This window comes from Micromonospora sp. NPDC047074 (assembly GCF_040643815.1).
Taxonomy (GTDB): Bacteria; Actinomycetota; Actinomycetes; order Mycobacteriales; family Micromonosporaceae; genus Micromonospora.
The window spans coordinates 114,063-171,733 of the sequence record NZ_JBEYVB010000009.1 but is presented as its reverse complement, the minus strand read 5'-3'; the positions used below and the strand labels follow the sequence as shown (position 1 = coordinate 171,733).

Sequence of the window (57,671 nt, the reverse complement as noted above, 5' to 3'; positions counted from 1 at the left end):
CCACCGGCCTGGCGCTGCCCACCACCCTCGTGTTCGACCACCCCGACCCGGTGGCCCTCGCCGACCACCTCGGCCGGGAACTGGTGCCCGAGTCGTACGAGGCGGAGCAGGCCGACCCGGCGGAGACGGCCGTCCGGCAGGCACTCGCCACCATCCCGCTGGCCCGCATCCGGGAGGCCGGACTGCTGGACCTGCTGCTGAAGCTGACCGACGGCGACGGCGACGACGCCCCGACCGACACCGACGACTCCCTCGAGCTCATCGACGAGATGGACGCCGACACCCTGATCAGGCTTGCCCTCGACGGATCCGAGTCCTGACCCTCGTCCCACGTACGGAGAACATGATGTCTACGCCTGAGAACAAGGTCGTCGAGGCTCTTCGCGCTTCGCTCAAGGAGACGGGTCGACTCAAGCAGCTCAACCAGCAGCTGACGGCGGCGGCGCGCGAGCCGATCGCCATCGTCGCGATGTCCTGCCGGTACCCCGGCGGCGTGTCGTCACCCGACCAGCTCTGGGACCTCGTCGCCGCCGGCGGGGACGCCATCGGCGGTTTCCCCGCCGACCGGGGCTGGGACCTGGCCGACCTGACCGGCTCGCAGGACGGCCAGGCGGCCCGGTCGGCCACCCAGCAGGGCGGCTTCCTCTACGGTGCGGCCGAGTTCGACGCCGACTTCTTCGGCATCGCCCCGCGCGAGGCCAAGGCCATGGACCCGCAGCAGCGGCTGCTGCTGGAGACGTCGTGGGAGGCGTTCGAGCGCGCCGGCATCGCCCCGTCCTCCGTACGTGGGCAGAAGGTCGGCGTGTTCGTCGGCACCGCCGCCAACGGCTACGGGGTCGGGCAGCAGGGTGAGGCGGACGGCGCCGACGAGGGCTACCTGCTCACCGGCACCGCCACCAGCGTCGTCTCCGGGCGCATCGCGTACGCGCTGGGGCTGGAGGGGCCGGCGGTGACCGTCGACACCGCCTGCTCGTCGTCCCTGGTGGCGCTGCACCTGGCCTGCCAGTCGCTGCGGCAGGGCGAGTTCGACCTGGCGCTGGCCGGCGGCGTCACCGTGATGGCCACCCCCAGCGCCTTCGTCGGTTTCTCCCGCCAGCGGGGCCTGTCCTCCGACGGCCGGTGCAAGTCCTTCGCGGCGGGCGCCGACGGCACCGGCTGGGCCGAGGGTGTCGGCCTGCTGCTCGTCGAGCGGCTCTCCGACGCCCGCCGCAACGGTCACCAGATCCTCGCCGTGGTGCGGGGCAGCGCGATCAACCAGGACGGCGCGTCCAACGGCCTGACCGCCCCGAACGGGCCCGCGCAGCAGCGGGTCATCCGGCAGGCGCTCAGCAACGCCCGGCTCACCGGCGCCGACGTGGACGCCGTCGAGGCGCACGGCACCGGCACCACCCTGGGCGACCCGATCGAGGCGCAGGCGCTGCTGGCCACCTACGGCCAGGAGCGGCCCGCCGACGACCCGCTCTGGCTCGGCTCGATCAAGTCCAACATCGGGCACAGCCAGTCCGCCGCCGGCATCGCCGGGGTGATCAAGATGGTGCAGGCGATGCGGCACGGCGTACTGCCGGCGACCCTGCACGTTGACGAGCCGTCCCCGCACATCGCCTGGTCCTCCGGCGCCGTCTCCCTGCTCACCGGGGCGCGGCCCTGGCCGGAGCGGGACCGGCCCCGCCGGGCCGCGGTCTCCTCGTTCGGCATCTCCGGCACCAACGCCCACGTCATCCTGGAACAGGCCGCCCCCGTCGAGCCCGACGGCGCGGCCGAGCGGGACGTCGTCCCCGGCACCACCACCGGCCTGCTCACCGCGCCGGTGACCCTGTGGCCGCTGTCGGCGCGCTCCGGTGCGGCGCTGGCCGCGCAGGCCGGGCGGCTGGCCCGGTACGTGCGGGAGCACGAGGGTGTGCAGCCGGCGCGGGTGGCGTGGTCGCTGGCCACCACCCGGTCGGCGTTCGAGCACCGGGCCGGGGTGGTCGGCGCCGACCGCGACGAGCTGCTGGCCGGGCTGGACGCCCTCGCCGCCGGCCTGCCCGCCGCCGGTCTGGTCACCGGCGTCGTGGCCGAGCCGGGCGAGGGCCCGGTGTGGGTCTTCCCCGGCCAGGGCGCCCAGTCCGCGGGCATGGCCGCCGGCCTGATCGGCGCCAGCCCCGTGTTCGACGCCGCGCTCGCCGAGTGCCAGGCGGAACTGTCCAGATGGATCGACGTCGACATCGTCGCGGTGCTGACCGGCACCGACGAGTCCTGGCTGGACCGCTCGGAGATCGTGCAGCCGGTGCTCTTCGCCGTCGCCGTCGGTCTGGCGCGGCTCTGGCAGCACGCCGGGGTCACCCCGCAGGTGCTCATCGGTCACTCCCAGGGCGAGATCGCCGCCGCGTACCTCGCCGGGGTGCTCAGCCTGGCCGACGCGGTGAAGGTCGTGGCGCTGCGGGCGCGGGCGCTGACGGCGGTCGCGGGTGTCGGCACGATGGCCGCGCTGGACTGCTCCGCCGAGGAGACCGCCGCGCGGCTGCCCGAGGGCGTGAGCATCGCCGTGCACAACGGCCCGCGCGCGGTCGTGGTGGCCGGTCCCCGGCAGGCGCTCACCGAGCTGGTGGCGGCCTGCACGGCCGACGGGATCAAGGCCCGGGTGCTGGCCGTCGACTACCCCTCACACTCCCCGGCCATGGGAGAGATCGCCGACCGGGTACGCGCCGAGCTGGCCGGGATCACCCCCCAGGCCGGGCACACCCGGATCGTCTCCACGCTCACCGGCGACTGGGTCGACGGCACCGGCATGGACGCCGACTACTGGGTCGAGAACCTGTGCCGGCCGGTGCTGTTCGACACCGCCGTCCGGGTCGCCGTGGCGGCCGGGCACACCGCGTTCGTGGAGGTGTCGCCGCATCCGGTGCTGGGCCCGCCGCTGACCGCGATCCTCGACGACGCCGGCGTCACCGGCCAGGTGCTGGGCACCCTGCGCCGCGGCGACGACGCCGCCGTCCGGCTGCTGGCCAGCCTCGCCACCGCGCACGCGTACGGCCTGCCGGTGGACCTGCGTGCGGTGCTGGCCGCCGCCGAACCGTTGACCGACCTGCCCACGTACGCCTTCCAGCGGGAGCGCTACTGGGCCGACCGGCAGCCGCCGGCCGCCTCCGGTCCGGTCAGCCCCGACGTGGTGGACGTCGAGTTCTGGTCGGCGGTGGACCGCGCCGACGTCACCGCGCTCGCCGCCCACCTGGACCCCGCCGACCTCGACGTCCTCGCCCCGGCCCTGCCCGTGCTCTCCTCGTGGCGCCGGGCCCGGGTGCAGCGCGCCGTGCTCGACGGGTGGTCGTACCGGGTGGTGTGGAAGCCGGCCGCCACCAGCCCGGCCGCGGTCGCCGGCAGCTGGCTGGTGGTGTGCCCGACCGGCACCCCGCTCGCCGACGAGTGGGCCGACCTGATCGACGCGGCCGTCACCGCCGCCGGGGGAGAGGCGCGCCGGCTGGCCGTCGACCCCCTCGACGCGACGCGGCAGCAGCTCACCGACCTGCTCGCCGGCCACCGGGACGCCCCGCTGACCGGCGTGGTCTCGCTGCTCGGCATCGACGAGCGACCCCACCCCGACGCCCCGACGGTGCCCGTCGGGGTGGCCGCCACCACCCGGCTGGTGCAGGCCCTCCAGGACGGCGCCGTCGCCGCGCCCCTGTGGTGCCTGACCCGGGGCGGGATCGGCACCGACCCCGGCGAACCGGTCGCCAGCGCCGCCCAGGCCGCGGTCTGGGGCCTGGCCCGGGTGGTCGGCCTGGAACACCCCCGGCAGTGGGGCGGCCTGGTCGACCTGCCCGCCCAGGCCGACCCGGCCGGTGCCGACGCGCTGCTGCGGGTCCTCACCGGGGCGGGCGACGAGGACCAGTTCGCCGTACGCCCGCATGGCACCTTCGTCCGCCGGCTGGCCCGGACCACCGCCGGCCCGGCCGGGCCGGTGACCCGCTGGCAGCCGCGCGGCACCGTGCTCGTCACCGGCGGCACCGGCGCGCTCGGCGCGCAGGTGGCCCGCTGGCTCGCCGCCGACGGCGCCGAACACCTGGTGCTCACCAGCCGGCGTGGCCCGGCCGCCGCCGGCGCCCAGGAGCTGGCCGACGAGCTGACCGCGCAGGGCGTACGGGTCAGCGTGGTGGCCTGCGACATGGCCGACCGGGAGCAGGTCGCCGCCCTGGTCGCCGGGCTGGACGACGTCGCCCCGCTGAGCGCGGTCGTGCACGCGGCCGGCATCACCCAGCTCACCCCGCTTGTCGACACCGACCTGGGCGTCCTCGACGAGGTCATCGCCGGCAAGGTCGCCGGCGCGGTGCACCTCGACGCGCTGCTCGGCGACCGGCCGCTGGACGCGTTCGTGCTCTTCTCCTCCATCTCCGCGGTCTGGGGCAGCGGCGGGCAGGGCGCGTACGGGGCCGCGAACGCGTACCTCGACGCGCTGGCCGCGCAGCGCCGGGCCCGGGGACTGGCCGCCACCTCGATCGCCTGGGGCGCCTGGGCCGAGGGCGGCATGGCCACCACCGAGGAGGCCCGCCGGCTGCTCAGCCGCCGCGGGCTCAACCCGATGCAGCCCGGTGCGGCCCTGCTCGCCCTGCGCCGCGCCGTCGAGCACGGCGAGGCCTGCCTGACCGTCGCCGACGTCGACTGGACCCACTTCGCCCCGGCGTACGCCTCCGCCCGGCCGCGCCCGCTGCTCGACGACATCGCCGAGGCCCGCGAGGCGCTGCGCGGCCAGCCGGCCGACGAACAGGCCACCGACAGCGCCGGCCTGCTGCGGCGACAACTGCTCGCCCTGTCCCGCACCGAGCAGGACCGGCACCTCACCGACCTGGTCCGGGCGCACGCCGCCGCCGTGCTCGGCCACGACACCGACTCGGTGAAGGCCCGGCGCGCCTTCAAGGACCTGGGCTTCGACTCGATCACCGCGGTCGACCTGCGTAACCGGATCACCGAGGCCACCGGCCTGACCCTGCCCACCACCCTGGTCTTCGACTACCCCAACCCGGCCGCGCTGGCCGGGCACCTGGCCGCCGAGCTGCGCCTGCACGAGGTCGAGGCCGCCGGTGACCCGGTGCCGGTCGCGCCGGTCAGCGACGACCCGATCGTGATCGTCGGCATGAGCTGCCGCTACCCGGGCGGCGTCAGCGACCCGGACGGGCTGTGGGAGCTGGTCGCCGAGGGACGCGACGGCATCACCGAGTTCCGCACCGACCGGTACTGGGACCTCGACCGGCTGCTCGCCACCGACCCCGAGGCGCCCGGCCGCTCCGCGACCCGCGCCGGCGGCTTCATCGACGGGGCCACCGACTTCGACCCGGTCTTCTTCGGCATCTCCCCGCGCGAGGCCCTGGCGATGGACCCGCAGCAGCGGCTGGTGCTGGAGGCGTCGTGGGAGGTGTTCGAGCAGGCCGGCGTCGCCCCCGACGCGCTGCGCGGCAGCCGCACCGGCGTCTTCGTCGGCGCGTCCCCGTCCGGGTACGGCACCGGCGACGAGACCCGCGACCTCGACGGCTACCGGCTGACCGGTGGCGCGCACAGCGTCATCTCCGGCCGGGTCGCGTACACGTTCGGCCTGGAGGGCCCGGCGGTCACCGTCGACACCGCGTGCTCGTCGTCGCTGGTGGCGCTGCACCTCGCGGTGCAGGCGCTGCGTGCCGGCGAGTGCGACCTGGCCGTCGCGGGCGGCGTGAACGTCATGGTCACGCCCGGGGCGTTCGTGGAGTTCTCCCGGCAGGGCGGGCTCGCCGCCGACGGGCGGTGCCGGTCGTTCGCCGCGTCCGCCGACGGCACCGGCTGGGGCGAGGGCGTCGGGGCGCTGCTGGTGCAGCGTCTCTCCGACGCCCGGCGCGACGGCCGCCGCGTCCTCGCGGTGATCCGCGGCTCGGCCGTCAACCAGGACGGCGCGTCCAACGGCCTCACCGCGCCCAACGGCCCCGCGCAGCAGCGGGTGATCCGCCAGGCTCTCGCCGGTGCCGCCCTGACGCCGGCCGACGTGGACGCCGTCGAGGCGCACGGCACCGCCACCACCCTCGGTGACCCGATCGAGGCGCAGGCCCTGCTCGCCACGTACGGGCAGGACCGGCCCGCCGACCGGCCGCTCTGGCTCGGCTCGATCAAGTCGAACATCGGGCACACCCAGGCCGCCGCCGGTGTCGCCGGTGTGATCAAGATGGTGATGGCGATGCGGCACGGGGTGCTGCCGCCGACGCTGCACGTCGACGAGCCGACCCCGCACGTCGACTGGTCGGCCGGGGCGGTCTCCCTGCTGACCGAGGCCCAGCCGTGGCCCGCCGACGGTCGGCCGCGCCGCGCCGCCGTCTCCTCCTTCGGGGTCAGCGGCACCAACGCCCACGTGATCATCGAGCAGCCGGAGCCGGAGGCCGAGGGCGACGAGCCGGCCGCCGTGCCGCCCCCGCCGCTGGTGCCGGTGCTGCTCTCCGCCCGGGGCGAGGACGGACTGCCCCGCCAGGCGGCCCGCTGGGCTGACTGGCTGGCGGCCGGCCCGGCGCCGGAACCGCTGGACCTCGGGTGGTCCTCGGTGACCGCCAGGTCCGCCCTGGACCACCGGGCCGTGCTGCTCGTCGCCGACCGGGCGGATCTGGCCGCCGGGCTGCGGGCGCTGGCCGACGACGAGCCGTCCCGCGTCGCCGTGACCGGCCGGGCCACCGAACGCGGTCCGCTGGCGGTGCTGTTCTCGGGTCAGGGTGCGCAGCGTGCCGGCATGGGTGCCGGGTTGTACGGGTCGTTCCCGGTGTTCGCGTCCGCCCTTGACGAGGTGTGCGCGCAGCTCGATCCGCTGTTGCCGCGTCCGCTGCGGGAGGTGTTGTTCGCGGAGGCGGGCAGCCCGGAGGCGGAGCTGTTGGATCAGACGGTGTTCACGCAGGCCGGTCTGTTCGCGGTCGAGGTGGCGCTGTTCCGCCTGGTGGAGTCGTTCGGGGTCGTGCCGGACTACGTGGGTGGGCATTCGATCGGTGAGGTGACGGCCGCGCACGTGGCCGGGGTGCTGTCGCTGGCCGACGCGTGTGCCCTTGTCGCGGCGCGCGGCCGGTTGATGCAGGCCCTGCCGTCCGGTGGCGGGATGCTCGCCGTCGCGGCCGACGAGGCGGCGGTGCGGGAGTCCCTTTCCGGGTTCGCCGACCGGGTCGGCATCGCGGCCGTCAACGGACCCACCGCCGTGGTGGTGTCGGGCGACGTGGCCGCGCTAGATGATCTTGAGGTGTCCTGGTCCGACAGTGGCGTACGGACCCGTCGGCTGCGGGTCAGCCACGCGTTCCACAGCCCGCTCATGGAGCCGATGCTGGCGGAGTTCCGTGCGGTCCTGGACGGGTTGACGTTCGCGGCGCCGTTGCTGCCGGTGGTGTCGAACGTGACAGGTGCGCTCGCCGACGCGGACACGCTGTGCACCCCGGACTACTGGGTGCGGCACGTCCGCGAGGCGGTCCGCTACGCCGACGGGATCACCGCCCTGCGCGGCGCGGGCGTCGACACGTTCCTGGAGGTCGGCCCGCAGAGCGTGCTGACCGCCATGAACGCCGACCAGGTCCCCGCCAGCGCGCTTGTCGTCGCCGTGCAACGCCGCGACCGGCCCGAGCCGCGTACGCTGCTGACCGGCCTCGCCGAACTCTTCACCGCCGGGGTGCCCGTCGACTGGACCCCGCTGTTCGCCGGCACCGGCGCCCGCCGGGTCGCCCTGCCCACGTACGCCTTCCGGCAGGAACGCTTCTGGCTGCGCCCGGCCGGGCGTACCTCCGACGTCACCGGCGCCGGACTGGGCGCGGCCGGGCACCCGCTGCTCGGCGCCGCCGTGCGGCTGGCCGGCGAGGACGCCGTGGTGCTGACCGGCCGGCTGTCCGCGTCGGCGCAGCCCTGGCTGGCCGACCACGTCGTGGCCGGCACGGTGGTGGTCCCCGGCACGGCGCTGCTCGACCTGGCCCTGGCCGCCGGCGAGGAGCTGGGCGCCGCCCGGGTCCGTGAGCTGACCATCGCCGCCCCGCTGGTCCTGCCCGCCCACGGCGGCGTCCGCGTCCAGGTCTGGGTCGACACCGCCGACGCCTCCGGCGGCCGGGTGGTGACCGTCCACTCCCAGCCCGACGGCGCCCCCGACGGCGACTGGGTACGCCACGCCGAGGGCGTCGTGGCCGCCGCCGACCCGGCCGACGACGCCGGCCTCGGCCAGTGGCCGCCCGCCGGGGCGACCGAGGTGGACCTCACCGGCTGGTACCCCGCCCTCGCCGGGCACGGCCTGTCCTACGGGCCGCTGTTCCAGGGTCTGCGCCGGGCCTGGACCGGCGACGACGGCGCCGTCTACGCCGAGGTCGCCCTGCCCGTCGACGCTTCCGACGCCGGGCAGGGCTTCGGGGTGCACCCGGCCCTGCTCGACGCCGCCCTGCACCCGACCGGCCTGCTCCCCGCCGACGCGACGACCGGCCCGATGATGGTCTTCGCGTTCGAGGGTGTCCAGGTCCACGCCGTCGGCGCCAGCCTGCTCCGGGTCCGGCTGGCCCGGGCCGGCTCGACGGTGCGGCTGCACGCGGTCGACGAGACCGACAGTCCCGTGGTGTCGATCGACTCCCTGGTGCTGCGCGAGCAGACCGCGGCCGACCCGAGCGCGGCGGCCGTCGCCGCCCGGTCCCTGTTCGAGGTGAGCTGGCCCGCCGAGCCGACCACCCCCGTCGAGCTGCCCGCCGGCGACTGGGCGGTCCTCGGCGCCGCCGTCGCGGGCCTTGCCGGCGCCGCCGTACACCCGGACCTGGACGACCTGCTCGCGGCCGTCCGGGCCGGCGCCGGTGCGCCGGCGCTGATCCTGCTGCCGGTGCCCGCCGGAGCGGGGGACGCCCCGCCGGCCCAGGTCCGGTCGGCCACCGCCGAGACCCTGGCGGTGGCGCAACGGTGGCTCGCCGCCGACGAGCTCGCCGGCTCCCGCCTCGTCGTGGTCACCCGGGGCGCCGTCGCCGCCGTCGACACCGACCGGGTGACCGACCTGGCCGGCGCCGCCGTGTGGGGCCTGCTCCGGTCGGCGCAGTCCGAGCACCCCGACCGGATCGCCCTCGCCGACGTCGACCGGGACCTCACCGGCCCGGACCTCGCGCTGCTCGCCGGCGCCGGCGACCAGGTCGCCCTGCGCGCCGACACCGTGCGCGTGCCCCGGCTCGTCCGCGCCGCGCCCCCGGCCGCCGCCGCGCCGTCGGTGGGCGAGGGCACCGTTGTCGTCACCGGCGGTACGGGCGCGCTGGGCGCGCTGCTGGCCCGGCACCTGGTGTCGGCCCGGTCGGTGCGGTCCCTGGTGCTGGTCAGCCGCCGTGGCGCCGACGCCGGTGGGGCGTCGGAGCTGGTGGCCGAGCTGGCGGGGCTGGGTGCCGAGGCCCGGGTGGTGGCCTGCGACGTGACCGACCGGGACCAGGTGCACGCCCTGATCGCGGAGATCACCGCGACCGGCCGGCTGGCCGGCGTGGTGCACGCCGCCGGCGTCCTCGACGACGCCGTGCTGACCGGGATCACCCCCGAACGGTTGGCGTCGGTGCTGGCGCCGAAGGTGGACGCGGCCTGGTGGCTGCACGAGGCCACCGCCGGACTGGACGTCGACCTGTTCGTGCTGTTCTCCTCGATCGCCGGGGTGCTCGGCTCGCCGGGGCAGGGCGCGTACGCGGCCGGCAACGCCTTCCTGGACTCCCTCGCCGCCCACCGGCGTGACCTCGGCCTGCCGGCGGTGTCCCTGGCCTGGGGCAGGTGGGACACCGACACGGACGGGATGACCGCCGCCCTGAGCGGTGCCGCCCGCACCCGGATGACCCGCTCCGGCATCGACCCGATCACCGCCCCCGTCGGCATGGCACTCTTCGACGCCGCCGTCGCCGCCGACACCGCCACCCTGACCCCCGCGGTGATCGACCTGCGGGCGATGCGGGCCGCGACCGCCGCGACCGGCGTACCGCCGGTCCTGCGGGCCCTCGTCGGCGCCACGGCGACCCGCCGGCAGGCCGGCGCCGCCGCGGGCGGCTGGGCGCAGCGCCTCGCCGCGCTGCCCACCGACGAGGCCCGGGCCCAGGTCGAGACCCAGGTGCGCGCCCTGGTCGCCCAGGTGCTCGGGCACGGCAGCGCCGAGGCGGTCCCCGCCGACCGGGCGTTCCGCGACCTGGGCTTCGACTCGCTGACCGCCGTCGACCTGCGCAACCGGGTCAACGCCGCCACCGGCCTGCGGCTGCCCTCCACCCTCGTCTTCGACCACCCGACGCCCAGCGCCCTGGCCGCGCACATCCACCAGCAGCTCTCCGGGCAGGTCGTCGCCCACACCGAGGCGGTCCGCGCCGTCGGCGTCGACGAGCCGATCGCCATCGTCGGCATGGCCTGCCGCTACCCCGGCGGGGTGTCCTCGCCCGAGCAGTTGTGGGCGCTGCTCGTGGCCGGTGGCGACGGCATCGGCGAGTTCCCGACCGACCGGGGCTGGGACCTGGACGGGCTCTTCCACCCCGACCCCGACAACCCCGGCACCTCGTACGCCCGCCACGGCGGCTTCCTGGACGGCGCGGGTCGGTTCGACCCCGGCTTCTTCGGCATCTCGCCCCGGGAGGCCCTCGCCATGGACCCGCAGCAGCGCCTGCTGCTGGAGGCGTCCTGGGAGACGTTCGAGTCCGCCGGCATCGACCCGGCGCGGGTACGCGGCAGCCGCACGGGCGTGTTCGCCGGCCTGATGTACCACGACTACGCCTCGCAGGTGCAGGAGCTGCCCGAGGGCCTGGAGGGCTACATCGGCACCGGCAACTCCGGCAGCGTCGTGTCGGGCCGGGTGGCCTACACGTTCGGCCTGGAGGGGCCGGCGGTCACCGTGGACACCGCCTGCTCGTCGTCGCTCGTCGCGCTGCACCTCGCCGCGCAGGCGCTGCGGTCGGGGGAGTGCGACCTGGCCCTCGCGGGCGGCGTGACCGTGATGGCCACGCCGGGGACGTTCATCGAGTTCTCCCGGCAGCGGGGGCTCGCCGCCGACGGGCGGTGCAAGTCGTTCGCGGCGTCGGCGGACGGCACCGGCTGGTCGGAGGGCGTGGGCATGCTGCTCGTGCAGCGGCTGTCCGACGCCCGGCGGGAGGGCCGGCACATCCTGGCGGTCGTGCGGGGCACGGCGGTGAACCAGGACGGCGCGTCCAACGGGCTCACCGCCCCGAACGGGCCGTCGCAGCAGCGGGTCATCCGCCAGGCCCTGGCCAACGCCCGCCTGAGCACGCTCGACGTGGACACGGTCGAGGCGCACGGCACCGGCACCACCCTCGGTGACCCGATCGAGGCGCAGGCGCTGCTGGCCACGTACGGGCAGGACCGGGACGGCCGGGAGCCGCTGTGGCTCGGCTCGGTCAAGTCGAACCTCGGGCACACCCAGGCGGCAGCCGGGGCGGCCGGCATCATCAAGATGATCATGGCGATGCGGCACGGCGTCCTGCCGGCGACCCTGCACGTCGACGAGCCGTCGCCGCACATCGACTGGACGGCGGGCGCCGTCGAGCTGCTTACCGAGGCCCGGCCCTGGCCGGCGACCGGCCGGCCCCGCCGGGCCGCCGTGTCCTCGTTCGGGGTCAGCGGCACCAACGCGCACGTGATCATCGAGCAGCCGCCCGCCGACGCCCCGCCGGCCCCGGCCGGCGCGACGCCCGAGCCTGCCCTGCCCGCGCCCGTGCTGCTCTCCGCCCGCTCCGACGCCGCGCTGGCCGCCCAGGCGGACCGCTGGGCCCGCTGGCTCGCCGCCGACGAGACCCGCCGCCCGATCGACGTCGGCTGGTCGTCCGTCGTCAGCCGCGCGATCCTGGAACACCGCGCCGTCGTCGCCGCCGGCGACCGGGACGAGCTGCTCGCCGGGCTGCGCGCCCTCGCCGCCGGCTCCCCGGCCGCCGGGGTCGTCACCGGTACGGGATCCGCGCGCGGCCGGCTCGCCGTCCTCTTCTCCGGTCAGGGCGCGCAGCGCGCCGGGATGGGCCGGGAGTTGTCCGAGGCGTTTCCGGTGTTCGCCTCGGCGCTGGACGAGGTGTGCGGGCAGCTCGACCCGCTGCTGCCGCGGCCGCTGCGCGAGGTGTTGTTCGCCGCCGAGGGTTCGCCGGAGGCGGAGCTGCTGGACCAGACCGTGTTCACGCAGGCCGGTCTGTTCGCGGTCGAGGTGGCGCTGTTCCGCCTGGTCGAGTCGTTCGGGGTGGTGCCGGACCTTGTGGGCGGCCACTCGATCGGGGAGATCACGGCCGCGTACGTGGCCGGGGTGTTCACGCTGGCCGACGCGTGCGCGCTCGTCGCGGCGCGCGGCCGGCTGATGCAGGCGCTGCCGGCCGGCGGCGGGATGCTGGCCGTGGCCGCGCCGGAGGCCGAGGTGCTGGCGTCCCTGGACGGCCGCACCGACTCACTCGGCATCGCGGCCGTCAACGGGCCGACCGCCGTCGTCGTCTCCGGAGCCGTCGACGCGCTCGACGAGGTGCGGGCCACCTGGCAGGGGCGCGGCGTGCGGACGCGCCGGCTGGCCGTCAGCCACGCCTTCCACAGCCCGCTGATGGAGCCGATGCTCGCCGGGTTCCGGGCGGTCCTCGACGGGCTGACGTTCCGGGCGCCGCTGCTGCCCGTCGTGTCGAACCTGACCGGGGCGCTCGCCGACCCGCAGGAGCTGACCCGCCCCGACTACTGGGTCCGGCACGTCCGCGAGGCCGTCCGGTACGCCGACGGCGTCGCCGCCCTCCGGGACGCCGGCGCGGGCACCTACCTGGAGATCGGCCCTCAGAGCGTCCTCACCGCCCTGAACGCCGACCTGCTCGCCGAGGACGCCCTGGCCGTCGCCACGCAGCGGCGCGACCGCGACGCCGGGCAGGCGCTGCTGCACGCCCTGGCCGAGCTGCACGTCAACGGCGTCCCCGTCACCTGGACCCAGTGGTACGCCGGGACGGACCCGCGCCGCGTCGACCTGCCGACGTACGCGTTCCAGCACGAGCACTACTGGCTCGGCATCGGCCGCGCCCGCGCGGGCGACGTCACCGGCGCGGGGCTGGGCGCCGCCGGGCACCCGCTGCTCGGCGCGGCGGTCACCGTCGCCGGCGAGGACATGGTGGTCCTGACCGGCCGGCTGTCGGTCGCCACGCACCCCTGGCTCGCCGAGCACGTCGTCGCCGGCACGGTCGTCGTGCCCGGCACCGCCCTCGTGGAGCTGGCGGTCCGGGCGGGCGACGAGGTGGGCGCCTCCCGCGTACGGGAGCTGACCATCGCGGCGCCGCTGGTGCTGCCCGAGACCGGCGGGGTACGGGTGCAGGTGCGCGTCGGCGCCGCCGACGAGGCGGGCGGCCGGGGCGTGGCCGTGCACTCGCAGTCCGACGGCGACCCGGACGCCGGCTGGATCCGGCACGCGGAGGGCGTGCTGGATCCGGCGTCGGCCGACGAGCCGACCCTCGGCGCCTGGCCGCCCGCCGGGCTCGCCGAGGCCGACCTGGCCGGCTGGTATCCCGGGCTCGCCGAGCACGGCCTGTCCTACGGGCCGGTGTTCCAGGGGCTGCGCCGGCTGTGGACCGGCGACGGCGAGGTCTACGCCGAGGTCGCGCTGCCGGACGAGGCGGCCGGCGAAGCCACCCGGTTCGGCGTCCACCCCGCGCTGCTGGATGCCGCGCTGCACCCCGTCGGGCTGCTGCTCGCCGAGGAGGCCGGCGGGCCACGCGTGCCGTTCGCGTTCGAGGGCGTGCAGGTGCACGCCGCCGGGGCCCGCGTCCTGCGGGTACGGCTCACCCGGGCCGGCACCTCCGCGCGGCTGGTCGCGGTGGACGAGTCGGGCGCGCCCGTGGTGTCCGTCGACTCCCTCGTCCTGCGGGAGATGACGGCCGTGGCCGCCGCCGGCCCGGCGGCCCGGTCGCTGTTCGCCCTCGCCTGGCAGCCCGAGGACGTCGTCGGGGCCGACGGGACGCCCGGCTGGGCGCTGTTGGCCGCCGAACCGTACGAGGTGGACCTGCCGGCGTTCCCGGCCGTCGACGCGCTGGTCGAGGCGGTCGGCGCGGGCCGGGTCGAGGCGCCGCGCGCCCTGCTGCTGCCGCTGTTCGCCGCCGCTCCCGAGGCGTCCGTGCCGGACGTCGATGCCGAGGTGCCCGTGCCGGACGCCGTCCGCGCGGTCACCGCCGACCTCCTGGCCGCCGTGCAGACCTGGCTGGCGGCCGACGCGCTCGCCGACACCAGGCTCGTCGTGGCGACCCGGGGGGCCGTGGCCGCCCGGGACGGGGACCACGTCACCGACCTCGCGGGTGCCGCCGCGTGGGGCCTGCTGCGGTCGGCGCAGTCGGAGCACCCGGGCCGCATCGTCCTGGCCGACCTGGACGGCGACCTGGACGCGGGCGTCCTGGCCCTGCTGGCCCGGGTCACCGCCGATCCGGCCGCCACGGGCGGCCAACTGGCCGTCCGGGAGAGCCGCGCCTTCGTGCCGCGTCTGGTCCGGGCGCCGGCCGGGGCCGCGCCGGTCCTGGGCGAGGGCACGGTGCTGGTGACCGGCGGCACGGGTGCGTTGGGCGCGCTCGTGGCGGAGCACCTGGTGACCGGGTACGGGGTGCGGTCGCTGGTGCTGGTGTCGCGGCAGGGTCCGGCCGCCGCGGGCGCGGACGCGCTGGTGGAGCGGCTGTCGGCGCTGGGCGCGTCGGCGCGGGTGCTGGCGTGCGACGTGACCGACCGGGAGCAGGTGGCCGGGCTGGTCGCCGAGGTGACCTCGGCGGGCCGGCTGGCCGGGCTGGTGCACACCGCCGGCGTGCTCGACGACGGAGTGGTCTCGTCGCTGACGGCGGAGCGGCTGGCGGCCGTGCTCGCGCCGAAGGTGTCGGCGGGCTGGTTGCTGCACGAGGCGACGGCAGGCCTGGACCTGGACCTGTTCGTGGTGTTCTCGTCGGCGGCCGGTGTGCTGGGCTCGCCGGGTCAGGCGGCGTACGCGGCGGGCAACGCGTTCCTGGACGCGCTCGCGGCGTACCGGCGGCAGGCGGGCCTGCCGGCGGTCAGCCTGGCGTGGGGCATGTGGGACACCGACGGCATGGCGGCGTCGGTGTCGGAGGCGGACCGGGCGCGCTCGGCGCGGGCCGGCCTGACGCCGATGACCGCCGAGGTCGGGTTGGCGCTGTTCGACGCCGCGCTGGGCGGGGAGCAGCCGGCGCCCGTGCCGGCCGTGATCGACGTACCGGCGATGCGGGCCGCCCTCGGCGCGGCCGGTCAGGTGCCGGCGGTGCTGCGCACCCTGGTCGGGACGGCGGTCGCCCGCCGGCAGGCCGGTCACGGCGGCGACTGGGCCGACCAGCTGGCGGGCCTGGCCCCCGACGAGGCCCGCGCCCGGGTCGACCTGCTGGTGCGGGGCCTGGTGGCGCAGGTGCTCGGCCACGGCGGCGCGGAGGCGGTGCCGGCGGACCGGGCGTTCCGGGAGTTGGGCTTCGACTCGCTGACGGCGGTGGACCTGCGCAACCGGGTCAACGCGGCCACCGGGCTGCGGCTGGCGTCGACCCTGGTGTTCGACTACCCGACCCCGGCCGTGCTGGCCGACCACCTGTACGCGCAGGTCTCCGGCCAGCTCACCGCCCGCCGCCCGGCGGCGCGGGTGGTCGGCGTCGACGAGCCGATCGCGATCGTCGGCATGGCCTGCCGCTACCCCGGCGGCGTGGACAGCCCCGACCAGCTGTGGGCGCTGCTGGCCGCCGGCGGGGACGGGATCGACGAGTTCCCCACCGACCGGGGCTGGGACCTCGACGGCCTCTTCGACCCCGACCCGGACCGCAGCGGTACGTCGTACACGCGGCACGGTGGGTTCCTGTACGGGGCGGCGGAGTTCGACCCCGGGTTCTTCGGCATCTCGCCGCGCGAGGCCCTCGCCATGGACCCGCAGCAGCGGCTGCTGCTGGAGGCGTCCTGGGAGACGTTCGAGTCCGCCGGTCTCGACCCGGCGAGGGCGCGCGGCTCCCGTACCGGCGTCTTCGCCGGCGTCATGTATCACGACTACGCCTCGCGGCTGGCCGACCTCCCGCCGGACGCCGAGGGTTTCATCGGTACGGGCACCGCCGGCAGCGTGCTGTCGGGGCGGGTGGCGTACACGTTCGGGCTGGAGGGCCCGGCGGTCACCGTCGACACGGCCTGCTCGTCGTCGCTGGTCGCCCTGCACCTGGCCGCGCAGGCGCTGCGGTCGGGGGAGTGCGACCTGGCGCTGGCCGGCGGTGTCACCGTGATGTCGACGCCGGGGACGTTCGTGGAGTTCTCGCGGCAGCGTGGGCTGTCGGCCGACGGCCGGTGCAAGTCGTTCGCCGCCTCGGCGGACGGCACCGGCTGGTCGGAGGGCGTGGGCATGCTGCTGGTGCAGCGGCTCTCTGACGCGCAGCGCGACGGCCGGCGGATCCTGGCCGTGGTACGCGGTACCGCGGTCAACCAGGACGGCGCGTCGAACGGCCTGACGGCGCCGAACGGTCCGTCGCAGCAGCGGGTGATCCTGGAGGCCCTGGCCGCCGCCCGCCTCAGCACGGCCGACGTGGACGCGGTGGAGGCGCACGGCACGGGCACGACGCTGGGCGACCCGATCGAGGCGCAGGCGTTGCTGGCCACGTACGGGCAGGACCGGCCCGCCCAGCGGCCGTTGCTGCTGGGCTCGATCAAGTCGAACATCGGGCACACGCAGGCGGCGGCGGGTGTGGCCGGCGTGATCAAGATGATCATGGCGATGCGGCACGGCATCGTGCCGCCCACGCTGCACGTGGACGAGCCGTCCCCGCACGTCGACTGGAGCGCCGGGGCGGTCGCCCTGGCCAGGGAGGCGACGCCGTGGCCGGCCGTCGACCGGCCGCGCCGGGCCGCGGTCTCGTCCTTCGGCATCTCCGGCACCAACGCCCACGTGGTCCTGGAGCAGGCGCCGGTCGCCGCCGCCCCGCCGACCCGGCCCGCGCCGAGTGGCGGGGTGCCCGGACTGGTCGCCCCGGACGCCGTACCGCTGCTCGTGTCGGCCCGCAGCCCGCGCGCGCTGCGCGACCAGGCGACCCGGATCCGGGAGTGGCTCGCCGGGCAGCCGGAGCTCGACCTCGTCGACGTCGGCTGGTCGCTGGCCACCGGCCGTGCCCACCACCCGTACCGGCAGGTGGTGGTCGCCGCCGGCCGGGACGACGTGTCGGCGGGGCTGGCCCTGGCCGAGCCCGCCGGTGCGGCCGGTGACGAGAAGCCGAAGACGGTGTTCGTCTTCCCGGGCCAGGGCTCGCAGTGGGCGGGCATGGCCCTGGACCTGCTGGAGTCGTCGCCGGTCTTCCGGGACCGGCTGCGGGAGTGCGGGGCGGAGCTGTCCCGGCTGGTCGACTGGTCGCTGGAGGGCGTGCTGCGGGCGGCTCCGGACGCGCCGCCGATGGACCGGGTCGACGTGGTGCAGCCGCTGCTGTTCTCGGTCATGGTGTCCCTGGCCGAGGTGTGGAAGTCCTGCGGCGTCGTGCCGGACGCGGTCATCGGCCACTCGCAGGGCGAGATCGCCGCGGCCTGCGCCGCCGGTGCCCTGACCCTGCCCGACGCGATGCGGCTCGTCGTCGCGCGCAGCCGGGGCCTGCTCGCCATCTCGGGTCTGGGCGGAATGGTGTCCGTGCCGCTGTCGGCCGAGGACACCGAGCGGTTGATCGCGCCGTGGGCGGGCACCCTCTCCGTCGCCGCGCTCAACGGCGCCAGCGTCACCGTCGTGTCGGGCGACGCCGCGTCGGTGACCGAGCTGCTCGCCGTCTGCGCCGAGCGGGACATCCGGGCCCGGCAGATCGCGGTGGACTACGCGTCGCACGGCGCGCACGTCGACGCCGTCCGCGACGATCTGGCCGCCGCCCTCGGCACGATCGACGCCGGCCCCACCGGGGTGGCCTTCTACTCCACGGTCACCGGCGACCTGCTGGACACCACCGCGCTCGACGCCGACTACTGGTACCGCAACCTGCGGGAGCCGGTGCGGCTCGCGCCCGTGCTCGACGCACTGATCGACGGCGGGTACCGGGCCTTCGTGGAGATCAGTCCGCATCCGGTGCTGAAGGTCGTGGTCCAGGACGCCCTCGACCGGGCCGACGCCGCCCGGTCGGGCGGCGTGGTCGTCGGCTCGCTGCGCCGCGACGAGGACGGCCGCCGCCAGTTGCTCACCGCGCTGGCCGGGCTACACGCCGCGGGCGTACGGGTGGACTGGGAGGCGGTGTTCGCCGGCTCCGGTGCCCGCCGGGTGGAGCTGCCGACGTACGCGTTCCAGCGGGAACGGTTCTGGCCCGACGCGGCGGCCTGGCGCGTCGGCGACGTGTCCAGCGCCGGCCTCGCCGCCCCGAGCCACCCCCTGCTCGGCGCCGCCGTGCGCCTCGCCGGTGACGACGAGGTGGTGCTGACCGGGCGGCTGTCCCTCGGGTCGCACCCCTGGTTGGGCGACCACGTGGTGTCGGGTGCGGTGGTGGTGCCGGGCACGGCGTTGGTGGAGCTGGTGGTGCGGGCCGGTGACGAGGTGGGCACCTCCCGGGTGCAGGAGCTGACCATCGCCGCGCCGCTGACGCTTCCGCCGTCCGGTGCGGTGCGGGTGCAGGTGCGCGTCGGCGTGGCCGACGGGTCCGGCGCGCGCCAGGTGACCGTGTACTCCCAGCCGGAGGAGGACGCCGACGCCGAGTGGCTGCGGCATGCCGAGGGCGTGCTGGAGCCGGCGTCGTCCGCGGAGCAGGCGCTCCAGGCGTGGCCACCCGCCGGGGTGTCCGAGGTGGACCTCACCGGCTGGTACGACGCCCTGGCCGGCCACGGCCTCGCCTACGGGCCCGTGTTCCAGGGCCTGCGGCGGGTGTGGACCGGCGGCGGCGAGGCGTACGCCGAGATCGCGCTGCCCGACGCGGCGGCCGAGGCCGCCGGACAGTTCGAGGTCCACCCCGCCCTGCTCGACGCCGCCCTGCACCCGATCGGGCTGCTGCTGGACACCGACACCGACGCCACGTCCGGGCCCCGGGTGCCGTTCACGTTCGAAGGCGTGCAGGTGCACGCGTCGGGCGCGCGGGCGCTGCGGGTGCGGGCGACCCGGGCGGGCTCCGGCGTGCGCCTGGTCGCCTACGACGGGTCGGGTGCCCCGGTGGTGTCGGTGGACTCCCTCGTGCTGCGGGAGATGGACGCCGGTGCCGCGCCGAGCGTCGCGGACCGCTCCCTGTTCGAGGTGTCCTGGCAGGCCGAGGACGTCACCCCGGCGCGGGACGTCGACCTCTGGGCGCTGGCGGACAGCCGGCCGGTCGACGGCGCCGAGCCGGGGAACCCCGTCCCGGTCGAGCTGCCGGGCGTGCGGGTGGTGGCGGACGTGTCGGCGCTGCTGGCCGCGGTCGAGGCGGGACAGCCCGCACCGACGGCCGTGCTGCTCCCGGTGCCCGTCCGCGGGCTCGACGTGCCCGTTCCGCAGGCCGTACGGGCGGTCACCACCGATGTCCTCGCGGCGGTGCGGCCCTGGCTGGCTGCCGACGCGCTCGCGGACGCGCGGCTGGTCGTCGTGACCCGGGGCGCCGTGGTGGCCCGGGACGACGACCGGCTGGCCGACGCCGCGGGTGCGGCCGTGTGGGGCCTGCTGCGGTCGGCCCAGTCGGAACACCCCGACCGCATCGTCCTGGCCGACCTCGACCGCGAACCGGACGCCGACACCCTGGCGGTACTCGCCGCCGCAGCCGCCGACCCGGCCGCCACCGGCGGGCAACTCGCGGTCCGCGACGGCCGGGTGTACGTGCCCAGGCTGGTGCGGCCCACGTCGCCGCACCGCAGCCAGGACGCCCACGCCGGTGGGGTGCTGCCGGCCGCGTTCGACCCGGACGGCACCGTGCTGATCACGGGTGCCAGCGGCACGCTGGCCGGCATCGTGGCCCGGCACCTCGTCGCCACGGGGCAGGCCCGGCACCTGGTGCTGGCCTCCCGGCGGGCCCCCGCCGAGGGCAGCGACTACGCCGCGCTGGTCGACCGGTTGACCGAGGACGGCGCGACGGTGACCGCCGTCGCCGTGGACGTCGCCGATCCGGCCCAGGTGGCCGACCTGGTCGCCGGGGTGGATCAGGCGCATCCGTTGACCGCGGTGGTGCACGCCGCGGGGGTGATCGCCGACGCCACGATCACCTCGCTGGACGCGGAGACGCTGGACGCGGTCATGGCGCCGAAGGTGGACGCCGCGTGGGCACTGCACGAGGCCACGGCGGGCCTGGACCTGTCGGCGTTCGTGCTGTTCTCGTCCATCGCGGCCACGCTGGGCTCGCCCGGGCAGGGCAACTACGCCGCGGCGAACGGGTTCCTGGACGCCCTCGCCCGGCAGCGCCGCGAGCAGGGCCTGCCGGCGGTCAGCCTGGCGTGGGGGCTCTGGGCCACCACCAGCAGCATGACCGCCCACCTGGAGGCGACCGAGCACCGGCGGGCCATCCGCGCCGGCAGCGGCCCGCTCACCGACGCCGAGGGGCTCGCCCTCCTCGACGCCGCGCAGCGGCACGGCGGCGCGCACCTCGTACTGATGAAGCTGCCCGCGCGGGTGACCGGTGCGGTACCGGCGATGCTGCGCAACCTCCTGCGTCAGCCCGCCCGGCGACGGGCGGGGGAGCCGGGCGGCGGAGAGCTGGCGGTGGGCCAGCGGTTCGCGGCGCTGAGCCCGGCCGAACGCCGGGAACAGCTCGTCGAACTGGTCGTCGGGAGCGTGGCGGGGGTGCTGGGGCACCGGTCGGCCGGGAGCGTGGACCCGCAGCGGCCGTTCAAGGACCTGGGCTTCGACTCGCTGACCTCGGTCGAGCTGCGCAACCGGCTGGCCACCGCCACCGGCCTGCGGCTGCCGGCCACGATCACCTTCGACTACCCCACCCCGGTCGTGCTGGCCGAGTTCCTCGACGGGGAGATCGCGGGCCGGGTGGACGCGGCGCCGACGCGGGGGACCGCCGTGGCGGTCCTCGACGAGCCGGTCGCCATCATCGGCATGGCCTGCCGCTTCCCCGGCGACGTGCAGACCCCCGAGCAGTTGTGGGAGCTGGTGGCCGCCGGCGCGGACGCGATGCGGGAGTTCCCGACGGACCGCGGCTGGGACCTGGAGTCGCTGTTCCACCCGGACCCGGGCCACAGCGGCACCTCGTACGCCCGGCACGGCGCGTTCCTCGACGGGGCGGCCGAGTTCGATCCCGACTTCTTCGGGATCTCGCCGCGTGAGGCCCTCGCCATGGATCCGCAGCACCGACTGCTGCTGGAGAGCACATGGGAGGCGTTCGAGTCCGCCGGGCTGGACCCGTCCACCGCGCGCGGCAGCCGCACCGGCGTCTTCGCCGGGGTGATGTACCACGACTACACGACGCGCCTGATGGAGGTGTCGGAGGAGGTCGAGGGCTACTTCGGCACCGGCACCTCCGGCAGCGTCGCCTCCGGGCGGGTGGCGTACACGCTGGGCCTGGAGGGCCCGGCGGTGACCGTGGACACCGCGTGTTCGTCGAGTCTGGTGACGCTGCACCTGGCGGTGCAGGCGCTGCGCTCGGGGGAGTGCGACATGGCCCTCGCGGGCGGCGTGACGGTCATGGCGACGCCGGGGACGTTCATCGAGTTCTCCCGGCAGCGGGGCCTGTCGCCGGACGGGCGGTGCAAGGCGTTCGCCGCCGCCGCGGACGGCACGGGCTGGGGCGAGGGCGTGGGCATGCTGCTCGTGCAGCGGCTCTCCGACGCGCAGCGGGACGGCCGGCGGATCCTGGCCGTGGTACGCGGTACCGCGGTCAACCAGGACGGCGCGTCGAACGGGTTGACGGCGCCGAACGGGCCCTCGCAGCAGCGGGTCATCCGGCAGGCCCTCGCCAACGCCCGACTGTCGGTCGCCGACGTCGACGTGGTGGAGGCGCACGGCACGGGCACGACGCTGGGCGACCCGATCGAGGCGCAGGCGTTGCTGGCCACGTACGGGCAGGACCGGCCGGCGGACCGGCCGCTGCTGCTCGGCTCGATCAAGTCGAACATCGGGCACACGCAGGCCGCCGCCGGTGTGGCCGGCGTGATCAAGATGGTCCTGGCGATGCGGCACGGCATCGTGCCGCCCACGTTGCACGTGGACGAGCCGTCGCCGCACATCGACTGGACGACCGGGGCCGTGGCCCTGGCGACGGAGGCGACGCCGTGGCCGGTGGTGGACCGGCCGCGCCGGGCGGCGGTGTCGTCGTTCGGGATCTCGGGCACGAACGCGCACGTGATCGTCGAGCAGCCGCCGGCCGAGGTGGTCGAGGGCGAGGTCGTCGAGCGCCGGGTGCCGCCGGCGGTGCCGGTGCTGCTGTCGGCGCGGACGGGGCCGGCCCTCGCGGCGCAGGCGGGCCGGTGGGCGCGTTGGCTCGCGGCCGACGAGGCGCTGCGTCCGGTGGACGTGGCGTGGTCGTCGGTGACGACCCGCGCGGTGCTGGAGCACCGTGCGGCGGTCGTCGCCGCCGACCGGGACGACCTGCTGGCCGGGCTGCGGAGCCTGGCGTCGGGCGAGCCGTCGGGCGCGGTGGTGACCGGCGCGGCGACCGCCAACGGTCCGCTGGCGGTGCTGTTCTCCGGTCAGGGTGCGCAGCGCGCCGGCATGGGTGCCGGGTTGTACGCGGCGTTCCCGGTGTTCGCGTCGGCGTTGGACGAGGTGTGCGCGCAGCTCGATCCGTTGTTGCCGCGTCCGCTGCGGGAGGTGTTGTTCGCGGAGGCGGGCAGCCCGGAGGCGGAGCTGTTGGATCAGACGGTGTTCACGCAGGCCGGTCTGTTCGCGGTCGAGGTGGCGCTGTTCCGGCTGGTGGAGTCGTTCGGGGTCGTGCCGGACTACGTGGGTGGGCATTCGATCGGTGAGGTGACCGCCGCGCACGTGGCCGGGGTGCTGTCGCTGGTGGACGCGTGTGCCCTGGTGGCGGCGCGGGGCCGGTTGATGCAGGCGCTGCCCACCGGTGGCGGGATGCTCGCGGTGGCGGCCGACGAGGCGGCGGTGCGGGAGTCGCTGGCCGGGCTGGCTGGCGCCGACCGGGTCGGGGTCGCGGCCGTCAACGGTCCCACCGCCGTGGTCGTCTCCGGCGCGGTCGACGCCCTGAACGAGCTTGAGGCGCACTGGGCGGAGCAGGGGGCGCGGACCCGTCGCTTGCGGGTGAGCCACGCGTTCCACAGCCCGCTCATTGAGCCGATGCTCGCGGAGTTCCGTACGGTCCTGGACGGGTTGACGTTCCGGGAGCCGCTGCTGCCGGTCGTGTCGAACCTGACCGGCGCGCTCGCCGACGCGGGCACGCTGTGCAGCCCGGACTACTGGGTGCGGCACGTCCGCGAGGCCGTCCGGTACGCCGACGGTGTCGCCGCGTTGCGTGCCGCCGGGGTGGCGACGTTCCTGGAGGTCGGGCCGCAGAGCGTGCTGACCGCGATGCACGCCGACCTGCTGCCCGAGGACGTCTCGTCCGTGGCGGTGCAGCGTCGTGACCGGCCCGAGGCGCACGCCCTGCTGCACGCCCTGGCCGAGCTGCACGTCACCGGCGTCCCCGTCACCTGGACCCAGTGGTACGCCGACGCCGACACCGTCCGCGTCGACCTGCCCACGTACGCCTTCCGGCACCGGCGCTTCTGGCCGGAACCGAGCCGGGCCCGGCCGGGCGACGTCTCCGGGGCCGGCCTCGGCATCGCGGACCACCCGCTGCTCGGCGCGGCCGTGCGGCTGGCCGGCGGCGACGGGGTGCTGCTCACCGGCCGGCTGTCGCTGTCGTCGCACGCCTGGCTGGCCGACCACGCGGTCTCCGGTGCGGTGATCGTGCCGGGCACCGCGCTGATCGAGCTGGTGGTGCGGGCCGGCGACGAGGTCGACGCCTCGCGGGTACGGGAGCTGACCCTCGGCGTCCCGCTGGTGCTGCCGACCTCCGGTGGGGTGCGGGTGCAGGTGCGGGTGGGCGCCGCGGACGACGCGGGTGCCCGGGTCGTGACGGTGCACTCGCAGCCCGAGGACGACGACGCGCCGTGGACCCAGCACGCCGAAGGCATCCTGGAACCGGCGCTGCCGGGGGAGCCGGGAGTCGGCGTCTGGCCGCCGGTGGACGCGTCCGAGACCGACCTGGTTGGCTGGTACCCGGCGCTGGCGGAGCGCGGCCTGTCGTACGGGCCGGTGTTCCAGGGGCTGCGTCGGGCGTGGACGTCCGGCGACGCGGTGTACGCCGAGGTGGCGTTGCCGGAGGAGGCCACCGGCGGCACCACGGGCTTCGGGATGCATCCGGCGCTGCTGGACGCGGCCCTGCACGCGATGGGGCTGCTGCGGGCCGACGCGGACGGGGGCGACGCCGCCGCTGGCGCCCCGGGGCCGAAGGTGCCCTTCGCGTTCGAGGGTGTGCAGGTGCACGCCGCCGGTGCGGGCGTGCTGCGGGTCCGGTTGACCCGGAACGGGTCGGCGGTGCGGCTGACGGCGGTCGACGAGACCGGTGCGCCGGTCGTGTCGGTCGACTCCGTGGTGCTGCGGGAGATGACCGGCCTGCCCACCTCGGGCGTGGCGGGCCGGTCGCTGTTCGAGGTGGCGTGGCAGGCCGAGCAGGCCGTCGCGGCGGGCGACCCGGCCGGCTGGGCGGTGCTCGGCGGCGACCTCGCGGGGCTGCCGTCGTACGCCGGCATCGATGAGGTGGCGACGGACCCGGCGGCGCCAACGGTGCTGGTCCTGCCGGTGCCCGCCGCCGGGGCGCAGTCGCCGGACGCGGTCCGCGGCGTCGTCGCGGACGTGCTGGGCGTCGTGCGGTCCTGGCTGGCGGCCGACGGCCTGGGCGACACGCGTCTGGTGGTGCTGACCCGGGGTGCCGTCGCCGCCGCCGAGTCCGACGGGGCGACGGACCTGGGCGGGGCCGCGGTGTGGGGCCTGCTGCGGTCGGCGCAGTCGGAGCATCCGGACCGGATCGTGCTGGCGGACCTGGACGCCGACCCCGACGCGGGCACCCTCGGGCTGCTCGCGGGCGTGGTGGCGGACGCGTCCGCGACGGGCGGCCAGGTGGCGGTGCGCGGCGGCCGGGTGTTCACGCCCCGGCTGGTCCGGGCCACCGGTACGGCCGTCTCCGCGCCTTCGCCGGTCGCCGGCACCGTCCTGGTGACCGGTGGTACGGGTGCGTTGGGCGCGCTGCTGGCCCGGCACCTGGTGTCGGCGTGGTCGGTGTCCTCGCTGGTGCTGGTCAGCCGCCGGGGCGCGGACGCCGAGGGGGCGTCCGAGCTGGTGACGGAGCTGGCCGGGCTGGGCGCCGAGGCCCGGGTGGTGGCGTGCGACGTCACCAACCGGGAGCAGGTGGACGCCCTGGTCGCGGAGATCACCGCCGCCGGTCGGCTCGCGGGCGTGGTGCACGCGGCGGGTGTCCTCGACGACGCCGTGCTGACGGGGATCACGCCGGAGCGGTTGGCGTCGGTGCTGGCGCCGAAGGTGGATGCGGCGTGGTGGCTGCACGAGGCGACCGCCGGCCTGGATCTGGACCTGTTCGTGCTGTTCTCGTCGATCGCGGGTGTGCTGGGCTCGCCGGGGCAGGGCGCGTACGCGGCCGGGAACGCGTTCCTGGACGCCCTCGCCGTGCACCGGCGCGACCGGGGCCTGCCGGCGGTGTCCCTGGCCTGGGGCATGTGGGACACCGACACCGACGGGATGACCGCCGCCCTGAGCGACGCCGACCGGGCGCGGATGTCCCGTACCGGCCTGAGCCCGATGAGCGCCGACACCGGTGTCGAGTTGTTCGACGCGGCGGTGCGCGCCGACCGGCCCGTGCTGGTGCCGGCGGTGCTGGATCTCGCGGCGATGCGCGCCCAGGCCGGTGCCACCGGCGTGCCGGCGATGCTGCGGGTGCTGCTGGGCGGGACGTCGTCGCGCCGGCAGGCGGGGCAGGGCGGAGGCTGGGCCGCGCGGCTGGCGGGGCTGCCGGTCGAGGAGGCCCGGGCCCGCATGGGTGTGCTGGTGCGGGGCCTGGTGGCGCAGGTGCTCGGGCACGGCTCCGCCGAGCAGGTGCCGGCGGACCGGGCGTTCCGGGAGCTGGGCTTCGACTCGCTGACGGCCGTGGACCTGCGCAACCGGGTCAACGCCGCGACGGGCCTGCGGTTGCCGTCGACGTTGGTGTTCGACTACCCGACGCCACAGGTCCTCGCGGAGCACGTGCACCAGGAACTCGTCGGGGTGCCGGCCGCGGAATCGGCCACCGCCGGCGTGGTGACGGTGGGTGTCGACGAGCCGATCGCGATCGTCGGCATGGCCTGCCGCTACCCGGGCGGGGTCGCCTCGCCCGAGCAGCTCTGGGCGTTGCTGGCGACCGGCGGTGACGGGATCTCCGAGTTCCCGACCGACCGCGGCTGGGACCTGGACCGGCTCTTCGACCCCGATCCGGACGGCAGCGGCACGTCGTACACGCGGCACGGTGGCTTCCTGTACGACGCGGCCGAGTTCGACCCGGCCTTCTTCGGGATCTCCCCGCGTGAGGCCCTGGCGATGGATCCGCAGCAGCGGTTGCTGCTGGAGACGTCGTGGGAGACGTTCGAGTCGGCCGGCCTCGACCCGCAGCGGTTGCGGGGCAGCCGCACCGGCGTCTTCGCCGGCGTCATGTACCACGACTACGCCTCCCAGCTCGCGGGTGCGGGCGACGGCGTCGAGGGCTTCGTCGGCACCGGAAACTCGGGCAGCGTGCTCTCCGGCCGGGTCGCGTACACCTTCGGCCTCGAAGGACCGGCGGTCACCGTCGACACGGCGTGCTCGTCGTCGCTGGTGGCGTTGCACCTGGCGGCCCAGGCGTTGCGGTCGGGGGAGTGCGACTACGCCCTGGCCGGCGGCGTCACCGTCATGGCCACCCCGACCACGTTCGTCGAGTTCTCCCGGCAGCGGGGGCTGTCGCAGGACGGGCGGTGCAAGGCGTTCGCCGCCGCCGCCGACGGCACCGGCTGGTCCGAGGGCGTGGGCATGCTGCTGGTGCAGCGGCTGTCCGACGCCCGCCGGGACGGCCGCCGCATCCTCGCGGTCGTGCGGGGCAGCGCGGTCAACCAGGACGGCGCGTCGAACGGGCTGACCGCCCCGAACGGGCCGTCGCAGCAGCGCGTGATCCGGCAGGCCCTGGCGTCGGCGCGACTCACCGCGGCGGACGTGGACGCCGTGGAGGCGCACGGCACCGGCACGATGCTCGGCGACCCGATCGAGGCGCAGGCACTGCTCGCCACGTACGGGCAGGACCGGCCGGGGGACCGGCCGCTGCTGCTCGGCTCGATCAAGTCGAACATCGGCCACACCCAGGCCGCCGCCGGTGTCGCGGGCATCATCAAGATGGTCATGGCGATGCGGCACGGTCTCGTCCCGCCGACCCTGCACGTGGACGAGCCGTCGCCGCACGTCGACTGGACCGCCGGTGCCGTCAGCCTCGCCACCGAGGCGACCTCCTGGCCGGCGGTGGACCGGCCGCGCCGGGCGGCGGTGTCGTCGTTCGGCATCTCCGGCACCAACGCGCACGTCATCCTCGAACAGCCGCCCGTGGTCGTCGACGGCGAACTGGTCGCCGACGAGCCCACCGGGACCGGCTCAGGTGCCGGCCGGGAAAACGTGGACGAGTCGGAGCAGACCGGCGGCGAAGCGGCCACCGGCGGTTCGGGCCGCCCGACGCTGCCGGTGCTGGTCTCGGCCCGGTCGAACGGCGCGCTGGCCCGCCAGGCGGGCCGGTGGGCGTCGTGGTTGGCCGGGGACGCCGGTCTGCGGCCGGTGGACGTGAGTTGGTCGTCGGTGCTGACCCGTTCGGTGTTGGACCACCGGGCGGTGGTTCTCGCGGCTGACCGGGAGGAGCTGCTGTCCGGGCTGCGCGCGTTGGCGGCCGGTGAGCCGTCGGGTGCGGTGGTTGCCGGCACGGCGGCCGGCACCGGTCCGCTGGCGGTGCTGTTCTCCGGTCAGGGCGCGCAGCGCGCCGGCATGGGTGCCGAGTTGTACGGGTCGTTCCCGGTGTTCGCGTCGGCGTTGGACGAGGTGTGCGCTCACCTCGATTCGCTGTTGCCGCGTCCGCTGCGGGAGGTGCTGTTCGCGGAGGCGGGCAGCCCGGAGGCGGAGCTGCTGGACCAGACGGTGTTCACGCAGGCCGGTCTGTTCGCGGTCGAGGTGGCGCTGTTCCGGCTGGTCGAGTCGTTCGGTGTCGTGCCGGACTTCGTGGGCGGTCATTCGATCGGCGAGGTGACGGCGGCGCACGTGGCGGGTGTGCTGTCGCTGGCGGACGCGTGCGCTCTGGTGGCGGCGCGTGGCCGCCTGATGCAGGCGTTGCCGACCGGTGGCGGGATGCTCGCGGTCGCGGCCGACGAGGCGGCGGTGCTCGCCTCGCTGGCCGAACTGACCGGTCGTGGCGCCGACGCCACCGGGTCCGGCCGCCGTCCGCGGGCCGGAAAGGGCGGTCGCCGTCGCGGCACCGACACCGCCGGGTTCGCCGGGCGGGTCGGGATCGCGGCGGTCAACGGGCCGGCTGCCGTGGTCGTCTCCGGTGACGTGGCCGCGCTCGACGAGCTGGAAGGGATCTGGTCCGGCCGAGGCGCGCGGACCCGCCGGCTGCGGGTCAGCCACGCGTTCCACAGCCCGCTGATGGAGCCGATGCTGGCCGAGTTCCGTACCGTGCTGGACGGGTTGACGTTCGCCGAGCCGCTGCTGCCGGTCGTGTCGAACCTGACCGGTGCGCTCGCGGACCCGGGCGAGATCCGCACCCCCGACTACTGGGTGCGGCACGTGCGGGAGGCCGTCCGGTACGCCGACGGCGTCGCCGCCCTGCACGCGGCGGGCGCCGAGACCTTCCTGGAGGTCGGGCCGTCGGCGGTGCTCACCGCCATGAACGCGGACCTGCTGCCCGAGCGGGCCACCGCCATCGCCACGCTGCGTACCGGCTCCGCCGAGCCGACCGCACTGCTGACCGCGCTCTCCGCGCACTGGGCGACCGGCCGGACCGTCGACTGGACCGGCCCGCTCACCGCGCTGGCCGGGCCACCACCCGCGCCGCGCGCCCTGCCCGAACTGCCCACCTACCCGTTCCAGCGGCAGCGGTACTGGCCGACGCCGATCGCGGCGACCGGTCCCGGCACGGCGACCGGCCAGGTCGACGCGGCGTTCTGGCGGGCGGTCAGCGACGGCGACCTGCACCGGCTCGGCATCGACGCCAGTCAGCCGCTGCGGGAGCTACTGCCCGAACTGGACTCCTGGCGACGCCGCCAGGAATCCGACGGCACCCTCACCGGCTGGCGGTACCGGATCACCTGGCGGCCCCGGCGGCTCACCGCCGGCCAGCCGGGGACGTGGCTGCTGATCGCCCCGCAGCGGGAGATCACCGGTGAGGTCGCCGCCGCGCTCACCGCCGCCGGCGCGGTGGTGCACGTCCTGACCGTGGACGCGGCGACGGCCAGCCGGGACGGGATCGCCGCCGAACTGGCCGCCGCACGGGAGGCGTACCAGCCGACGGCCCTGCTCTCGCTGCTCGCCCTGGACGAGGCGCCACACCCCGAGCAGCCCGCGCTGCCGACCGGCCTGGCGGCCAACCTGCTGCTGACGCAGGCGCACGTCGACGGCCCGGCCGCGCCGCTCTGGCTGGCCACCACGGGCGCGGTCGCCACCGACGACGAGTCGGTGGCACACCCCGCCCAGGCCACCACCTGGGGCCTCGGGCTGGCCGCCGCGCTGGAACACCCCCGGCACGTCGGCGGCGTCGTCGACCTGCCCGGCGGGCTTCCGGCGGACGTGACCGGCGCGCTGGCCGTCGCGCTGACCAACGCCGAGGGCGAGGACCAGCTCGCGGTGCGTGCCTCCGGCACGTACGCCCGGCGGCTGGTCCGGCACACCGGCCCGGCGGCCGCCGTCGACGGGTACACCCCGCACGGCACCGTGCTGGTCGGCGGCGGTACCGGCCCGGTCGCCCGGCACACGACGGCCTGGCTGACCGGGGCGGGCGCCACGGTGCTGCCGCTGGACGAGCCGGTCGGCGGAAAGCTCGCCGACCGGATGGCGCAGCTCGCGGCCGACGGCAGCCCGGTCACCGCGGTGGTGCACCTGCCGGCCGGGACCGGAGACCTGCCCCTGGCCCGGCTCACCCTCGCCGACCTGGCCGCCGACCTGGCCGCCACCGTCGGAGACATCCCCCGGTACGCCGACGAGCTGGAGCACCAGTCGCCCGGACCGCTGGTGCTCTGCTCCTCTCTCGCCGGGGTGTGGGGCCTGGCCGGGCGGACCGGGCAGGCCGCCGGTGACGCGCTGCTGCACGCGCTGGCCACCAACCGGCAGCGCGCCGGGCGACAGGTGAGCTGGGTGGCGTGGGGCCCGTGGCAGGACGGCACCACCGACGCCGAACTGGACCAGCTCGACCGGCGCGGGCTGCCCGGGATGCCGGCGGAGCTGGCCACCGAGGCGCTGCGGCGGGCGGTCCGGGACGGCTCGCTCGTCGTGGTCGCCGACGTCCGGTGGGACCGGTTCGCGCCGGTCCTCGCGGCCATGGGGCCCCGGCCGCTGATCGTCGAGATCCCCGAGGCCGCCGAGGCGGTCCGTGCCCTCGACGACGACGGGTCGGCGGACGAGACGGCGGTCACCGCCCTGCGGGAACGGCTCATTCCGCTGAGCGAGGCCGACCGGGACGAGATCCTGGTCGAGCTGGTGTGCCGCCAGGCGGCGACGGTGCTCGGTCACACCGACACCGGCCAGCTGAGCCCGGTGCGGGCCTTCCGGGAGGTCGGCTTCGACTCGATGACCGCGGTCGAGCTGCGTAACCGGCTCCGCGCGGCGACCGGCGTGACGTTGCCGGCGAGCGTCGTCTTCGACTACCCGACCCCGCTGGCGCTGGCCCGGCACCTGCGGGGCCAGGTGGTCACCGGCGGGGAGACCGCCACCGCCGGGCTGCTGACCGAGCTGGAGAAGGTGGACGACCTCTTCTCGGCCGGCACGCCGGACCCGCTGACCCGGCAGAAACTGCTGGTGCAGATGCAGGCGTTCATCGCCCGGTGGGGCGACGACCGGACCGAACCCGAATCCGAGCCCGTGACGCAAACTCTGCACGACGCGTCCGACGCGGAGATTTTCGAATTCATTCACCGCGAACTCGGGGGCCCCGGAGGCAATTTCTGACGTACCCGTTAAAGGAATTCGGCGTATCGCGCCGAAGGTGCCGGCGGGGCCGCGCGCGCGGGCCCGGACAGGCCGCCGGAGCGGCCCCGCCGACACTCGCCGAAGGGGAGGTCAAGCCCATCCTGTGGGGGGTGGGCGAGGTCGTGCGCCTAGGGGCGGCCGCTAGGGGCACCGTAGGGGTTGTGACCGTCAGCGGGCCGCAATTACCTTTCCTCGGTAGGTAAGACCTGGTGTGCGCTGTGCCGCCGCTGAATAGCCGCAATTTCCGACCCGTGAAATGGGTGGTGATATCGCGGCCGAGGCGTCTGTGGACGGTGTCGGGTCGCATGGTTCCTCCGGCCCATGAAGGTGGCGCTGATGGCGACTGAAGACACGCTCCGTGAATACCTCAAGTGGGTCACCGCCGACCTGCACCAGACCCGGCGCAAGCTCGGCGACCTGGAGAACGCGCAGCGTGAGCCGATCGCCATCGTCGGCATGGGCTGCCGCTATCCGGGCGGCGTGAAGTCCCCCGAGGACCTGTGGCAGCTCGTCGACTCCGGCACCGACGCCATCTCCGAGTTCCCGGCCGACCGGGGCTGGGACCTGGAACGGCTCATCCACCCGGACCCGGACCACCCCGGCACCTCCTACGCCGGGCACGGCGGGTTCGTCGACGACGTGGCCGAGTTCGACCCGGCCTTCTTCGGCATCTCGCCCCGCGAGGCGATCGCCATGGACCCGCAGCAGCGGCTGCTGCTGGAGACCGCCTGGGAGGCGTTCGAGCACGCCGGAATCGACCCGGCCACCCTGCGCGGCCAGCAGGTCGGGGTGTTCGCCAGCTCCGCCGGCCAGGACTACGCGGTGCTGCTCCAGGTGCCGCCGCCCGGCGCCGAGGGGTACCTGCTCACCGGCACCGCCGCCAGCGTGGTCTCCGGCCGCGTCTCCTACGCGCTCGGCCTCGAGGGCCCCGCGGTGAGCGTGGACACCGCCTGCTCGTCGTCGCTGGTCGCGTTGCACCTCGCCTGTCAGGCACTGCGGCAGGGCGAGTGCTCCCTGGCACTGGCCGGCGGCGCCACCATCATGGCCACGCCATCCGCATTCGTCAATTTCTCCCGGCAGCGCGGCCTGGCCGCCGACGGCCGGTGCAAGTCGTTCGCCGCCGCCGCCGACGGCACCGGCTGGGGCGAGGGCGCCGGCCTGCTGCTGGTCGAGCGGCTCTCGGACGCCCGGCGCCTCGGGCACCCCGTCCTGGCGGTGGTCCGGGGCAGCGCCGTCAACCAGGACGGCGCCAGCAACGGACTGACCGCCCCCAACGGGCCTTCCCAGCAGCGGGTCGTGCTCCAGGCGCTCGCCAGCGCCCGGCTGTCGACCGAGCAGGTCGACGTGGTGGAGGCGCACGGCACCGGCACCAACCTCGGTGACCCGATCGAGGCGCAGGCGCTGCTGGCCACGTACGGGCAGGGCCGGCCGGAGGACAAGCCGCTGCTGCTCGGCTCGATCAAGTCGAACATCGGCCACACCCAGGCCGCCGCCGGCGTCGCCGGAGTGATCAAGATGGTGATGGCGATGCGGCACGAGCGCGTCCCCGCCACCCTGCACGTCGACGCCCCGACCCCGGAGGTCGACTGGTCCGCCGGGGCGGTGTCCCTGGTCACCGAGCCGGTGCCGTGGCCGGCCGGCGAGCAGCCCCGCCGGGCCGGCGTGTCGTCGTTCGGCATGAGCGGCACCAACGCCCACGTGATCATCGAAGAAGCACCCGCGGAGAGCCCGGCCGCCGTCCCCCCGACGGCGCCCCAGACGGATGCCGCCGACACCACCCGGTCGGCGGCATCCGTCCCCCCGCCCGAGACGCCCGCCGACCCGGCCCCCGTCACGGGGGCCGGGTTCGTGCCCGTGCTGCTGTCCGCCCGCGACGGCGAGGCGCTGGCCGCCCAGGCGACCCGCTGGGCGGGCCTGCTGGACACCGACCCCGACAGCGCGCTTGTCGACATCGGATGGTCGTCGGTCACCACCCGCGGCGTCCTGGAGCAGCGCGCCGTGCTGGTCGCCGCCGACCGCGCCGACCTGCTGCGCGGCCTGCGGGCGCTCGCCGCCGGCGAGGCCACCCCGGGCGTGACCGCCGGCGCCACCCGCGGCGGCGGCAAGCTGGCCTTCCTCTTCTCCGGCCAGGGCGCGCAGCGGCCCGGCATGGGACGCGACCTGGCCGAGGCGTTCCCGGTCTTCGCCCGCGCGCTCGCCGAGGTCAGCGGCCAGCTCGACCGGCACCTGCCGAGGCCGCTCACCCCGGTGCTCTTCGCCGAGCCGGGCAGCGCCGACGCCGCACTGCTCGACCAGACGGTCTACACCCAGGCCGGGCTGTTCGCCGTCGAGGTGGCCCTGCACCGGCTCCTGGAGTCGTGGGGGATCACCCCGGACGTGCTGCTGGGCCACTCGATCGGCGAGCTGACCGCCGCCCACGTCGCGGGCGTGCTGTCGCTGCCGGACGCCTGCGCGCTGGTCGCCGCCCGGGGCCGGCTGATGCAGGCTCTGCCCCCGGGCGGGGCCATGCTGTCGGTGACGGCGACCGCCGACGTCGTGCGCGCGGCGATCGCCGACCTGACGGACCGGGTGGCGGTGGCCGCCGTCAACGGCCCCACCGCCGTCGTGGTCTCCGGCGCCGAGGAGGCGCTCGACGACCTGGAGCGCCGCTTCGCGACCGACGGCGTACGCACCCGGCGGCTGCGGGTCAGCCACGCCTTCCACAGCCCGCTGATGGACCCGATGCTCGCCGACTTCGCCGCCGTGCTGGACCGGCTGGAGCTGCGCGAGCCCACCCTGCCGATCGTGTCCAACCTGACCGGCGCACCCGTCGACCCCGCCGCGATGCGGACCACCGGCTACTGGGTCCGGCACGTGCGGGAGGCCGTCCGGTTCGCCGACGGCGTCGCCCACCTGCGCGACGCCGGGGTCGGCGCGTTCCTGGAGGTCGGCCCGGGCGGGGTGCTCACCGCGCTGACCCGGGAGATCCTCGCCGCCGACACCGACGACGAGGGCGGCCCGGCGGCGGTGCCGATGCTGCGCCGCGACCGCCCCGAGCCGGAGTCCGCGTTCGCCGCCCTGGCCGAACTGCACGTCACCGGCGTCACGGTCGACTGGACCAGGCTCTTCGCCGGCGCCGAGCCCCGCCGGGTGCAGTTGCCCCGGTACGCGTTCCACCGCCAGCGGTTCTGGCCGGAGCCGCCGCCCGCCGCCGGGTTCACCGGGTTCGCCGCGGCCGGCACCGAGGACGCCGAGTTCTGGACGGCCGTCGAGCAGTCCGACGTCGCGGCGCTGCGCGGGCAGCTCGGCGCGGACCCGGCCGGCACCGACCGCGACCCCGTGGCGGCGCTGCTGCCCGCCCTGCCGGTGCTCGCGTCGTGGCGGCGCAACCGGCGCGACCACTCGGCGGTGGACGGCTGGTCGTACCAGGTCTCCTGGAAGCCCGTGCCCGTCGACGAGGAGCACCGGCCGGCGGGCCGCTGGCTGGTCGTGCTGCCCGCCGCCGACGCGCCGGCGTGGGCCGACCTGCTGCCCGGCCTGCTGCGCGACGGCGGCGCCGAACCGGTGCCGGTCGTGCTCGGCGACGCCGACCTGGACCGCGCGGCGCTGGCCGCCCGGCTGGCCGCGGCGGCCGGCGACGGCCCGTTCGACGGCGTCCTCGCCGTGGCGGCCGGTCAGGACCGGCTGCTGCCGGAACACCCCGGCACGACCGTCGCCGTGGCCGGCACCCTGGCCCTGCTCCAGGCCATGGCCGACATCGAGCTGGTGGCGCCGGTGTGGTGCCTGACCAGCGGCGCCGTCAAGGCCGGCCCCGTGGACCGGGTGACGCACCCGCTCCAGAGCATGGTCTGGGGCCTCGGCCGGGCCGCCGCCCTCGAGGCGCCGCCGCGCTGGGGCGGGCTGGTCGACCTGCCCGCCACCGCCGACGACCGGCTCCTGGGCCGGCTGGCCGCGGTGCTCGCCGGCGGCAGCGGCGAGGACCAGGTGGCCGTCCGGGCGGGCGGCGTCTGGGCCCGCCGGCTCGCCCCGGCCCCGGCCCCCGCCCCCGAACGGCCCGCCGGCGACTGGTGGACCGGCGGCACGATCCTGGTCACCGGTGGTACGGGCGCGCTCGGCGGTCACCTCACCCGGTGGCTGCTCGACCGGGGCGCCCGGCACGTCGTGCTCGCCGCCCGCCGGGGCGCCGACACCCCCGGCCTCGCCGGACTGCTCGGCGAGTACGCCGGGCGGGTCGACGCCGTCTCCTGCGACATGACCGACGAGCGGGCCGTCGCCGCGCTCGTCGACTCGCTGCCGGAGCTGACCGTGGTGGTGCACGCGGCGGGCCTCGACCACCTCGCCTCGATCGAGGACACCACCCTCGACGGGTTCTCCGCCGTGGTCGCCGGCAAGGTGCTCGGCGCCCTGCACCTGGACCGCGCCCTCGCCGACCGCAGGCTCGACGCGTTCCTGCTCTTCTCCTCCGTCTCCGGGATCTGGGGCAGCGCCGGACAGAGCGCGTACGGCGCGGGCAACGCCATGCTCGACGCGCTGGCCTGGAGCCGCCGCGACCGGGGCCTGGCCGCCACCGCGATCTCCTGGACGGCCTGGGGCGGCGCCGACGGCATGGCGTCCAAGAACGCCGGCGCCGAGGCGCTGCACCGGATGGGCCTGCCCACCATCGACCCGCAGCGGGCGCTGGTCGCGCTCGACCGGGCCGTGCAGCGGCAGCAGCCCGGCGTCACCGTCGTCGACGTCGACTGGGGTCGCTTCCACCCGACGTTCACCATCACCCGGCCCAGCCCGCTGATCTCCGAGATCCCCCAGGTCCTGGCCCTGCGGGCCGAGGAGGCCGAGTCCGCCGCGTCCGCCGCGCCCACCGAGAAGCTGGCCCACCTGGTCGGCCTGCCCGAGGCGGAGCAGGAACGGGAGCTGCTGCGGCTGGTCAACGAGGAGACCGCCCGGGTGCTCGGCCACGCCACCCCCGGGGACCTGCGGGGCCGCCCGTTCAAGGACCTCGGCTTCGACTCGCTGACCGCCGTGGACTTCCGGACCCGGCTCAACGACGCCACCGGACTGCGCCTGCCGTCCACCCTGGTCTTCGACCACCCCACCCCGGCCGTACTGGCGGCCCACCTGCGGACCACCGTGTTCGGCGCGGCCGGTGCCGCCCCGACCGAGCCGGTCGCCGCCGCCGTCACCGACGAGCCCGTCGCGATCGTCGGGATGGCCTGCCGGTACCCCGGCGGGGCCGGCGGGCCGGAGGAGCTGTGGCGGATCGTCGCCGACGGCGTCGACGCCATCAGCCCGTTCCCCACCGACCGGGGCTGGGACCTCCCGGACGGGCAGGACCCCGGATACACCCCGGCCGGCGGCTTCCTGCACGACGTGCCGCGGTTCGACCCCGCCTTCTTCGGCATCTCGCCGCGCGAGGCCCTGGCCATGGACCCGCAGCAGCGGCTCACGCTGGAGGCGTCCTGGGAGGTCGTCGAACGGGCCGGCCTGGACCCGCAGGGCCTGCGCGGCAGCCGCACCGGCGTCTTCGTCGGCGCCTCCACCTCCGGCTACGGCTCCGGTATGACCGAGGCGCCCGAGGGCACCGAGGGCTACCTGATGACCGGCGGCTCGCCCAGCGTCATCTCCGGCCGGGTGTCGTACACGATGGGGCTGGAGGGCCCGGCCGTCACCGTCGACACCGCGTGCTCGTCGTCGCTGGTCGCCCTGCACCTGGCCGCGTCCGCGCTGCGGCGCGGCGAGTGCGACCTGGCGCTGGCCGGCGGCGTGGCCGTGATGGCCACCCCGGACACCTTCGCCGAGTTCTCCCGGCAGCGCGGCCTGGCCGCCGACGGCCGGTGCAAGTCGTTCGCCGCCGCCGCCGACGGCACCGGCTGGGCCGAGGGCGTCGGCATGCTGCTGGTCGAGCGGCTGTCGGACGCCCGCCGCAACGGCCACCAGGTCCTCGCGGTCGTGCGGGGCAGCGCCGTCAACCAGGACGGCGCGTCCAACGGCCTGACCGCGCCGAACGGCCCGTCGCAGCAGCGGGTGATCCGGCACGCCCTCGCGTCGGCCGGCCTGGCGTCCGCCGACGTGGACGTGGTCGAGGCGCACGGCACGGGCACCACCCTGGGCGACCCGATCGAGGCGCAGGCCCTGCTGGCGACGTACGGGCAGGACCGGGGCGAGGCGGCACCGCTGCTGCTCGGGTCCATCAAGTCGAACATCGGGCACGCCCAGGCCGCCGCCGGTGTCGCCGGTGTGATCAAGATGGTGATGGCGATGCGGCACGGCGTCGTGCCGGCGTCGCTGCACGTGGACGAGCCGTCGCCGCACATCGACTGGTCGGCGGGGGCGGTGTCGCTCGCCACCGAGGCGGTGCCGTGGCCCGAGACGGGCCGGGCCCGCCGCGCCGCCGTGTCGTCGTTCGGCATCTCCGGCACCAACGCCCACGTCATCGTCGAGCAGGCCGACGGACCGGCCACCGAGCCCGACGAGAGCCCCGCACCGCGCTCCGCCGACGCCGCGCTGGTGTCCCCGGGGCCGCTTGTCTGGTCCGTGTCGGCGCGCTCCGGTGCGGCGCTGGCCGCGCAGGCCGGGCGGCTGGCCCGGTACGTGCGGGAGCACGAGGACGTGGACCCGGCGCGGGTGGCGTGGTCGCTGGCCACCACCCGGTCGGCGTTCGAGCACCGGGCCGGGGTCGTCGGCGCCGACCGCGACGAGCTGCTGGCCGGGCTGGACGCCCTCGCCGCCGGCCTGCCCGCCGCCGGCCTGCCCGCCGCCGGCCTGGTCACCGGCGTCGTGGCCGAGCCGGGTGAGGGCCCGGTCTGGGTCTTCCCCGCGCACGGCGTGCAGTCCGTCCGGATGACCGCCGGCCTGATCGGCGCCTGCCCGGTCTTCGACGCCGCGCTCGCCGAGTGCCAGGTCGAGTTGGCCCGGTGGATCGACGTCGACCTGGTCGCGGTGCTGACCGGCGACGACGAGTCGTGGCTGGAGCGGTCGGAGATCGCCCAGCCGGTGATGTTCGCCGTCGGTGTCGCGCTGGCCGCCGTGTGGCAGCACGTGGGGGTCACCCCGCAGGCGCTGATCGGCCACTCCCAGGGCGAGGTCGCCGCCGCGTACGTCGCCGGTGTGCTCTCCCTGGCCGACGCGGTGCGGGTCGTGGCGCTGCGGGCCCGGGCGCTCACCTCGATCGCGGGCGTCGGCGCGATGGCGTCGCTGGACTGCTCCCTGGCGGAGGCCACCGCTAGGCTGCCCGAGGGCGTGAGCGTCGCCGTGCACAACGGCCCGCGCGCGGTCGTGGTGGCCGGGCCCCGGCAGGCGATCACCGACCTGGTGGCGGCCTGCACGGCCGACGGCGTCAAGGCCCGCGTCGTGCCGATCGACTACGCGTCGCACTCCCCGGCCGTGCAGGAGGTCGCCGACCGGTTGCGGGCCGAGCTGGCGGGGCTGACCCCGCAGCCGGGCCACGTCCGGATCGTCTCCACGGTCACCGGCGAGTGGATCGACGGTGCCGCGTTGGGCGCCGACTACTGGGCGGAGAACCTGCGCCGGCCCGTGCTGTTCGACCCGGCCGTCCGCACGGCGGTGGCGGCGGGGCACACCGCCTTCGTGGAGGTGTCGCCGCACCCGGTGCTGAACCCGCCGCTGAACGCCATCCTCGACGACGCCGGCGTGACCGGCCAGGTGCTGGGCACCCTGCGCCGTGGCGGCGACGACGCGGCGCGGCTGCTGACCAGCATCGTCACCGCGCACGCGTACGGCCTGCCGGTGGACCCGCGCGCCGTGCTGGCCGCCGCCGAACCGCTGACCGACCTGCCCACGTACGCCTTCCAGCGGGACCGCTACTGGCTGTCGCGCACCGGGCCGGGGCGGGCCGGCCTGCCGGCGGTCGGGCTCGACGCGGCCGACCACCCGCTGCTCAGCGCCGTCGCCGACCTGCCCGGCGACGAGGGGCTGCTGCTCACCGGGCGGATCTCGCTGGCCACCCACCCGTGGCTCGCCGACCACGCCGTGCTCGGCACCGTCCTGCTGCCCGGCACCGCGCTGGTGGAACTGGCCTCCTGGAGCGGCCGGCACGTCGACACCGCCCACGTCGCCGAGCTGACCCTGGAGGCGCCCCTCGTGGTGCCCGAGGACGGCACCGTCGACCTGCGGGTACGTGTCGGCGCCGTGGACGCCGACGGGCACCGGCCGGTCGGCGTGCACTCCCGCCTCGACGACGGCCAGCCCGGCGCGACCCGGCAGTGGCAGCGCCACGCCACCGGCCTGCTCGCCCCGACCCGGCCCGTGACCGCCGCGCCGGCCGGCGCCTGGCCCCCCGCCGACGCCGAACCGGTCGCGCTGGACGACCTCTACCCGGGCCTCGCCGCGATGGGCTACCACTACGGGCCGGCCTTCCGGGCGCTGCGCGCCGCCTGGCGCCACGGCGACGACGTCCTCGCCGAGGTCGCCCTCGACGACGGGGTCCCGGCCGACGCCTTCACGCTGCACCCGGCCCTGCTGGACGCCGCGCTGCACGCCATCGGCGCCAGCGTGGCCGCCCGGCCGGCCGACGCGGCGGCGTCGGGGGTCGGCCCCGGGCTGCCGTTCGCCTGGACCGGGCTGGCCATCGAGCCCAGCCGCGCCCGGGAACTGCGGATCCGGCTCCGGGTCGCCGACTCGGCCGTGACGCTGACCGTCACCGACACCGGCGGCGTACCGGTGGCGTCCCTGGACGCGCTCGTGCTGCGGCCGATCTCCACCGACCAGCTCGACGCCGCCCGGCGCACCGCCAACCGGTCGCTGCACCGGCTCGACTGGACCACCCCCGCGCCCGGCGCCGGGCGGCCCGGCCGGATCGTCACCCTCGGCGCCGACGGTGCCGACGGGTACGCCGACCTGCCCGCGCTCGTCGCCGCCGTGCGCGGCGGCACGCCCGTGCCCGACGCGGTCCTCGTCGACGCCGGCCGGCGCACCGACGAACCGGATCCGGTCCGGGCGGCGTACCTGGTCAGCCACGAGATCCTGGCCCTGACCCAGGCATGGCTCGCCGAGGAGAGCCTGGTGCCGGCCCGACTGGTGGTCACCACCTCGGGTGCCGTGCACGTCGACGACGCCGACCGGGTCGACGACCTGCCCGCCACCACCGTGTGGGGACTGCTCCGCTCCGCGCAGTCCGAGCACCCGGGCCGGATCGTCCTGGTGGACCTCGACGCCGACCCGCGCTCCGCCGCCGCCCTGCCGACGGCCCTGGCCACCGGGGAGCCGCAGCTCGCCATCCGGGGCGGCCAGCCGCGTACGCCCCGGCTCGGCCGGCTCGCCTCGCCGTCGCCGGAGGCGGGAACGCCCGACCTCACCGGCGGCACCGTGCTGGTCACCGGCGCGACCGGCGCGCTGGGCCGCAACCTCGCCCGGCACCTGGCGACCCGGCACGGCGTACGGCACCTGCTGCTGGTCAGCCGCAGCGGCCCGGCCGCCCCCGGCGCCGGGGACCTGGTCGCGGAGCTGGCCGGCGCGGGTGTCACCGCGCGGGTGGTGGCCTGCGACGTCACCGACCCGGACGCGCTGGGCGTCCTCGTCGCCGAGGTCCCCGCCGACGCGCCGCTGGTCGGGGTGGTGCACGCCGCCGGCGTGCTGGACGACGGCATCCTCGCCGCGCTCACCCCCGAGCGCCTCGACACGGTGCTGCGGCCCAAGGTCGACGCCGCCTGGCACCTGCACGCGCTCACCGAGAAGCTGGACCTCGCCGCGTTCGTGCTGTTCTCCTCCGCTTCCGGCCTGTTCGGCGCCCCCGGCCAGGCCAACTACGCGGCGGCGAACGCGTTCCTCGACGGGCTCGCCCACCACCGGCGCGCCCGGGGCCTGGCGGTCACCTCGATGGCCTGGGGCCCGTGGGCGAACACCGACGGGCAGGGCATCCGCGTCGACGAGGACCGGATGCAGCGGGCCGGTTTCCGCCCGTTCGGCCCGGACGAGGGCATGGAGCTGTTCAGCGAGGCGCTGCGGTGCGACGACGCGGTGGTCGTACCCGTCAATCTGGACCTGGCGGTGCTCGGCCGGCTCGGGCCGGCGCTGCCCCGGTTGCTGCACGGCCTGGTCCGCGCCACCGCCCCCGCCGCGACCGCCGCCGGAGGCGACCCGGACGCGCTGCGGGCGACCCTGGCCGCCACCCCCGAGGCCGAGCGGGACCGGGTGCTGTCCGACCTGGTCCGCACCCACACCGCGGCGGTGCTCGGCTACCCGTCCTTCCGGGCCATCGGCGAGGACCGGGGCTTCGTCGAGCTGGGCTTCGACTCGCTGACGGCGATGGAGTTCCGCAACCGGCTCGGCGCCGCCACCGGCCTGCGCCTGCCCGCCACGCTGATCTACGACCGGCCGACCACGACGGCCCTGGTGGGCTACCTGCGCGGCGCGCTGCTGGCCGAGCGGAGCACCTCCGCGCTGTCCGTGCTCGGCGAGCTGAACAAGCTGGAAGGCGCCATGAAGGCGGTCGCGGCCGACGACACCGACCGCACCGCCGTCGCCGCCCGGCTGCGGGAACTGCTCTCCCTCTGGACCATCGCCGAACCCGGCGGCGACGACCCGACCGCCGACGCCGGCCTGCACTCGGCCACCGCCGAGGAGATCTTCAGCTTCCTCGACGACGAACTCGGAACGGTCTGACGTCGCATGTCACGGACCTCGAATCCCGATACGGAGCGTTTCGATGCCCAGTGAGCAGGAGTTCCTCGACTACCTCCGGCGCGCGACGGCGGACCTGCGCGAGGCCCGCCGCCGGGTCCGCGAGGTGGAGGCGAAGGACCGGGAACCGATGGCCGTCGTCGGGATGGCCTGCCGGTTCCCCGGTGGCGTACGCAGCCCGGGCGACCTGTGGGACCTGGTCACCGAGGAGCGGGAGGGGACCGGCGAGTTCCCCACCGACCGGGGCTGGGACCTCGACCGGCTCTTCTCCGTCGACCCCGACAACCCGGGCACCTCGTACACCGACCGGGGCGGGTTCCTCTACGACGCCACCGGCTTCGACCCGGCCTTCTTCGGCATCTCGCCCCGCGAGGCCCTGGCCATGGACCCGCACCAGCGGCTGCTGCTGGAGGTCGCCTGGGAGACCTTCGAGTCCGCCGGGCTCGACCCGACGCGGCTGCGCGGCAGCCGTACCGGCGTGTTCGCCGGGGTGATGTACCACGACTACGCGTCCCGGGTACTGGACCCGCCGGACGGCGTCGGGGGCTACATCGGCACCGGCAACTCCGGCAGCGTCGTCTCCGGGCGGGTGGCCTACACCTTCGGCCTGGAAGGGCCGGCCGTCACCGTCGACACCGCCTGCTCGTCGTCGCTGGTCGCCGTGCACCTCGCCAGCCAGGCGCTGCGCCAGCGCGACTGCGACCTGGCGCTGGCCGGCGGCGTCACCTTCCTCTCCACCCCCGGCGTCTTCGCCGACTTCTCCCGGCAGCGCGGCCTGGCCTCGGACGGCCGGTGCAAGTCCTTCGCCGCCGCCGCCGACGGCACCGGCTGGGCCGAGGGCGTGGGCGTCCTGCTGCTCCAGCGGCTCTCCGACGCGCAGCGCGAGGGCCGCCGCATCCTCGCCGTCGTCCGGGGCAGCGCCGTCAACCAGGACGGCGCGAGCAGCGGGCTCACCACCCCGAACGGCCCCTCGCAGGAGCGGGTGATCCGGCAGGCGCTGGCCAACGCCCGGCTCTCCCCGGCCGACGTGGACGCCGTCGAGGCGCACGGCACCGGCACCACGCTCGGCGACCCGATCGAGGCGCAGGCGCTGCTGGCCACCTACGGCCAGGACCGGCCCGCCGACGACCCGCTCTGGCTCGGCTCGGTCAAGTCCAACCTCGGCCACACCCAGGCCGCCGCCGGCGCCGCCGGCCTGATCAAGATGGTGCAGGCCATCCAGCGGGGCTGGCTGCCCGCCACCCTGCACGTCGACGCGCCGTCCCCGCACATCGACTGGTCCGCCGGCCGGGTGTCGCTGCTCACCGGGGCCCGCGCCTGGCCGGCCGTCGACCGGGCCCGCCGGGCCGCGGTGTCGTCGTTCGGGATCAGCGGTACGAACGCGCACGTCATCCTCGAACAGGCCCCCGACGGCGAGGAACCGGAACCGGCCGGCGAGCCGCTGCCGCTGGCGCCGGTGTTCCTCTCCGCCCGGGGCGTCGACGCCCTCGCCGCGCAGGCGGGCCGGTGGGCCGACCGGATCGCCGCCGACGAGGCGCTGCGCCCGGTCGACGTCGCCGTGTCGTCGCTGCCCCGCGCCACCCTGCCCGAGCGCGCGGTGGTGCTCGCCGAGGACCGCGACGACCTGCTCGCCGGGCTGCGCGCGCTCGCGGCCGGCGGGCCGGCCGCGAACGTGACCGTCGGAGCGGCCGTCCCGCGCGGCCGGCTGGCGTTCCTCTTCTCCGGTCAGGGCGCGCAGCGCGCCGGCATGGGTCGCGACCTCGCCGCCGCGTTCCCCGTCTTCGCCGACGCCCTGGCCGAGGTGTGCGACAGGCTCGACCCGCTGCTGCCCCGGCCGCTGCGCGAGGTCCTGCACGCCGAGCCCGGCACGCCCGAGGCCGACCTGCTGGACCAGACGGTCTTCACCCAGGCCGGCCTGTTCGCCGTCGAGGTGGCCCTGTTCCGCCTCACCGAGCGCTGGGGCCTGCGGCCGGACTTCCTCGCCGGCCACTCCATCGGCGAGATCGCCGCCGCGCACGTCGCCGGGGTGCTGTCGCTGGCCGACGCGTGCGCGCTGGTCGCCGCGCGGGGCCGGCTCATGCAGGCGTTGCCGGCCGGCGGGGGGATGCTCGCCGTCGCCGCCGACGAGGCCGCCGTACGGGACCGTCTCGCCGGGCTGCCCGGCCGGGTCGACGTCGCCGCCGTGAACGGGCCCGCCGCCGTCGTCGTCTCCGGCGACGTCGCCGCGCTCGACGAGCTGGAGCGGACCTTCGCCGACCGGGGCGTACGCACCCGGCGGCTGCGGGTCAGCCACGCCTTCCACAGCGCGCTCATGGACCCGATGCTGGCGGAGTTCGCGGCGGTCGCCGAGGGGCTCACCTACCACCCGCCGACCATTCCCGTCGTGTCCGACGTGACCGGCCGGATCGCCGAACCGGAGCTGCTGTGCCGCCCGGACTACTGGGTGCGGCACGTCCGCGAGGCGGTGCGGTTCGCCGACGCCGTCGACACGCTCGTCGAGGCGGGCGTCGGCGCGTTCGTGGAGCTGGGCCCGAGCGGCGTGCTCACCGCGATGGCCGAGGACTGTCTCGCCGGGCGGTCCGCCGACGCGCCGGCCCCGGTGCTGGCGTCCCTGCTGCGCAAGGACCGGCCGGAGCCCCGCGCGCTGCTGACGGCCATGGCGGGCCTGCACGCCGACGGGGTCACCGTCGACTGGGCGAGCCAGCTCGGCGGCGGTCGCCGCGTCGACCTGCCCACCTACGCCTTCCAGGACGAGCGGTACTGGCTGGAGTCGACGGGCCGCTTCGTCGACGTCTCCCGCGCCGGCCTCGGCACGGCCGGGCACCCGCTGCTCGGCGCCGCGGTGGCGGTGGCCGGCGAGGACATGGTGCTGCTCACCGGCCGCCTCGCGGCCAGCTCCCACGGCTGGCTCGCCGACCACGTCGTCTCCGGGGCCGTCGTGGTGCCGGGCACGGCGCTGATCGAGCTGGTGGTGCGCGCCGGTGACGAGGTGGGCACCGCCCGGGTGCGGGAGCTGACCCTCGGCGTCCCGCTGACGCTGCCCGCCGACGGCGGCGTACGCGTCCAGGTGCAGGTGGGCGCCGCCGACGACGCCGGTGCCCGGTCGGTGACCGTGCACTCCCAGCCCGAGGACGACCCGGACGCCGGCTGGACCCGCAACGCCGAGGGGCTGCTGGAGCCGGCGCGGCCCGAGGAGCCGGGCGTCGACGCCTGGCCGCCGGTCGCCGCGACCGAGGTGGACCTCGCCGACTGGTATCCGGCGATGGCCGAGCGCGGCCTGACGTACGGGCCGGTGTTCCAGGGGCTGCGCCGCCTGTGGACGGCCGGCGCCGAGGTCTTCGCCGAGGTGGCCCTGCCCGAGGACGTCGCGGGGGCCGCGGTCGCGTTCGGGGTGCACCCGGCGCTGCTGGACGCCGCGTTGCACCCGGCGGGCCTGCTGCCCGCCGGGGCCGGCGGGACCGGGCCGACGGTGCCGTTCGCGTTCGAGGGCGTGCAGGTGCACGCTGCCGGTGCGGCCGTGCTGCGGGTGCGGCTGACCCGGGACGGCTCGGCGGTGCGCCTGGTGGCCGTGGACGAGGCGAACCGGCCCGTGGTCTCGGTGGACTCCCTCGTGCTGCGGGAACTGACCGGCGTACCGGCGTCCGGTGCGGCCGGCCGGTCGCTGTTCGAGGTGTCCTGGCAGCCGGAGCAGGTCACGCCGACCGGGACCACGCCGGCCTGGGCCGTGCTCGGGGCGGCCTGCCCCACCCTGCCCGACCTGGCCGCGTACGCCGACGTGCCCGCCGTGCGGGCGGCGGTGGACCCGCTCCACCCGGCCCCCGGGCTGCTCCTGCTCGCCACCGCCCCCGCCGGCCCGGAGGCCACCGGCGGCGGCCTGACCAGCGGCGACGGCACGCCGGACGCCGACGGCGCGTCGGCCCTGCCCGCGCGGGCACGGTCGCTCACCACCGACGTGCTGACGGTCGTGCGGGACTGGCTCGCCGCCGACGAGTTGGCCGACACCCCCCTCGTGGTGCTCACCCGGGGTGCGGTCGCCGCCGCGCCCGACGACCGGGTCACCGACCTGGCCGGTGCCGCCCTGTGGGGCCTGCTGCGTTCCGCGCAGTCGGAGCACCCCGGCCGCGTCGTCCTCGCCGACCTCGACCGCGACCCCGACGCCGACGTCCTGGCCGTGCTCGCCGCGGTCGCCGCCGACCCCGCCGGAACGGGCGGCCAGGTAGCGCTGCGCGGCACCGAGCTGCTGAGCCCCCGGCTCGTCCGGGCCGTGCCCCCGGCCGGGGACGCCCCGGCGCTCGGCGACGGCACGGTGCTGGTCACCGGCGGCACGGGCGCGCTGGGCGCCCTGGTCGCCGCGCACCTGGTCCGCACGCACGGGGCCCGCTCCGTGGTGATCGCCTCCCGGCGGGGGCCCGCCGCCGCCGGCGCCGCCGACCTCGTCGACCGGCTGACCAACCTCGGCGCACAGGCCGAGGTGGTGGCCTGCGACGTCACCGACCGCACCCAGGCCCATGACCTCGTCACCCGGATCACCGCCGCCGGCCGGCTGGCCGGCGTGGTGCACGCGGCCGGCGTCCTCGACGACGCCGTGGTCACCGGGATCACGCCGGAACGGCTGGCCCGGGTGCTCGCCCCGAAGGTCGACGCCGCCTGGTGGCTGCACGAGGCCACCGCCGACCTGGATCTCGACCTGTTCGTGCTGTTCTCCTCGATCGCCGGGGTGTGGGGCTCGCCCGGTCAGGGCGCGTACGCGGCCGGCAACGCGTTCCTGGACACCCTCGCCGCGTACCGTCGTGGCCTCGGCCTGCCGGCGGTCTCCCTGGCCTGGGGCATGTGGGACGTCGACGGGATGGCCGCCACGCTCGGCGAGGCGGACCGGGCGCGTGCCGCGCAGTCGGGCCTCACGCCGCTCGACGCCGGGACCGGGCTCGCGCTCTTCGACGCGGCCCTGCGCGCCGACCGGCCGGCGCTGGTGCCGGCCGTGCTGGACGTGGCGGCGATGCGGGCCCGCGCGGCCGGCGGCCTGGTGCCGCCGATGCTGCGTACGCTGCTGGGCTCGTCGGTGGCCCGCCGGCAGGCCGGGAAGTCCGGGCGGGGCGACGGCTGGGCCGCGCGACTGGCCGGGCTCTCCGTCGAGGAGGCCCGGGAGCAGGTCGGCACCCTCGTCCGTGGCCTGGTGGCGCAGGTGCTCGGGCACGGTGGCGCGGAGCAGGTGCCGGCGGACCGGGCGTTCCGGGAGTTGGGCTTCGACTCGCTGACGGCGGTGGACCTGCGCAACCGGGTCAACGCGGCCACCGGGCTGCGGCTGCCGTCCACCCTGGTCTTCGACTACCCGACCCCGCAGGCCCTCGCCGACCACGTGCACCAGGAGCTGGCCGGGGCCCCGACGGCGGCGACGACCAGCGCGGTCGTCTCCGTGGGCGCCGACGAGCCGATCGCGATCGTCGGCATGGCCTGCCGCTATCCGGGCGGGGTCGCCTCGCCCGAGCAGTTGTGGGAGCTGTTGGCCGCCGGGGGCGACGGGGTTTCGGAGTTCCCCGGCGACCGTGGATGGGACCTGGAGGGCCTGTTCGATCCGGATCCGGACCGCAGCGGCACGTCGTACACGCGGCACGGTGGTTTCCTGCACGACGCGGCGGAGTTCGACCCCGGCTTCTTCGGGATCTCGCCGCGCGAGGCGCTGGCCATGGACCCGCAGCAGCGGTTGCTGCTGGAGACCTCCTGGGAGGCGTTCGAGTCGGCGGGGGTGGACCCGCAGCGGTTGCGGGGCAGCCGCACGGGTGTGTTCGCGGGCGTGATGTACCACGACTACGCCTCCCAGCTGATGGACCTGCCCGAGGGCGTCGAGGGCTACGTCGGTACGGGCACGTCGGGCAGTGTGCTGTCGGGTCGGGTGGCGTACACGTTCGGGCTGGAGGGCCCGGCGGTGACCGTGGACACGGCGTGTTCGTCGTCGCTGGTGGCGTTGCACCTGGCGGTGCAGGCGTTGCGGTCGGGGGAGTGCGAGTACGCCCTGGCCGGCGGCGTCACCGTGATGGCCACCCCGGGCACGTTCGTGGAGTTCTCCCGGCAGCGGGGGTTGTCGCGGGACGGACGGTGCAAGTCGTTCGCGGCGTCCGCGGACGGCACCGGCTGGGGCGAGGGCGTCGGTGTGCTGCTGGTGCAGCGCCTCGCCGACGCCCGGCGCGACGGTCGCCGGATCCTGGCGGTGGTGCGCGGCAGCGCGGTCAACCAGGACGGTGCGTCGAACGGCCTGACCGCCCCGAACGGTCCGTCGCAGCAGCGGGTGATCCGGCAGGCCCTGGCCAGCGCGCGGCTCACGCCCGCCGACGTGGACGCGGTGGAGGCGCACGGCACCGGCACCACGCTCGGCGACCCGATCGAGGCGCAGGCGCTGCTGGCGACCTACGGTCAGGACCGTGGCGAGGCCGGCCCGTTGTTGCTGGGATCGGTCAAGTCGAACCTCGGCCACACCCAGGCGGCGGCCGGCGTGGCCGGCATCATCAAGATGGTGCTCGCCATGCGCCACGGCCTCGTGCCGGCCACGCTGCACGTGGACGAGCCGTCCCCGCACGTGGACTGGTCGGCCGGTGACGTCGCGCTGGTGACCGAGGCGCGGGCGTGGCCGGCGGTGGACCGGCCGCGCCGGGCGGCGGTGTCGTCGTTCGGCATCTCCGGCACCAACGCGCACGTCATCCTCGAACAGCCGCCCGTCGTCGACGGCGCACCGGCCCACGGCGGGGCCACCCGCAACGACGCCAGCGCCGGCCGCCCGACCGACGTCACCTCCGGAGCCGGACGCCCGGCCGGCGAGGCCTCGGACCGCCCGGCGGTTCCGGTGCCGGTGCTGCTCTCCGCCCGCTCCGGCGAGGCGGTCGCCGGACAGGCGGGCCGGTGGGCGACCTGGCTGACCGACAACCCCGACCTGCGCCCGGTCGACGTGGGCTGGTCGTCGGTGACGACCCGCTCGGTGCTGGAGCACCGCGCGGTGCTCCTCGCCGCCGACCGGGACGGCCTGCTGGCCGCGCTCCGCGCGCTGGCCGCCGGCGAGCCGTCCGGCGCGGTCGTCACCGGATCGGGTACGCCGGCCGGCCGACTCGCGCTGCTCTTCTCCGGCCAGGGCGCCCAGCGCGCCGGCATGGGGCGTGAGCTGTCCGCGGCGTTCCCGGTGTTCGCGTCCGCCCTGGACGAGGTGTGCGCCCACCTGGACCCGCTGCTGCCCCGGCCGCTGCGCGAGGTGCTGTTCGCCGAGGCGGGCACGCCGGAGGCGGAGCTGCTGGACCAGACCGTCTTCACCCAGGCCGGGCTGTTCGCGGTCGAGGTGGCGCTGTTCCGCCTGGTGGAGTCGTTCGGGATCGTGCCCGACCACGTGGGCGGCCACTCGATCGGCGAGGTGACCGCCGCGTACGTCGCCGGGGTGCTGTCGCTGCCCGACGCGTGCGCCCTGGTGGCGGCGCGGGGCCGGCTGATGCAGGCCCTGCCCACGGGCGGCGGGATGCTCGCGGTCGAGGCCGACGAGGCGGCGGTGCTCGCCTCCCTCGCCGAACTGGCCGGTGGCCCCGCCCGGGACGCCGACCGCGACCCGGGTGACCCCGCCGCGTCCGGTGACCGGCTCGGGATCGCGGCCGTCAACGGGCCGACGGCCGTGGTCGTCTCCGGTGCGACCGACGCCCTGGACGAGCTGGCGGCGCTCTGGGCGGAACGGGGCGCGCGGACCCGCCGGCTGCGGGTCAGCCACGCGTTCCACAGCCCGCTCATGGAGCCGATGCTCGCCGACTTCCGTGCCGCCCTGGACGGGCTGGTGTTCCGGGAGCCGCTGCTGCCGCTCGTGTCGAACGTGACCGGCGCGATCGCCGCCCCGGGCGAGGTCGCCACCCCGGACTACTGGGTGCGGCACGTCCGCGAGGCGGTCCGCTACGCCGACGGCGTCCAGGCCCTGCGTGACGCCGGCGTCGGCACCTTCCTGGAGGTCGGCCCGCAGAGCGTGCTGACCGCGCTCAACGCCGACCTGCTGCCCGAAGGTGGCTCGGCGGTGGCGGTGCAGCGCCGCGACCGGCCCGAGGCGTACGCCCTGCTCGCGGCCCTGGCCGAGCTGCACGTCGCCGGCGTGCCGGTCACCTGGACCCCGTCGTTCGCCGACGCCGTCCGCGTCGACCTGCCCACGTACGCCTTCCAGCGCCAGCGCTACTGGCCGGACGGGCCGCTGCGGGGCATCACCGCCGCGACCGCCGAGGAACCGGCCGACCGGCAGTTCTGGGACGCCGTCGAGCGGGCCGACGCCGACGCGCTCGCCGAGGCGATGCGGCTGGACGGCGCCGAGACCCGCCGCCTGGACGAGGCGCTGCCCGTGCTCGCCGCCTGGCGGCAGCGCCGCCGCGACGAGTCCACCGTCAGCGCCTGGCGTTACCGGGTGCGGTGGAAGCCGGTCACCGCCCCGCCGCCGGCCGCGCTCTCCGGGACCTGGTTGGTGCCGGTGCCGGCGGCGTACGCCGACGCGCCCCTGGCCGCCGCCGTCGTCCGGGCGCTCACCGAGGGCGGCGCGACCGCCACCCTGCTCAGCGTCGCCGAACCCGACCGCGTGGCCCTGGCCGACCTGCTGCGCGGCACCGATCCGGCAACGGTCGCCGGGGTGTGCTCCCTGCTCGCCCTCGACGGCACGCCGCACCCGACGCACCCCGTGCTGCCGGCCGGGCTCGCCGGCACCCTCGCCCTGGTGCAGGCGCTCGGCGACGCCGGCGTGACCGCGCCGCTCTGGTGCGCCAGCAGCGGCGCCGTCAGCACCGGCCGGGCCGACCCGCTGGACCGGCCCGACCAGGCTCTCGTCTGGGGGCTCGGCCGCGTCGTCGCGCTCGAACACCCGGACCGCTGGGGCGGCCTGGTCGACCTGCCCGCCGACCTCGACGAGCGCGCCCGGGGCCGGCTCGTCGCCGCCCTCGCCGGGACGGACCACGAGGACCAGATCGCCGTACGCGCCTCCGGGCTCTTCGTCCGCCGCCTGGTCCGCGCCGCCGACGACCGTCCGGCCGACGGTGGCTGGCGCCCCGCCGGCACCGTGCTGGTCACCGGCGGCCTCGGGTCGATCGGCGCCCACGTGGCCCGCTGGCTGGCCCGCGAGGGCGCCGCACACCTGGTGCTGACCAGCCGGCAGGGACCGGCCGCGGCCGGCGCCGCCGAGCTGGAGGCCGAGCTGACCGGCCACGGCGCGACCGTCACCCTGGCGGCCTGCGACGTGGCCGACCGGGACTCGCTGCGCGCCCTGGTCGACCGGCTCGCCGACGAGGGCGTACGGATCGACGCGGTGTTCCACGCGGCCGGCGTCCCGCACGCCGGCGCGGTGGCCGACACCGGCCTCGCCGAACTGGCCGGCGCCCTGCACGCCAAGGTCGCCGGGGCGGTCAACCTCGACGCGGTCCTCGGCGACGACCTCGCCGCGTTCGTGCTCTTCTCCTCCGGCGCGGGCGTCTGGGGCGGCGGCCACCAGGGCGCGTACGCCGCCGGCAACGCCTTCCTCGACGCCCTGGCCGAGGACCGGCGTCGGCGGGGCCTCGCCGGCACCGCCCTCGCCTTCGGCGCCTGGGACGGCGGCGGCATGCTGGAGACCGACGGCGCCGACCACATGGCCCGCTCCGGCATCCGCCCGATGCACCCCGACCTGGCGGTCTCCGTACTGGCCGCGGCGGTGGCCCGCGACGAGCCCACGCTCACCGTCGCCGACGTCACCTGGGACCGCTTCCTGGACACCTTCACGCTGGCCCGGCCCCGGCCGCTGATCGGCGACATCCCCGAGGTGGCCCGCGCCCTCGCCGCCCGCCAGCCGGGCAACGGGGACCAGGCCGAGGCGTCCCCGCTGCGCGCCCGGCTCGCCAACCTCGGCGAACCGGAACGCCGGCGCGTCCTGCTCGACCTGGTCCGCTCGCATGCCGCGGCCGTGCTCGGCCACCCCTCGCCGGAGGCGATCGGCGACGACCGGCTGTTCCGGGAACTCGGCTTCGACTCGCTCAGCGCCGTCGAGATGCGCAACCGGCTCGGCGAGGCGGTCGGCCTGACGCTGCCCACCACGCTGGTCTTCGACCGGCCCACCCCGGCCCTGCTCGCCGCCGACCTGGCCGACCGCATCCTCGGCGTGGCGGACGCGGCGGCACCGGCCGTCACGCGGCCCGCCGCCGCGCTGGACGAGCCGATCGCCATCGTCGCGATGAGCTGCCGCTACCCGGGCGGGGTCGACAGCCCCGAGGACCTGTGGCGGCTGGTGGCCGACGGGCGGGACGCGATCACCGGCTTCCCCGCCGACCGCGGCTGGGACCTCGACGCGATCTACGACCCGGACCCGGACCGCCCCGGCACCTCGTACGCCCGCGAGGGCGGCTTCCTCGCCGACCTGGCCGGGTTCGACGCCGGCCTGTTCGGGATCTCGCCCCGGGAGGCGCTGGTCACCGACCCGCAGCAGCGGTTGCTGCTGGAGACCGGCTGGGAGCTGTTCGAGCGGGCCGGAATGGCACCGGCCGACATGCGCGGCTCCGGCACCGGCGTCTTCGTCGGCACCAACGGCCAGGACTACGCCACCCTGCTGCTGGCGGCCCGCGCCGAGACCGAGGGCTACCAGGCCACCGGCAACACGGCGGCGGTGATGTCCGGCCGGCTCGCGTACACCTTCGGGTTGCAGGGCCCCGCCATCACCGTGGACACCGCCTGCTCGTCCTCGCTGGTCGCCATCCACCTGGCCAGCCAGTCGCTGCGGCAGGGCGAGTGCGACCTGGCCGTCGCCGGCGGCGTGACGGTGATGGCGACGCCCGGCGCGTTCCTGGAGTTCGCCCGCCAGCGGGGGCTCGCCGCCGACGGCCGGTGCAAGTCGTACGCCGCCGCCGCCGACGGCACGGGCTGGGGCGAGGGCGTGGGCCTGGTGCTGCTGCAACGGCTCTCCGACGCCGAGCGCTCCGGCAACCCGATCCTCGCCGTGGTCCGCGGCTCGGCGATGAACCAGGACGGCGCCAGCAACGGGCTGACCGCCCCGAGCGGGCCGGCCCAGCAGCGGGTCATCCACCAGGCCCTGGCCAACGCCCGGCTCGCCCCGTCCGAGGTGGACGTGGTCGACGGGCACGGCACCGGCACCCGGCTCGGCGACCCGATCGAGGCGCAGGCCCTGCTGGCCAGCTACGGGCAGGACCGGCCCGCGGACCGGCCGCTGCTGCTCGGCTCGGTCAAGTCGAACATCGGCCACACCGCTGCCGCCGCCGGCGTCGCCAGCGTGATCAAGATGGTGATGGCGCTGCGGCACGACGAACTGCCGCCCACCCTGCACGTGGACGAGCCGTCGCCGCACGTCGACTGGACCGCCGGGGCCATCGAGCTGCTCACCACGTCGCGGCCCTGGCCCGAGGTGGACCGGCCGCGCCGGGCCGGCGTGTCGGCCTTCGGCGTCAGCGGCACCAACGCCCACCTCATCCTCGAACAGGTCCCGCCGGCCGGACCGCAGGGTTCGCAGGATCCGACGGGGGAGGGCCTCCCGGCCGCGCCGCTGCCGGTGCTGCCGTGGCCGGTGTCGGCCGCCGCCGAGGCCGGCCTGCGCGCCCAGGCGGCGCGGCTGGCCGACTGGCTGCCCACCGCCACCGCCACCGACGGCGAGATCGCGTACGGGCTGGCCACCGGCCGGTCCGCGCTGCGCCACCGGGCGGTGCTGCTCGCCGCCGACCGGGCCACCCTTGTGGCCGGGCTGCGCGCGCTGGCGAACGACGAGAGCCACCCGAGCCTCACCAGGGGGGTCGCCGAACCGGGCGGGCCGCTGGCCGTGCTCTTCTCGGGTCAGGGCGCCCAGCACGCCGGGATGGGCCGCGAGCTGTACGACGCGTTCCCCGCCTTCGCGGCGGCCCTCGACGCGGCCTGCCAGCACCTCGACGCCCACCTGCCCCGGCCGCTGCGTGAGGTGATGTTCGCCGCGTCCGGCACCCCCGAGGCCACCCTGCTGGACGAGACCGCCTTCACCCAGGCCGCGCTCTTCGCCTTCGAGGTGGCGCTGTTCCGCCTGCTGGAGAGCTGGGGGGTCCAGCCCGAACTGGTCGCCGGCCACTCCGTCGGGGAGATCACCGCCGCGCACGTCGCGGGCGTGCTCACCCTGCCGGACGCCTGCACCCTCGTCGGCAACCGGGGACGGCTGATGCAGGCCCTGCCGGCCGGCGGCGGCATGCTCGCGGTGGCCACCGCCGAGGCCGACGTGCACGACCTCCTCGCCGGGTACGCCGGCCGGGTGGCGCTCGCCGCCGTCAACGGCCCGGCCGCCGTGGTCCTCTCCGGGGAGATCACGGCGCTGGACGAGTTGGCCGCCCACTTCGGCGACGCCGGCGTGCGCACCAAGCGGCTGCGGGTCAGCCACGCCTTCCACAGCCCGCTGGTGGAGCCGATGCTGGCCGAGTTCGCGGCCGTGGCGGCCACCCTCGCGTACGCGCCACCAACCCTGCCGCTGCTGTCCAACCTGACCGGTGCGCCCGCCGACCCGGACGAGCTGCGGACCGCCGACTACTGGGTGCGCCACGTCCGCGAGGCCGTCCGGTTCGCCGACACCGTCGAGCGGCTGCCCGCCCACGGGGTCACCACCGTGCTGGAGGTCGGTCCCGACGCGGTGCTGACCGCGCTCGCCGCCGACGCCCTGCGCGCCGACGAGCGGGTGCTGGTCACCGGCACGCAGCGCGCCGGACGCGACGAGGTGGCCACCCTGCTCGCGGCGGTGGCCGCGCTGCACTGCCACGGCGTGCCGCTGCGGTGGACCGCCCTGCTGCCCGCCGCCGCCCCCGTGCCGCTGCCCACGTACGCGTTCCAGCACGACCGGTTCTGGCCGACCCTCGACGGCGCCGCGGCCCCGACCGCCGCGCCGGTCCCCGCCGAGGACGACGGGTTCTGGCAGGCCGTCGCCGAGCAGGACGGCGCGGCCCTCGCCGAGCGGGTCGGCGTCGACCCCGACCGGCCGCTGCGCGACCTGCTGCCCGACCTCGCCGACTGGCGCCGTCGGCAGCGGGAGGAGACGCTTGTCGACGGCTGGCGCTACCGGATCACCTGGCCCGTACGGCAGCCGGCCGTCGGGGCGGCGACCGGCGACTGGCTGCTGGTCGCCCCGCCCGACGCGGCTGACGTCGCCGACCGGCTCGCCGGCCTGCTGACCGGGCACGGCGGCACCGTGCGCACCCTGGCGGTCGACCCGGCCGCCGTCACCCGCGACGAGCTGGCCGGCCGGCTCGCCGAGCCCGGCGCCCCGACCCGGATCGTCTCCCTGCTGGCCCTCGACGAGCGGTCCCACCCCGACCACCCCGGCGTGCCCGCCGGGCTCACCGGCAACCTGGCGCTGCTCCAGGCCGTGCCCGGCGTCCTGCCGGCCGCCGGGCTGTGGCTGCTCACCCGCCAGGCCGTCAGCACCGGTGCCGACGACCCGGTGGCGAACCCCGTCCAGGCCACCACCTGGGGCCTCGGCCTGGTCGCCGCCCTGGAGCACCCGACCCACTGGGGCGGCCTGCTCGACCTGCCCGCCGACCTCGACGAGCAGGCCGGCGAACACGCCGTGCGGATGCTGCTCAACACCGAGCAGGAGGACCAGGCGGCCGTCCGGGCGACGGGCGTGCACCTGCGGCGGCTGGCCCGCGCCGGCCGCGCCGAGGCGCCGCAGGGGCCCGGCTGGCAGCCGCACGGCACCGTCCTGATCACCGGCGGCACCGGCGCGATCGGCCGGTACGCCGCCACCTGGTTCGCCCGTCACGGCGCCGAGCGGCTGATCCTGGTCAGCCGGCGCGGGCCCGCCGCGCCCGGCGTCGACGAGGTGGTGGCGGAACTGGCCGCCCTCGGCGCGGACGCCCGCGTCGTCGCCTGCGACCTCACCGACGCCGACGCGGTCGCCGCGCTCGCCGACGAGCTGCACCGCGACGGCGGGGTGCACGCGGTGGTGCACGCCGCCGGCGTCGGGCTGCTCAACCCGATCACCGAGGTCGGCCTCGGGGAACTCGCCGCCGTGGTCACCGGGAAGATCACCGGTGTCCGGCACCTCGACGAGTTCCTCGACCCCGAGCGGCTCGAACTGGTCGTCTACTTCTCCTCCATCGCGGCGACCTGGGGCGTCGGCGACCACGGCGCGTACGCCGCCGGCAACGCCTTCCTCGACGCGTGGGCCCAGTCCCGGCCGGCGGGGCGGGCCCGGGTGGTCTCCGTCAACTGGGGTCCGTGGGCCGGCGGCGGCATGGTCAGCGACGGCCACGCCGCGGCGATGAGCCGGCGCGGCCTCACCCTGCTCGACCGGGAGCCGGCGATGGCGGCCCTGCGCGCCGCCGTCGCCGCCGACGGGGCGCAGTTCACCGTCGCCGACGTGGACTGGGCGCGCTTCGCGCCGGTGTTCGCCTCGGCCCGGCGGCGCCCGCTGATCGGCGAGATCCCGGAGGTGGCGGCGCTCGACGCCGCGCCCGAGCAGGCCGCCGCCGACGGCGGGGAGGTCCTGACCGGGCTGCGCAAGCGGCTCGCCGACCTGCCCGAGGCCGAGCAGATCCGGCTGCTGGTCGACCTGGTGCGTACCGCCGCCGCCGAGGTCATCGGCCACGACAGCCCGTACGCCCTGGAGAACAACCGCCCGTTCCGGGACCTCGGCTTCGACTCGCTGACCGCCGTGGAACTGCGCGGCCGGCTGGCGCGGTCGACCGGCCTCAACCCGGCCAGCTCGGTGGTCTTCGACTACCCGACGCCGCTGGCATTGGCCGAGCACCTGCGCGGCGAACTGGTCAGCGAGGCGTCGGTCGAGGCCCTGCCGACCGTCGAGGAGCTGGACCAGCTGGAGAGCGCCCTCGTGCTGCGCGACCAGGACGACATCGGCCGGGTGCGGGTCACCATGCGCCTGCACCGCCTGCTCGAACGGCTCGGGGCGGCCGAGGCGACCGGCGACGCCACCGAGGTGGCCGACCGGCTGCGGGTGGCCAGCAACCAGGAGCTTTTCGATCTTGTGGACAGGGACCTCGGGCTCTCCTGAGTCGCGCGTCAGATATCGGTGAGGAACGAGGGAGCGGGATTTCATGTCGGATGAAGAGCGGCTGCGCGAGTACCTGACGCGCGTCATCGCCGAGCTGCAGCAGACCCGGCAGCGGCTGCGCGAGGTCACCGCCGAGGAGTCCGAGCCGGTGGCGATCGTCTCCATGAGCTGCCGGTACCCCGGCGGGATCAGCTCTCCCGAGGAGCTGTGGTCCTTCGTCGAGGCCGGCGGCGACGCCATCTCCGACTTCCCGACCGACCGGGGCTGGGACCTGGACCGGCTCTACCACGCCGACCCCGACAACGCCGGCACGTCGTACACCGCCTCGGGCGGGTTCCTGCGCGACGCCGGGGCGTTCGACGCCGCCCTGTTCGGCATCTCGCCCCGCGAGGCGCAGGCGATGGACCCGCAGCAGCGGCACCTGCTGGAGGTCGCCTGGGAACTCTTCGAGCGCGCCGGCCTCGCCCCCCTGTCGCTGGGCGGCAGCCGCACCGGCGTCTTCGTCGGCACCTCCGGCCAGGACTACGCGTCCGTGCTGCACGGCGCCTCCGACGCCGAGGGGTACATGGTCACCGGCACTGCCGCCAGCGTGCTGTCCGGCCGGGTGGCGTACACCTTCGGGCTGGAGGGGCCCACGGTCACCGTCGACACCGCCTGCTCGTCGTCGTCGGTCGCCATCCACCTGGCCTGCCAGGCGCTGCGCCAGCGGGAGTGCGAGCTGGCGCTGGCCGGCGGCGCCACCGTGCTGGCCGCCCCCGGCCCGTTCGTCGAGTTCTCCCGGCAGCGTGGCCTGGCCGCCGACGGCCGGTGCAAGTCGTTCGCCGCGTCGGCGGACGGCACCGGCTGGTCCGAGGGCGTCGGCCTGCTGCTGCTGGAACGGCTCGCCGACGCCCGCCGCCTGGGCCACCGGGTGCTCGGCGTCATCCGCGCCTCCGCCATCAACCAGGACGGCGCCTCCAACGGCCTCACCGCCCCGAACGGCCCCTCCCAGCAGCGGGTCATCCGGCAGGCGCTGGCCGGGGCGAAGCTCACCCCCGACCTGGTGGA

Annotated in this window: 5 protein-coding genes (2 of these 5 cut by a window edge); all 5 read left to right on the top strand. The window is 76.6% G+C overall.

Going from position 1 to position 57,671, the window contains the following annotated elements:
• Positions 1-320, top strand: partial view of a type I polyketide synthase gene (locus ABZ809_RS15330; protein WP_357563127.1) — the end only. Its footprint begins 23,371 nt before the window's first position; the window shows 320 of its 23,691 coding nt (coding positions 23,372-23,691); its start codon lies beyond the left edge, outside the window; it ends in the stop codon at positions 318-320.
• Between the two features lie 26 nt (positions 321-346).
• On the top strand, positions 347-31,003 hold the full coding sequence (locus tag ABZ809_RS15325; RefSeq protein ID WP_357563126.1) for a type I polyketide synthase: 30,657 nt from the start codon (positions 347-349) through the stop codon (positions 31,001-31,003).
• Positions 31,004-31,360: 357 nt separating this feature from the next.
• Positions 31,361-41,620 (top strand): type I polyketide synthase, encoded by a 10,260-nt coding sequence (locus ABZ809_RS15320; RefSeq protein ID WP_357563125.1) that lies wholly within the window; start codon positions 31,361-31,363, stop codon positions 41,618-41,620.
• Positions 41,621-41,663: 43 nt separating this feature from the next.
• A complete protein-coding gene (locus tag ABZ809_RS15315) occupies positions 41,664-56,624 on the top strand; it encodes a type I polyketide synthase (RefSeq protein ID WP_357563124.1) in 14,961 nt (4,986 codons plus the stop codon).
• 43 nt (positions 56,625-56,667) lie between these two features.
• On the top strand, positions 56,668-57,671 hold the start of the coding sequence (locus tag ABZ809_RS15310) for an SDR family NAD(P)-dependent oxidoreductase (protein ID WP_357563123.1). It continues 5,581 nt past the right edge of the window; the window shows 1,004 of its 6,585 coding nt (coding positions 1-1,004); its start codon is at positions 56,668-56,670; its stop codon lies off the right edge, out of view.

Bases quoted from the DNA above. Each gene is read 5' to 3' on its own strand.
- ABZ809_RS15325 (WP_357563126.1), top strand. From the start codon at position 347: ATGTCTACGCCTGAGAACAAGGTCGTCGAGGCTCTTCGCGCTTCGCTC.
- ABZ809_RS15320 (WP_357563125.1), top strand. From the start codon at position 31,361: ATGGCGACTGAAGACACGCTCCGTGAATACCTCAAGTGGGTCACCGCC.
- ABZ809_RS15315 (WP_357563124.1), top strand. From the start codon at position 41,664: ATGCCCAGTGAGCAGGAGTTCCTCGACTACCTCCGGCGCGCGACGGCG.